This is a genomic window from Neochlamydia sp. EPS4 (genome assembly GCF_000813665.1).
Lineage (GTDB): Bacteria > Chlamydiota > Chlamydiia > Chlamydiales > Parachlamydiaceae > Neochlamydia.
The window spans coordinates 1-57,671 of record NZ_JSDQ01000091.1 but is presented as its reverse complement, the minus strand read 5'-3'; the positions used below and the strand labels follow the sequence as shown (position 1 = coordinate 57,671).

Genomic DNA, 57,671 nt, shown 5'->3' with positions numbered 1-57,671 from the left:
ATTTTTGCCTTCTCCTGACTCTTCCGTAGCAAAAGATACTTTGCTAGGGTACGATATAAAATCTACTTGGGTTGAATTAAAGGCTTTTTTTATCGATCTTTTTCAAGTAATTGCTCAAGTTTTTGCTGAGCGCTCATTTTTTGGAAAAGTTTTCAAATTGAGCATTCATTTGCTGACAGGATTAGCTTGTATAAGGGGTAATACTTATCAAGGGGCACGCTTATTAGGAGCTCTTAGCGCCACTGATAGCCTACTAACCTTAGGTGATCTGGCGATAGATGCGAATGATTTAGTTAATAAGCGATACTGTGAGATAGAGGAGAACAGTAAAAATAAAAAGGTTTTCAACAAATGGTCTCTATTTGCAAGTATAGGTTCTTTGTTAGCTGATATAGGAGGCCTATTTTTTTGGCTGGATGAATTAGCACTCATTAACCTGTTAAAGGTAAAAGCAACGATAGGTAAAAATTTTTCTAGGTTAGTAAACTCTAACACAATGCTTTTTACTTACCTTACGAATTGCTTAGGAAGAATGAGTCCAATGTTTGCAAAGATCTCCTTAGTAATAGGTTTACAAGGAATTGAGGCAATGGCGATTTTATGCCTATCTGTTAATGAAGTTAAACACTTAGCTAATGTTGTGGACACCAAGCAAACCTACAAAATAGTTTTAAGTATAGTAAATTTGGCTTCTTATATAGCTGAGATTAATTTAAAGATTTTAGCTACCACAGGATATATAGCAGTACCTGGCATAGCAGCAATGGGTTGTGCAGCAGCAGGCTGCGGATTGGCAGCTTTTCTCTTGGAAGCGATTTATAACTATCGCCTTGTAAATCTCCAGAGCAAAAGACCAGCTGCAGGCAGTTGGATAATTTCATAAGCTGAGGATAGCATAAATAAAATGTTAATAATAAACCCTAAACAAGGAAAATAATTATGAATACATTGTCATCCACACAAGGCGTCCAGCCAACAGAGCCATACTACGGAGAAGAGGAAGATTTTATCCAAGGTCAGCTAGATGGGCATACTGTTACTGTTGAGCAAGCTCCTGCTTCTCAGCATAAGCCTGCAAATAATTTAGCATCTTCTTCTCGCAATAAAATTACTAATTGCGCTAAGAAAGTGTTTGAGAATTTTAGCCATACTGTAAGACATATTGTAGCTTTTTATGCTTATTCTTTTTCCACTTCTGAGAGTATTCAATCAGTTTGCAAGTTAGCAAAATCTTCCATTTATTTTGCTAAGTATGCTTTTAAAGCACAAACGCCTGGTTTTAACAATCTCTACAATCATTTTGATGTAGTAGATACTGTTTTAGATGTGGGAGGAATTTTTGGCGATGCTAAATACTGGGTCACTAAAGGCTGGCACAAAGATTCTTCTTGGAAAGTTGCTAGCAAGGCTTTTGGAAGTGTTTCTAGAGGAATTGGAACAGGGCAGTTTTTGGTCAACATGGGACTGTTGAATTTGGCTAAAGTATCAGTCCAGCTAAATAGACTTCCTTTCTTTAGGGTACTTAGCTTACTTTCACCCCTCCGTGTAATTAAAGATACACTAGGAATTATTAGCTCCTCTTTAAGCTTGGTAGACACATCCTTAGCGCTACAGAAAAAAAATAGCGATGTAACCAGCGAGATAGAAAAGCTTAGATTGAATAAGTGGGAGCTTAAAAAACGTGCGATTAAATTCTTGAACTTAAATGAAACACAAAAAGCTGCCAAGTTAAAAGCAAAATTTGGAAAAGAGAAATTTGAGAAAACATCGGCAGATGCTTTAGAGCAGGAGTATTTAAATGATCTTGACAAGAAATTCTTAAGCCTTCGTGAAAAATTGGTTAGCCAATATGAGCAGCGTCTACATTCAACACATGCAACTCTGTTTGATAGTATTGCAGACAAGAAGCTGGTTGATTGCAAAGTAAGAATTGTTGAAAGAGATCAGCTGGTTAAAGATTATCAGGCAAGTAAAACAAAAGATTGGCTCTCTATTGCTTTCAATGTAGTTAAAATTGCAGCGATTGCCATGGGGTTGGTAGGTTTTGCACTTACTCTCAATACACCTGCGTTTTTCATTGCTTTAGGAGCTGCTTGGCTTGCTACTTCTGCTGTAGGTATGGCTCGTCTCTACTATTCATTTAGGCACGAGACATATAAAGAAGAGCAAGAAGCGAAGTTGACTAGATTAACTACTTTAGGACCTGTGGCTTTTGCGGCCTAAAGCCTTGTATAAAATAGAATTTTTACCTTTAAAGAGCCCCCAGATTTAAGCTGAGGGCTCTTTTTTTATCCGCAATTTCTTGTCCCCCTTCACCCTAGTAGAATTTTTGGTAAGGAGCCTTAAGCATCTTAAGGATAATTCTATGGTGTTCTTTCAAATTAGTAATTAGCAATATTATAGGGTCTATAAAAAGTATAGGCAGACCTAGGAAACAGAAAAAAAACAGCATGTTGTGGGCTTTTGCGTAGGTTTCTCAAGTTGCTTTAAGAAGTTTTCCCCATTTTCGTATAAATTTTTCTCGCATTTTATATTTAAGCGCAGAATAACCTAAAAGGCATAGAGCCATTACCATTAAAAGAGCTTCTCTTCTTTTTTGGCTTTTTTAGAAAGAGAAACAAAGAAGCAGGACTTTTCAAGAATCTAAATCCTTTTTCTATTTTTTGCTCAAACTTTAAATGTCTTGGACACTTCATGAGTAGGAGAAGCAGTAGTATCCATCTCATGAGTTGCTAAGATGAAACCCCCTTTACTCCTCTCTAAATTTTCCTTGTTAAGCAAAGAACAAGCTAAGGTTCCTTATAGGCAATAGCTAATTGCCTATAGACAAGGAATATGGCCTTAAGCAAAGCTGATAAGCTATATGACAGCTTGGTTTAAGTCAGGCCTATAGGATCTCTAAGATAGCTTGGCACTAGACGAATGCATGCTTCTTCTTGCTCTAATCTGAAAAAAGCCTGTTTTATGAGCGGGAAAAAAAAGGACTTAAAACTTTACGTATCATTTAAAGGTTTATGGCTGCACGATCTTTAAGCTAAATTAGAAGAGGAGTGGGCTGAATTTTGATGCTTGTAACTACAGTTTGGAAAATTTTATATCGTAATTGTAATATCCCAGCCATACCCTATTCTCAGATGGGTTAAGTCCACTCAAAAAGAAGGAAAAAACTTTACCTACTTCCTCAATTATTGCCGTGTTAGAGAGTCACTTCCTAAGTAGATGATCGAGCTTTTAAGGTAATGATGAAGTAAAGTTAGATTGATGCCTAGCATCTTGTACCCAGGCATAGGTAAAAAAAGTAAAGCGGTCAAAAGCCTTTGCGATAAGCAGAATACAAAAGCCTATCTATCTAATCCCAACCGCTTACCTACATTCATGGAAAGTAAAAAAAAGAAAGGCTCTTTTCTTTAATCGCCATAATGATAAATGTTTCATGAGCAGATTGGCCCCTCCTCGGCAGCTTTTCCTTCGGGTCTTGGCCTGTTACCCTAGTTGCAAAAAATTTAGATTTCTCGTTTTTTAATTTTGACATCTCCTTTAGCTTGCAGTAGAAATTTATATTTAATTAAGCAAAAACTGTGATTCACTTATTTGCAATTCATAACACATCATAGAGAGGTAGTGGCTTCTTAAAAATTTTTCTGACACCTTTATATAAACATTCTTTATAGCTTTTGAGAGGAGGTTTACTTGCTTCAGATGTCATCAAACAAAAACTTAAGCTGGCTTATTTAAAGACAAAAATGGAAGAAAATGGTAGAGAAGTTTATTGAAACATAGATAGAGGAGCTAAACGTGACACCTGGCTTTTATAGCGGCAGCAAGTCCAGGTCTTCCGAGGATAGCTAAATACAAGGCTTTATATTACCAAAAATGCAGGGATTGAACTAATCAGGAGATTAAAAGGTAGGTATGCACAGTATGGCTCCAAAAGAAAATCTTCCTAAGCGTGAGTGGGTCGTTATTATCTGCTTGATTTTATTTATGATCGTATTGACCTGCCTGACTCATAAGCATCGGTTTTTATCTTCTAGAAAATATTCTGAGCCTCATCACTTATATAATAGACAGCAGACTGTACGTGTAGAAGGAGCTGTTGAGTATCCAGGCTTATATAACGTTGAAAAAACAGCTACTTTAGCAAATGTTTTAGAGCAAGCTAAAGTTCATCTTGAGGCGGACCTAAGTAAGATTTCTTTAAATAAAAAAGTCAACAACAGCCAATTAATCAAAGTACCTTACAAAGAATATATTACAGTGAGAGTAGAAGGAGCTGTTAAGAAAAGAGGTTCTTTAACTGTACTTAGAGGAACTTTAATGGAGGATCTGATTAAGTTAATTGAACCACTAGAAAAAGCAGATGTAGGGCGGCTAAAAAGAAAAAGAAAATTAAGAGATGGAGAGATTATCAAAGTATTGATCAAAGAAAAGCTCTTAAGAGATAACTGTAAAGGGGAATGTAAATCTTTTGAGTAATTTTTTTTAAATATCTGTTGAGAAAAATACTCCACTTTGATAGTCTCTTCATTTAAGCAATTTTATTAGATAAATATTTAATAAGCTGCCAAAAATGTTTTCACTTGTTTAGCTCTGTTAAGAACGTGCTTCGCACGTAACTTATCACTAGATATACAGGTATTCATTTCTTAGATTGTAATATAAAAAAAATGATTGCTCAAATACTCAAGATATTGGGTTAAGGATTTTCATATGACGCCTAAACTGATGGGCAAAAAGCGTGGAATGATCCAGCTTTTTGATGAGAATGGAAATAGTATTGTGGGTACGGTTATTGAAGTGCAACCAAATGCTGTTGTCCAGATCAAGAAGAAAGAGATTGATGGTTATAATGCTATTCAGATTGGTTTTGATAAAATTCATGTTAAAGACCAGAGAACGCTAGCAAATCGTCTATCCAAACCTTTACGCGGACATTACAGCAAAGCAGCTGTATCTCCACGTAAAAACCTTTCCGAAGCAAAGGTTGATAACATTGAACAATACCAAGTAGGTCAAGAGTTAGCGATAGACCTTTTTGCTGATGTAAAATTTGTTGATGCTACAGCAGTTTCAAAAGGTAAAGGTTATCAAGGTACCATGAAAAAGTATAATTATTCTGGGGGGCCTGCTTCACACGGTTCGGGATTCCATCGTCATGCTGGATCTACAGGTATGCGCTCAACACCAGGTCGTTCGCTTCCTAATAGCCCACGTCCTAGTCATATGGGTTGTGAAACTGTGACCATTCAAAATTTAGAAGTTGTAATGGTAAAGCCTGCAGAACAGGTGATTATTGTAAAGGGTGCTGTGCCAGGTCCTACGCATGGATTGGTTTATATTGCCCCATCGGTGAAAAAACAAGCTTAAAAAAAGCTAGCTAGTAAAAAATTTCTGGAGTTATCCTGTGGCAACACTGAAAAAATATAATTTAAAAGGTCAGGAAACTGGCCAAGTGATAGTTGATGAAAGATTAGCTAATGCTGAAGCGCACGGGCAGATGATTAAAGATTATATCGTCGCTATCAGAGCCAATGCTCGTCAATGGTCAGCTAATACTAAAACTCGTTCTGAGGTTAATCACTCAACAAAAAAGCCTCATCCGCAGAAAGGTGGAGGACGTGCTCGCCAGGGGATGCTTTCAGCTCCTCAATATAAAGGGGGCGGTCGTGTTTTTGGACCAAGGCCTAAATTTGATCAGCATGTACGTATTAACAAAAAAGAACGAAAAGCTGCAATTCGCTGTTTGCTTGCTGAAAAAATTGCTGCAAATCGTTTACATGTTCTTACAGAATCTGTCCTTAATGAACCTAAAACTAAAGTTATGGCCGACTTTTTAAAGGTCACAGGTTTAGCAAATCATAGGGTGATGTTTTTAGGTGAAGCTCATTATGCAGAAGTTAAAACTGAAGAAGAAACAAAGCGCGTGTCCATCCATCATGATCAACATGATAATTTTATTAAAAGCGTGCGTAATCTACCAAAAGTTTCGTTTTCGCTAGCCACTAATATTAGTGGGTATGATGTTCTAGTGGCCAAAGATATTGTGGTGACGGAATCTGCCCTAATTGAATTGGTTGAGTGGCTTTGTCCTTGATAGATAAGGAATAACACCAAGTTATAGATGAAAGGAATCAAGTAATGTCAAAAAAAAATCCTTACCAAGTCGTGAAACATCAACATGTTACAGAGAAAGCCTTGGTATTGAAAGAGCTTAAAAATGCCAGTAGTAATCCCTCACTGAAACGTTGCGAGTCTCCGAAATATGTATTCGTAGTCGATCGCAAAGCAAATAAAACTGACATTGCTAATGCCATCGAAGAAATTTACAGCGACAGAAATGTTAAAGTAGTGGCTGTCAATACAATTAACGTTAAGCCTAAAGCAAGACGTGTTCGTGGTCGTTCAGGCATGAAGCCCGGTTTTAAAAAAGCTATGGTTACCCTGGAAAAAGGCGATAGCCTTGATAACGTATAAATAAGAGGCGAAGAGAGTCATGTTAAAAAAATATCGTCCCATAACGGCGGGTACACGTCAATTAATCCTTCCGATCAATGAAACGCTCACTCGTGCTAAAGAAGGTAGTCGTGCTAAGGTAAAGCCTACAAAGTCGCTGATGCTGCCTAAAAAAAGAACGAATGGACGTAATAATAATGGGCATATTACTTGCCGTCATAAAGGTGGTGGGCATAAGCGTCATTACAGAATAATTGATTTCAAAAGAGATAAGGAAAATATACCAGCTCGCGTAGCTTCTATAGAATATGATCCTAATCGATCGGCTTATATAGCGCTGCTTAATTACTCTGACGGTGAAAAACGCTATATTCTGGCACCCCATGGCTTGAAAGATGGTGATGTAGTGCAGACAAGTGATGAGCCTCCTTTTAGTGTAGGATGCTGCATGAAGTTAAAATTTATGCCTTTGGGTTCTACCATCCATGCTATAGAAATGATTCCTGGTAGAGGAGCTAAAATGGTTCGTTCTGCTGGTCTTTCTGCTCAGTTGATGGCCAGAAGTGGCGGGTATGCGACGATTAGAATGCCTTCAGGTGAAGTGCGTATGGTGAGCGAAAATTGCCGTGCAGCTTTTGGAATGGTCTCTAATTCGGAGCATAATTTACGTGTAGAAGGTAAAGCTGGCCGTATGCGATGGAAAGGAATTCGCCCAACCGTTCGCGGAACTGCAATGAACCCTGTAGACCATCCACACGGGGGCGGTGAAGGAAAGCATAAAGGTAACATCCCACAAACACCATGGGCGCTGTATACACGAGGGCTTCGAACTAGATCTCAGAAGAAATCGAACAAGTTTATTGTTAAAGATCGAAGGAAAAAATAAGTATGGCAAGATCACTTAAGAAAGGACCTTTTATTGATCATCATCTTCATAAGAAAGTTGAAGATATGAATGGTAAAGGGGGCAAAACGCCAATTAAAACATGGTCAAGACGATCGATGATCATTCCTGAAATGATCGGACACACTTTTGAAGTGCATAACGGCAAAAAATTCATTTCTGTATTTGTCTCAGAAAATATGGTTGGACATCGTCTGGGTGAATTTTCTCCTACCCGTAATTTCAAAGGTCATCCAATTAAGAAAGCAGAGGCACAATCAAAATGAATAGGGCAAAAGCAATAAGCAAATATATTAGAATTAGCCCCCGTAAAGCACGGCTTGCCGCAGGGTTAATACGAGGACTGCCTGTTCCGCAAGCTAACCTCCAATTATTGTATAGCAATTTAAAGGCGGGGCGTCTCTTGAAAAAAACCTTAGATAGCGCTGTTGCTAATGCTGAAACGCAGCTAGATATACGCCGCGAAGATCTTAAAGTTTTAGAAGTTCGTATTGATGAAGGGCCAAGACTTAAACGTGCAAAGCCCAAAAATAAGGGTGGCCGCCATCCGATTTTAAAAAGAACAAGTCACTTTACTATTATAGTCAGTTCAGGAAAGGAGTAAGGAATGGGACAAAAAACTAATCCAATAGGATTCCGCCTTATTCGGAATAAAAAATGGCGTTCAAAGTGGTATGCGAATAAGCAAGAATTTGGTACTTTACTCGTCGAAGATAAAAAAATTCGCGAGTATTTAATGAAAAAACCTCAGTGTCAAGGTACTTCGCAAATAAAAATTCGACGTATGAGCGAAAAAATCGAAGTGACTATTTGCACGGCGCGGCCTGGGATGGTTATTGGTAAAAAAGGTTCTGAAATTGAAGGATTGCGTGGAGAACTCTTTAGACTTACAGGTAAAGAAGTCTGGATTGAAGTAGAAGAAATTAAAAGACCTGACCTTGATGCAAAAATTGTAGCCGATGCCATTGCAAAGCAATTAGAAAGACGAATTCCCTTCAGACGTGCAATGAAGAAAGCTATGCAATCTAGCATTGAAGCTGGTGCTCTAGGAATTAAAGTGCAATGTTCTGGCCGTATAGGTGGAGCAGAAATTGCACGGACAGAATGGTATAAAGAGGGGAGCACTCCTTTACATACACTCCGGGCTGATATTGATTATGCCATGGGGCGTGCAGAGACAACTTATGGTAGTATCGGGGTGAAAGTCTGGATTTACCGTGGTGAAGATAATCAAGTGAAGGAGGGCCAATAGTAATGCCTTTAATGCCTAAGAAAACAAAACACCGCAAAACAATGAAAGGTTCCTGCTCAGGTTTGAGTAAAGGAGCGACCTTTGTTCATTTTGGTGAGTTTGGTATACAAGCTCTAGAACGCGGTTGGCTCACTAATCAGCAAATTGAAGCATGCCGTGTGGCTATTAACCGTTATTTCCAACGTAAAGGAAAAGTTTGGATAAGAATTTTTCCGGATAAACCTGTTACTAAAAAGCCCCAAGAAGTGCGTATGGGTAAAGGTAAAGGGGGACTTGACCATTGGGTAGCGGTTATCAAACCAGGTAGGATACTTTTTGAAGTGGGTAACGTTTCAAAAGAAGAAGCTCAACATGCATTGAGACGTGCTGCAGCTAAAATTGGACTAAAGACACGATTTGTCGAACGTGTTGAACAAGTATAAGGTAGTAAGATGAAAAAAGCTAAAGATTTTAGAGATCAATCGTTAGAAGATTTAGAAGCCAATTGTAAGGATGCACGTAGAGATCTTTTTAACCTTATAAATGAAATGAAGCAATCTAACAAAGTAGAAAAGCCTCATTTAGTACGCCATAAAAAAAGGGAAATAGCCCTCTTGCTGACTGTCATCAACGAAAAAAAGCGGTTAGCATAAATAATATACCAACTTTGAGGTTAGAAGATGGAAGAAAGAGGAAATCGTAAAGAGAAAAAAGGTATTGTAGTCTCTAATAAAATGACTAAGACTTTAGTCGTCAAGATTGAAAGAAGGCTGCGAGATCCTGTATATGGCAAAGTGACTAAAAGAAATAAGAAAGTCTTTGCCCATAATGAAGGGCGACCTTATGAAATAGGCGAACAGGTTACTATTGTGGAGACAAGGCCACTATCAAAATTAAAAAGATGGCGTGTTGTCGCCTAGCAAATTGTATAATATATTTGGAGTTAGCAACGTATGATTCAACAAGAAACGCAGCTCAAAGTAGCCGACAATTCAGGTGCAAAGCGCGTCAAATGCTTTAAAGTATTGGGTGGTTCTAAACGCCGTTATGCGCATGTGGGTGACATTATCGTTTGCTCAGTACAAGAAGCTGAACCAGAAGGCGGAGCCAAAAAAGGCGATGTAGTAAAAGCAGTTATTGTCAGAACGGCTGCACCTATTAAAAGAGACGATGGAACGGTTTTGAAATTCGATACGAATGCTTGTGTATTGATCGATGACAAAAACAATCCACGTGGTACACGTATTTTTGGACCCGTAGCTCGTGAAGTACGCGATAGAGATTTTCTCAAAATTGCCTCACTGGCACCAGAAGTGATTTAATAAAAGGGCTAGTAAATGACTAAAGTTAAAACACATAAAGCAATCCGTAAAGGCGACAAAGTAATCGCTATCGCGGGCAACTTTAAAGGACAAAAAGGTGAAGTGATTGCACGTTTGGGTGATAAACTCCTGGTGCAAGGGCTTAATCTGCGCAAAAAGCATGTTAAAAAAAGTGAAGCTCATCCCCATGGCGGTATCATTGAACTAGAGAAAGGTATTCATATCTCTAATTTAAAAGTGTTAAATACTGAAGATAACCCTGTTAAACTTAAGGCTCAAAAAAGTGATGAAGGCCATAAGGAATGGGTTTACAAGCAAGATGACAAGCATGTTGTTCATCGTGTTGTTAAAAAAACAAAATCTAAAAAGAGTTGAAAGTTATAATGTCTAGGTTAAAGAAAAATTATCTAGAAAAGGTTAAACCTGCGCTACAAGAAAAGTTTGGGTATACAAACCCTATGAACATCCCTGGTTTGAAAAAAATCGTGGTCAATATGGGTATCGCTGAACCTTCAAAAGATAAAAATGCTATTCAAGCTTGTGTTAATGAGTTGACCCTGTTGTCTGGACAAAAGCCGGTAATTACTAAAGCGAAAAAAGCTATTTCAAACTTTAAACTACGTGAAGGCCAGCCAATAGGTATTAAGGTCACATTGCGTGGAGTAAGAATGTATGATTTCCTTGATCGTTTATCCAACATCGTGAGCCCACGTATACGTGACTTTAGGGGCTTTCCTACCAAATGTGATGGGCAAGGCAACTATACATTAGGACTTGATGATCAGCAGGTTTTTCCTGAAATTAATCTTGACGAAGTTAAACGTACGCAAGGGATGCACATTACCTTTGTTACAAGCGCCGAATCAGATGCTGAGTGTGTAGAGCTCCTCCGTCTGCTTGGACTCCCTTTTAATAACCTGCCGGTTTCGGTAATAGCTTAAGATAGGAGATGAAATCATGGCAATACCTAGTGATCCCGTAGCCGATTTCCTCACAAGGATTCGCAATGCTGCTAAAGCGGAACATCGTTATGTAGATGTTAGCTGGAGCAAGCTTAAAGAAAACCTTGCGGAGATTCTAAAATTATATGGCTTTATCGAAAATTATTTAGTAAATAAAGACCAAAATCACCGTGGAACTATCAGACTCTTCCTCAAATATGTTGAGGGTCGACAGCCTGTTATCCAAGGACTAAAAAGAGTATCAAAGCCAGGCCTACGAAAATATGTTGGACATGAAGATATTCCACACTTTTATGGTGGATTAGGTCTTTCTATTGTTTCTACTTCGCAAGGATTAATGGCAGGTAACGAAGCTCGTAAAAGACATATCGGTGGCGAATTGCTCTGCCTGGTATGGTAATATTTAGGTATAGTTTGCCCATTAGAAGGAGTTTATAAATGTCTCGTAAAGGAAAAGCACCAATTCCCTTGATAAAAGGTATAGAAGTTAAGCTTGAAGATTCTACCCTAACCGTTAAAGGCCCTAAAGGAACTCTGACCCGCGAAATCATCTCCGGTATTGAGGTGGTCATTGAAAACGATCATCTCCAAGTTAATTTGACCGCAGGGCATGAAAAAATGAGTAATTACCATGGGCTCTATCGATCCCTTATCAATAACATGGTGGTAGGCTTATCGCAAGGTTTTACTAAAAAGTTAGAAATGATCGGTGTAGGTTACAGAGCGGTAGTGCAGGGTCAATTATTAGATTTACAAGTTGGTTATTCACATCCTACTAAATTGACAATACCTGAGGGTTTGCAAGTAGCTGTAGAGAAAAATACGACGATTGTAATTTCAGGTTCTGACCCTCAGCAAATTGGACAGTTTGCTGCACAGGTTCGTGCGATCAGGCCTCCAGAACCCTATCAAGGTAAAGGTATTCGTTATGCAGGCGAGTATGTCCGTAAAAAAGCTGGTAAGTCGGCTTCTGCGAAAAAATAATTGTTAGGTAGAAAGGCTCAATGAGGATCGTATGATTAATATAACCAAAAAAAGACATAAATTACGCATTAAACGTGCATTAAGAGTACGTAAAAAGATTCATGGTACGAGTGAGAAGCCACGTTTATGTGTAGTGAAAACAAATAAGCATATTCAAGTGCAACTTATTGATGATGATAACCATGTTACCATCGGTAGTGCTGCAACTTTTTCAAATGAATTTAAGAATACTGAATTCGCTAGAAAAAATAAACTTTCAGCTGCTAAACTTGGCGAGAAAATTGCGCAAATTGCACAAAAAAATAATATAAAAGAAATCGTCTTCGATAGAGGACCATTCAAGTATCACGGAATTTTAGCCGCCCTTGCTGAAGCAGCAAGATCAGCTGGGCTTCAATTCTAAAACTATTTGGAAAAAATTTAGGATAAACCTAATGGCAAAAAGTAATGACAATCCCAAAAAAGAAAGAACTAATTCTGAATTTAACGAGAAAGTTCTTTATATTAACCGCTGCTCCAAAGTAGTAAAAGGTGGACGTAAGTTTAGCTTCTCAGCTTTAATTCTAGTGGGCGATGGAAAAGGCCGCATTGGTTATGGCTTTGCTAAAGCCAATGAGTTAACTGATGCCATTCGTAAAGGTGGAGAGTCTGCTCGCAAGAACATGATCACCTTTGCTAGTGAAGGGACTTCAGTACCTCACGAGGTTTTGGTCAACTGGGATGGCGCTGCTATTTTACTTAAGCCTGCGCCGGCTGGTTCAGGAGTAATTGCTGGATCTAAAGTACGAGCTGTGCTTGAATTAGCAGGTCTTAAAGATGTGATGGCAAAAAGTGTTGGTTCTAACAACCCAATTAACCAGGTACGTGCAACCTTCAAAGCTTTGTCCCAATTGAAAAAACGTGAGCAAATTAAACAGATGAGAGGCCAAGGATGACATCACTCAATAAATTACAAGATGTATCACGAGAAAGAAAAAAACGCAGACGTGTGGGTAGAGGAATTGGCTCTGGACTTGGCAAAACCTGTGGTCGGGGTGAAAAAGGAGCAGGCTCTCGTTCTGGTTATAAAAGACGCTTAGGTTACGAAGGTGGCCAATTCCGTCTATTTATGAAGTTACCTATTCGAGGCTTTAGTAACGCACGATTCAGCAATAAATATGAAACTGTCAATCTCGGTCAAATTAACGAGATGTATAGTGACGGTGAAACTGTAAATGCTCAAACACTCGCTGAAAAAGGTTTTGTTCGTGGCAAAATTCGCGGGATAAAAATTTTAGGGGATGGAGAATTGAGTAAAAAAGTTAAAATTGAAGTAAAAGCCGTCTCCTCAGCAGCGCAAGAAAAGCTACAAAAAGCAAAAATTGCTATTGAAATTGTTTAGAGATTAAGAGCGCTTACTAAATCGAGGTAGAAGATGTTCAAAGAGCTACAGAAAGTTTTTCAGATTCCCGAGCTAAGAGCAAAAATTCTATTTACAATTTTAATGCTAGCAGTCTACCGTGTAGGGGGATTTATACCCGTCCCTGGAATCAATGGAGAAGTGGCAGTAAGTTTTTTTAGGCACGCGACGGGTGGGGGACAGAATCTTTTTCAACTCGTCGATATATTTTCGGGAGGAGCATTCTCCCAAATGACAGTGATTGCCTTGGGTGTTATGCCTTATATTTCTGCCTCTATTATTATGCAGCTAGTGGTGGCGCTATGGCCTTCTTTGCAGCGTGAAATTAAAGAAAATGCAGAACAGGGCCGTAGAAAAATTAACAAATATACGCGTGGCTTGACAATCATTTTGTCTATCCTCCAATCGGCGATGTTTGCTAAATATGCCATCCAAATGAATTATAGTCGCCCAGGTATAATTACAGGTGAATTGTTAGATGCTCAGATCTGGGGCATGCCTATCTTATTTTATTTGCTTTTCATTTTCACTATGACCGCAGGAACAGTTCTCTTGATGTGGATAGGAGAGCAGATTACAGAAAGAGGAATTGGCAATGGAATGAGTTTAATTATCACAGTAGGTATTGTTTCGCAATTGCCTACAGCGATTGGGTTGATTATTCAGCAGTTAAACTTAAACTCTCAAGAACCAGGTGCAATGAATTTTACGACCGTCCTCGTGCTTATCGCCATATTTGTTGTAGTAGCATTAGGAACTATATTGGTCATACAAGGACATCGACGCATACCCTTGCAATATGCTAGGCGTGTAGTAGGTAGAAAAGAAGTACAAGGGGGCAACTCCTATATTCCTTTAAAAGTTAATTATGCAGGGGTAATACCAGTAATTTTTGCTTCCTCTTTGCTTATGTTTCCTGCTATAATTGCTACCTTTGCAGGAGCAGGTAATCGATTAAGTGAGATCGCTCAGTGGCTATCTCCAGGAAGTACCCTTTATATCTTATTGTTTGTAGGTTTAATTATATTTTTTACCTACTTTTGGACGGCTACTCAATTTAGACCTGATCAGATAGCATCGGATATGAAGAAAAATGGAGCATTTATACCTGGAATAAGACAGGGTAAGCCCACCCAAGATTATTTAGAATCTACTATGAATAAAATTACTCTCATAGGGGCTATTTCTCTTGCTATGATTGCCGTATTACCTACCATAATAGGCCGCTTATTAGGAGTGCCAGCAACGATTAGCTACTTCTTTGGGGGTACAGCTTTGTTGATTCTTGTAGGTGTTGTTTTGGATACAATGAAGCAAATCGAATCCCATTTATTGATGAAGAGATATGAAGGCTTCATGAAGAAAGGTAGAGTAAGAGGAAGAGGATAAAAATAGCATTTGCAAACTAGCTTTACATGTAATCATCTGAACAGTTCAAATAATTACATCCACAGCAAGTCAAACGTTTTCATAAATAAAGCTTTTGCTAATAAAGTGAAAGTATGGTAAATTTTCGAATTCCATTTTTGAAATTTTAGGAGAGATTCAATGCCTAGAGTTATCGGTATAGATATACCGGATAATAAGAGATTAGAAATAGCACTAACCTATATCTACGGAATAGGTCGTAGCTTATCAAACGAGATTATTGAGAAGCTTGGGTTTGATCACAATATGCGTGCTCACAAGCTAACCCAAGATGATATAGCACGTATTAACAACTTGCTGCAATCTGAATATATGGTAGAAGGTGATTTACGCCGGCAAGTTCAAAATAACATCAAACGATTAATATCTATTCACTCTTACCGTGGAACTAGACATCGTTCTGGTTTACCTGTTCGAGGACAACGTACAAGAACTAATTCTCGTACACGTAAAGGTAAACGTAAAACTGTTGCTAATAAGAAGAAATAATTTTAAGAGGAGTGCTCTACTTTGTCTAAGCAGTCAGCCACAACAACAACAAAAAAGCCTGTTAAAGCAAAAAAAAGAAGCCATCAGAATGTTCCATCTGGAATTGCCTTTGTGAAGGCGACTTTTAACAATACAATTATTGCTATTACTGACCCTTCGGGTCGCGTCATATCCTGGTCTTCAGCCGGAAAAGTAAACTTTTCAGGTTCTCGTAAGTCTTCAGCGTTCGCAGCGACTGTAGCTGCACAAGATGCAGGCAAAGCAGCTATGTCGTTAGGAATGAAAGAAATTGAAGTTAACCTAAAAGGGCCAGGAGCAGGTCGTGAATCTGCTGTACGCGGTTTGCAAAGCACTGGTTTGTTAATAACTGCTATTCGTGATACCACACCAGTACCACATAACGGGTGCCGTCCTCGTAAACGTAGACGGGTGTAATAAACACTCAGAAATTTTTAATTATTTAGGAGTCGCTTAATGTCTGTCAAATACGGCAAGTTCGAAATGCCCCAAAAAATTTTAGTAGAAGAGGATAAAGACAATTCCAACGTGGCTCGAATCATTGCAGAACCTTTTGAGCGTGGATTTGGTCATACAATTGGAAACTCCATGCGACGTATGATGCTCTCTTCTTTAGAAGCTCCTGCTATTATTGCCTTGCGTATTGAAGGGGTGCCCCATGAATATATGGCCATTGAGGGTGTTATCGAAGATATGACCAATATCGTGCTCAATTTAAAAGGTGCTCTTTTAAGAAAGTTGCCAACGGATGAAAGTTCTTACAGCCGTGATACTCGCATTTTGACATGTGTTTTAGATATTACTCAAGAGGAGCTTGACAAGAATAATGGTCAGTATAAAGTTACTCTAGGTGATATTGTAAAGGATGGTTCATATGAAGTTGTTAATTCGGGACTTCATCTATTCACGGTTACTAAGCCTATGAAACGCCAATTAGATCTGCGTGTGGCTATAGGTCGTGGCTATGTACCTTCAGAACGGCATATTATTTATGATAAAACCGCTGATGAAATCCTTTTAGACGCCTCCTTTTCACCTGTACGTATTGTTAACTATTTTGTAGAAAATACACGCGTAGGTCAGGATACAGATTTTGATCGCTTAATCTTTGAAGTCGTGACAGATGGACGGGTGACTCCTGTAGAGGCAGTTTCATTTGCTTCTCAAATTGGTGTTAAGCATTTTGACGTATTTACAAAAGCCAAATCCCACTCACTTGTGTTTGACGAAGGATTGGGTGATGGAGATAGCGATGCCGATGAAATGATGGAAAAACTTTGCCTTCGTATCGATGAGATTGAGTTATCCGTTAGGTCAACCAATTGCTTGAGTGGAGCAAACATTGATACAATTGCTGAACTTGTATCCATTCCTGAGAGAAAAATGCTTGAGTTTCGAAATTTCGGTAAGAAATCTTTAAATGAAATTAAAGCTAAACTTCATGAAATGAACTTATCTCTTGGCATGGATCTTTCTCGCTATGGTATTACACATGATAATGTGAAAGATAAGATCAAGCATTACAATGAAGACAAAAAAGGTAGAAAAGAATTAGCAAAAGTTGAAGATTAGCAGCTAGGTAATAAGATATGAGACACAGAAAAGATACATGTAAACTAAGCCGTACCAGTTCACATAGACGGTGTATGTTTGCCAATATGTTAAAATCATTGATCGAGAATGAGCGCATCGAAACAACGGTGCCAAAAGCAAAAGCGCTACGTCGTTATGCCGATAAAATGATCACTTTAGCAAAGAAAAACACTTTAGCTACCAGACGTCGTGCAATTAGTGAAATGATGGTTCGTTTCAACGCGTTGACTGACAAAGAAGCACGTGCTGCTCGTAAAGGGGACACAAGTGCCTATAATACAGATAGGCAAGTGATTGATAAACTATTTAGTGTATTAGGACCACGCTTTGCAAGCAGAGCGGGTGGATATACACGAATCGTAAAAGCTCAACGTCGTGTGGGCGATAATACTCAAATGTGTATTATCGAATATCTTGACAACTAAGAGCCTAATCTAGTTATTATAGAGTTTTAGTATAGAAGATCGCATAATTATGCGATCTTTTTGTATCTATATACATTTTTAAAGGAACGTTGCCCATGAGGAGTAAGACACTCAAAGAAGCTCAAAACCCTCTTATTTTGCGTTGCCATCGACTTATCGAAGGTTTTACAAAGTCCGATGATGAACGTGATTTTTACCTTGACCGCCAAGAGGGCTTTATAATTTATGTAGACCTGGATAAACCTCAGGAAGAGATTGAGGCATTAGAACAGGAATTGCGCCAGAATAGTGAGCGTTACTTTCTTATTCCTAAATTAACTTTTTATGAAACTAAAAAGATTATGGAAGGTTTCGTCAATGAAAAAGTATATGATATTGATACGAAGGAAAAATTACTAGAAATCATTCAATCCAAAGAAGCTAGAGAAAACTTTCTTGAGTTCATCTACGATCATCTTTCCGAATTAGAAAAATGGCAGCAATTTTACCAAGAAAGGTCTCGCATTCGTATTATTGAGTGGTTAAGAAATAACCAGTTTCATTTTGTGTTCGAAGAGGATTTAGATTTACCCAAATCACTTTTAGAAAAGGTTAAACGCCACCTATTTGACACAAAAGTAGGTAAAGATATCTTACAAGCTAGAAAAGCCTTGCTAGCAAAAGCTAAGACCTATTACTCTAATGAGGCTCTAAATCCTCGTCCTAAACGCGGAAGGCCTCCAAAGCAAGCTGTCAAGCAAGAGTTTGAGCCTCAGATTGCTACTGATGTCTATACAACTGTGCCACCTTCTATGCGTTTGTTTTTATTTACACCTGATTTAACCGCCTCAGCAGTGACCTTCTCTTCTAAATTTGAAAATGAGGGGCAGCTTTTAGCAAGCAGGCGTCATCTCCACGATGGCATGGATCAAAATCTTCAGAGTATTAATCAAAAGTTGGCAGCTTTACGCAATTTATCTACCAAATGGTTGGATCAGGATAAAAGCAAGCCAGAGTCTAAAAGATTTATAGAAATAGCTGATAAGGTAACTATTAATCATTTTGATGGAGAAGATGAAGAAGAGAAAGAAGATTTTGCCTTCAAAGCTGATAACAATCAAGCAATTAGCAAAGCTATAGATGTGAACGGGGCACCTTCGACATCTTCTAAGCCAGCTAAGAAGCCTACTCAGAAGTCTAAAGATAATTCTTCTTCACGCAAAGCTAAAGCTGTAAAAGCTTCTCCTAAGGAGAATAAACCTAAACCGTTAGCTAAGAATAGTAAGATTAAATTAATGGATTCTAAAACAGCTAAAGGTAAACCTAAACAAAAAATTAAAGCCAATAAGCCTCCGAAATAATCCTGCTCATAGCTAGTGCTCGTGCGGTATGAATAGCTTTTAGCAAGGGAGCGAACGTTTCGGATACCTGATTTTACTATATTTAAGGTTAGTTTAGGCAACATTTTCCTATGATTGCCTACCCTTTTTTATACATTCATCTCTTACTTCTCTGTATTCTTTACTTCTTCTTTCATAACAATTAGCAGCTTACCCATAAGATTTAAATAGCCCTTGCTCTGCTGTCAGAGGGTTGTACGGTGCTGCTAGAGAAATAATTTAAAACTATCCTCCAAAGAGGAAAATCATGAGAAGAGGCTCTCATTGGCGTCCTGCAAAGTTTAGATAAAGGATAGCATCTAATGGGTTTCGTTTAAAATGTTTATAGGGCCGCCCTCTTTTTTTCATAGGAAACAATAAAAGCTTATTTCTTCCCATTCTTTTTCTTTATTGCTCAGCTCAGTAAAGTAGCTTCTTAAGCATTATGCTCCTCCTTCTATTGAATGGGTTTTTATTTATCAAAAGCAGAGGTTCGAGGACACCTTCTTAGATACTTGTTATTTGCCTGATTGCCTGCTTCCTGGTCATGAATGTCAACTAATTCTATCTCCTCTTTTATTCTCAACTCCTTCTAAGAAGGTTTATTTAGGAAAAGATTATTTTTTGTCCTGTACAGATATTTTTTTTTGCTCTTGGTAGATACTCTCTAGATTTTTGTAACTTTCCACTGTCTGTGGATGATTTTTTCCATAAACCTTAAGGTTAATATCAAGTGCTAAATGGGCGTACTTAAGTGCTATGTCTAAATTTTCTTGGGCTTGATAGATCCTTCCCAGATTAGTATAATATATTGCTAGTGTAGGATGATTTTCACCAAAAAGCTTAAGATCAATGTCGATTGCTTGATTGATATACTCAATAGCTTTTACTGAAAGTCCTTGTTTTTCATAGAGGACTCCTAAATTATTATAATTGCATGCCACAGTAGGATGGTCTTTGCCAAAAAACTTAAGGTCGATGACGAGTGCTTGATTGGCACACTCAACGGCTTTTTCTAAATTGCCTCGAGCTAAATAGATTCCTCCTAGATTGTTATAATTTATAGCCACTGTAGGATGATTTTCCCCGAAAAGCTTAAGCTTAATATCGAGTGCTTCATTGATATATTCAAAAGCTTTTTCTAAATTACCTTGCTCCTCGTAGATTTCTCCTAGATTGTTGTGGGCTATTGCTACTTTGGGATGATTTTTTCCATAAAGCTTAATATTAATGGCGAGCGCCTTATTGGCATACTTAAGGGCATTTTCTAAATTTCCTTGCTTTTGATAGAGAAGTCCTAGGTTGTTATAACTGGCGGTAAGAAAGGGATGATTTTCGCCGAAAAGGTTAAGGTTAATGGCAAGCGCTTTGTTAATATACTCTTCCGCCTGGCCTAAATTGCCTTTGTCTAAGTAGACGCTTCCTAAAGTTTGGTAATCTATTGCTACCGATGGTTGATTTTCACCTCCCAGCTTGATGTTAGTTGCGAGGGCTTTGTTAATAAGCTGAATGGCCTTTTTTAAATTTCCTTGTTTTTTATAGATTTGCCCTATGTGGTTGTAAAGCCCTGCGACAGTCGGATTATTTTCGCCTAGAAGCTTAAGGTTAATCTGGAGAGCTTCTCTGATATAATTAAAAGCTTTTTTTAAATTTCCTTGGTTCTCACAAATAAGCCCTAGGTTATTATAAGTTATTGCTACCAGGGGATGATTTTTGCCATAAAGATTAAGTCGAATTGTGAGTGTTTTATCAGCATATTTACGGGCTTTTTTTAAGTTTCCTTGGTCCTCATAAATGAGGCTCAAATTGTTATAACAGGTAGCTACATGCGGATGGTTATTACCGTAAAGCTTAAAATTGATGAGAAGAGCATGACGGATAAATTCAGTTGCTTTTTTTAAGTTTCCTTTATCTTTGTATAGCATTCCTAAATTATTGTAATCTTTTGCCACCATGGAATGATTTTCACCGAAAAGCTTATGGTCTATTGCAAGGGCTTGATTAAGAGATTCACTTGCTTTTTCTAAATTCCCTTGTTCTTGGTAGACTAAACCAAGGCTATTATAGCTATTTGCTACATAGGAATGATTTTTACCATACAGATTAATATTAATTTGGAGTGCTTGATTACCATACTCAGCTGCTTTCGCTAAATTTCCTTGGGCATAGTAGATCATTAACAAGTTATTATAAACTGTTGCCGCCTCGGGGCAGTTATTACCGTCGTGCTTAATAGCAATAGCGAGTGACGCGTGGGCATATTTAGCAGCTTTTTCTAAATTTCCTTGGTTCTCGTAGATAAGCCCAAGAGCTGTTAAGGCATAAGTGTTTTCCGAGTTTTCTTGTATAGCTTTAAGGTAACACTTTTTTGCCTCTTCTTGTTGAAATATTCTTCTGGCTATGTCTCCCTGGATCTGGGGCGAGTCATCATCTAAAGAGGAAGAGGTAAGTCTCTCTTCATGACCTGAGAAAAACTCTTGAATAGCCTGACGGAATGGAATAAAAGTATGATAAATCTTTTTTATATTTTCTAATGCTTTATGATCTAAAGCAAACTGCTTTTGGATAAGGGTAGGCTCATCAAACTTAAAGGGTCTGATTAATGGGTTCATCATCTCTCGCTGGGCTTGATAATGAGAATAGGTTTTAAGGCGCATAAATAGCGCTATACTCATCCACTCATTTAGTTTTTCAGTCGCACTCTCAGTTATAACACCTAGCTTATTTAGCTGCTTTATTCTGCTAAAGGTATCTGAAGCCGTTACAGCTTTAAGCAATGCTAACCTATCTAAAGCCAGATGAGGAAAGCGATAAAAATCATCTTTGACTTTAAAAAGCATGCCCTCCCTACTTAAATCGCCCATTCCTGGATCGAAAGTATTCATATCTGCTAAAAACAAATGAAATTTAGCTAAGTACTGACGCAGAGTAAGATCTTTTTGGCAAGGAGCATTAAGTTTTTTTTGAACGTTTTCCTTATACTGCTGAGTTAATTCGCGACTACCTTGAAGGTGAGCAAAATTTAAAAGCTCCAAGGGAAGATGTGGTTCTCTTTCATGCCACCACTGATTTTCATTATCTTTACCAATATATTGAGCCATCTTCTCTGGAGTCTGGATAAGCTCAAATGTCTTGCCATTACCCAAAGGAGTTTTGCAGCCTTTTCCTTCAACTCCTGCCCCATCAAAGGCAAAGCCCCTTGGCGTAATGTCATCAAAAAAATTGATGGCTTTTAAGCAAGGAATATTTAAAGCAGGTAGAATCGTTTCGCCTAAGTTGATCACTTTCAAGTGAAGAAGAGTGGTTAGACGTCTGAAATAATCTCTATTAATAGGATTATCTTCTTGGATAAGAATGCCAAACTCTAGATCGGAGTAAGGCGTCATCTCTTCTCTAGCAAGTGAACCAAAGCCTATCATAGAATATTCACAAGGTGGAGGCCCTAGGGTATCTAGGCTTTGTGCCACAATCTGTTTAAAAAAGATTTTTATTCTTTGAGCTATTTCACGATAGAGCTCCATTACTTCTTGAGAAGAAGGGGTTTCAGACAAGGCTTGAATTTTTGCCTCTATTCCCTTCCTAAATTCTTTTAATATCTTACGGTTGCTTTCAAATTGATCTTTTATTGTGGCTAAGTCTACACTTCTGCCTTTACATTCTCTAACAAGTAAATCTTGAACTTTTGATAACTTTTCTTTAAGAACTTTTTGTTTGCTTTCTAGGGGATGAGATAGAAAAAGCCTTTGCAAAGCATAGTTATAAAGCCCTGCCGCTTGCAGAAAAGCTTCGGAGGTCCCTTTTTCCACATAAACATCCCCGAGTTTTTCTAGGTAAAAGGCTTCTTGAATAAGGTTTTTCTTTCGAATAGCATGTTTTAAAGCTAAGGTATAGGCTTTTTCTTTAGCTAAAAAACTGCTTTCAATTAATTGTTTCCACTCTTTACAAACCAATTGTGTTCGGCGTAAATCCTGTGGTCCTAGTTCTTTAAATATTTTTAAAGCGATCTCCGCGTAAGCTGTGGTATTTTTTATAAAATCTTTAGATTGTTTTTCTTGTTTCTCAAAGGCAGGAAAAATTAAAGGGTGAATGCGAAGAGTCTCTGATGAAAGCTGATGCATAATCTTATCCATTTGTTAACAAATTATATCATTTTAGGTTTATTGTTAATTTATGAAAAGAGATTATATAAATTTATATATTTTTTAAAGCAAACTTATTAAATTGATAATAAAAATATTAACAAAAAGAATTTTTTTATACAAACGCGCTTGAACTTTTGCTAAGATTATTTCCTTTACTTTCTCCTTAAGTCTCATCTATGATAAAAAGGATGACTATGACTTTTTAAGGAATCTAGCTATGTCCCTAAAAATTGCCATTAATGGGTTTGGCCGCATTGGTCGTTTGGTTTTTCGCTTAATTAGTGAAAGAAATGATATGCAAGTGGTAGCCATTAATGATGTTGTTTCTCCCAGCAATTTGGCTTATTTATTAAAATATGATACAGTACATGGTAAATTTAAAGGGGAAATTAAAGAGGAAGGAGAATATCTTCTCTTTAATGGAAAAAAAATACGAGTTATCGCTGAAAAAGATCCTCAAAAGCTTCCTTGGAAAGATCTTCAAGTAGATTATGTGTTAGAATCAACAGGTTTATTTACTTCTTTTGATGAGGCAGGTAAGCATTTAAAATCAGGAGCTAAGAGAGTTTTAATATCAGCGCCTGCGAAAGGGGAGGGAGTTGCTACTATTGTTTTAGGTGTTAATGAGGAAAAATATAATCCAGCAAATGACAAAATTGTGTCGAATGCTTCTTGTACGACTAATTGTTTAGCACCTATTACTAAAGTATTGCTAGAGAGTTTTGGAATTGAAGAAGGTCTAATGACGACTGTGCATGCTATGACAGCTACACAGCCTACAGTTGATGGACCCTCTCATAAAGATTTAAGGGGAGGCAGGGCTGCTAGTCAGAATATTATACCTTCTTCGACTGGAGCTGCAAAAGCTGTAGCTTTATGCCTTCCTCAAGTGAAAGGAAAACTTACGGGTATGGCATTGAGAGTCCCTGTCGTGGATGTCTCTATTGTCGATCTAGCCGTGAGACTGAGCAAACCAACTAGTTATGAATCAATATGCCAAGAGATGCAGAAAGCCTCAGAAGGGCACATGAAAGGTATCTTAGGCTATTGTGATGAACCGGTTGTGTCAAGTGATTTTATTGGAAGCAGATACTCTTCAATATTTGACAAAGATGCAGGCATAGCTCTCAACGATACCTTCTATAAAATTGTGGCTTGGTATGATAATGAGATGGGGTATGCTTGTAGATGTGTTGAGCTTTTAGCCTATATGGCTTCGAAAGAGTAATATTAACATATAGTTAAGTAGTTGCTTCTTAAGTAGACTTCTTTGAAAGTCTAATATATATGCAAATTTAAACAGGATTGAATTAATTGTGGATTTTACTCGAGAACCTATTATTGAAACCGTTATTACGCCTAAGGAAGGGTGCAAAATTGTTGTTCGCAATAGCAAAAATGTGGGACAAGAAGAATACTTCGTAGATGCTTTAGAAGTCGTTTCTTTCGGTACTGCTATTTTTTTTCGCTCCTTAGAAAAGCCAAAATCTTTTCTTGTGCCCGCAAACGACTATGAGATTTTAGAAGTGCGGGAAGCACGCATGGTACTTAAAAATGTGGGCTTGGAGCGTTCTATCAAGATAGGAGGAGGACGTGAGACTAAGGCCGTGAAGGAAATGCCTATAGATAAAATGGATCCAGCGGCTATGGAGGAATCTAACGTTATTGCAGAAGAGCAAGTTGCTGCTAATGACAATCGGGCAGAAAAAAAGCGTGATCGTAGACGGCAGCAAAGGCGCCGCCGAGGCCGAGAGGAGCAAATTAAAGAAGATCTAGGAGGCACTGAAGCTATATCATCATTAGAAGATGTAGGGCAACTAGATGTAGCTTGTTCATTAGAGGGAAAAGTAGCAGGAGAGGGTCAGCCCCTAGCGCAGCCTACAGTTCCTTTCATGAGTGGATTATTGCCTCCTCCTCCGACACTAATTTCAGAGACCATTGGAAGGTACAAAGAAAACATACTTTTTAAAAATGCTTTCTATACGCGAGAAGAGACTAAAGAAGATGATGAAGTTCAAGTTCTTCATAGCATCACGGAGGAATTTGAAGGAGACAGTGAAGAAGTTGAAGAATTTTTTAAAGAAGAGCAAAGTGAGCTGCCTCCTGCTGTAGAGCCTGCTCCAGAAGTTAAGCCCTTGTCTTCTGAGGAACAAAATAGTTCTTTTCATTCTTTTTGGGATGATATTAGCGAGCCTACTTCTTCTCCTCTACCTTCAGTAGAAACGACTGAAATAAAAGAATCTACGGAAGAGCCTACTAATCCAGAAGAACACAAAGAATAAATAATTGCGACATTTGGCTTGCTATTAAAGTCAAATGTCGTTATCTTATCGCTTACCTTTTGCTCGGATGGTGAAATGGTAGACACAAGGGACTTAAAATCCCTCGGGAGCAATCCTGTGTCGGTTCGAGTCCGACTCCGAGCATCCTTTTATTATTAGCTCACCTTACGGTTTCTCACATTAGTTCCTTTTCGTAATCTCGTGTGTTCTGCAGCTGGTAAGTCCATGCTAACATTTCAATATGTCTTTAGTCCCGACTTTGACAGTTGGAAGATTAAAACCACCTTAAGCTCTTGATAATCAATGCACTTCTATTTTAGATGTTGTGCCTAAATATTTGGATTTACAATTATATACTTTTATGGATAATGTTCTACATGTATATACGATTGACCTCCTCTAAAAAATCTAAGCATCCAACTCTTCAAATAGTTGCAGGTATTCGTGAAGGCAAAAAAGTTAAACAAAAGATTATTGCATCCTTGGGAGTAATAAAAAGTCAAAAAGACCTTATAAAACTTCGAAAACTTGCAGATCATCTCATTCAAAAGCTTGAAAAAGAAGGACTTCCACCCGACGATAAGATTGCTGTGCAAGATTTGATTCATCAAAAAACCTACTATGATGGGTACGGGATAGTTATTAACGAATTAATGCAATTATCTGGCTTTTCAAAGGTCATTCATCAAGCTCAAGGAAAAAACATATTTGCTTTAGAAGAAATAGTAAAATTGATTCTTGTTCAGCGTTTTGATTGTCCTAGTAGTAAAATGCGCACCTATGAACGGCAAGAAGAGCATGGATTTCAAGGAATTGACTTGCAGCATATCTATCGAACAATGGATGCAATGGAATCACTGGAGGCGGACATTCAAAAAGAGGCGTTTAGCACCGCATGTAAATTTTCTGAAAAGCTTGTAGATTGTTTCTTTTTTGATGTCACCACCCTTTACTTTGAAAGTGTGGTGCAAGATGAGATTAAAGATTTTGGTTTTAGCAAAGATCAAAAATATCATATGGTTCAGATCGTTCTGGCTTTAGTGGTAGATGTACACGGTTTGCCCATTGCTTATGAAGTGTTTAAAGGAAATCTAGCCGAAACAAAAACACTGATTCCTGTTTTAGAAAAGTTAAGAAACAGCTTTTCGATTAAAAACGTCACGGTTGTATGTGATCGCGGCCTAGCCAGCAGGCAAAATATAGAAGCACTTCAGAATGCAGAATTTCATTTTGTCATTGCCACTAAACTTAAATCGATGTCTAAAAAATTAAAAATTAATGATCTTTCGACTTATTCGCCATTATCCCATCAAGAAGCTATCGTAGAAAACGAAAAAGTTCTTTTCCGTACTATGGAACATCCTCAATATAAAGACACTTTGCTTATTGCTACTTACAGTCCTAGCAGAGCTAGGAAAGATAAAGAAGACCGAGAACGTGTAATTGAAAAACTCAAAAAGAAGCTTTGTAATTCATCGGATGAGACTTCTATTAAAAAAGTGATTAGCAATGGAGCTTATAAGAAGTACACAAATATAAAAAAAGGATCCCTCTTAACAATTGATGAGCCGGCAATAGCAGAAGATGCTAAATGGGATGGTTTTCACGGTATTGCGGTATCAAACAGCTCTCAACTTGGCGTACGAGAGGCTTTGGCTAGGTACAAAGACCTTTGGCAGGTAGAAGAAGCTTTTCGAATCGCCAAATGCACACTTAAAACGCGTCCAATTTTTCACTGGTCACCCCATCGAATAAAAACCCATATATTATTATGTTTTATGAATTTATTTCTTGAAAGGTTTCTAGAAATGCTCTTGAAAAGAAATGGCACGCCATTAACGCCTGATAGAATCAATTATGCTCTGGCTAGTGTGCATACCATGCATTTTGAAGATCGGAATTCAAATAAAAAGAATGTGATACGTTCAGCACTTTCTGAGGACGCCATCTGTATTTTTAAAACATTGGGGATTTCTCTTGATGGTTTAAAATCTTTTCAAACAGCCAACTGTTGTGTCTGAATTTTGAGACTTAATCCACTTAGGCATAACTACTTAAAAAAACAACTGTCAAAGTCGGGTGCTAACATTTCAATATGTCTTTAGTAAGCTGCATTTCATATGCATGGCTTTAGAAAAAACGGAAAGAGTGTTACTTTAAAGTTGTGTGTGCAAACTTGTGCAATATCAAAACTAATATCCAATAGCTAGGAAATTGATTATCTTTTATTAAAGCTAAAGTGCCAGTAATCTATCATCGTCTAATATACATAGAATGGCTCATGGATTAACAGCGCCAAAGAAATTTTTAATCTATGTAGAAAGCCGTACTTAGATGATCGTCATCTATAGTCCCGAAAGATTTGAGAAAAGTATCCCATCAATGCACTTTAGCAAAAACTACCCTTATAGCTCCTCAAAAGAGAACCAACTTTCTATAGCTGTTTTTTAAATTGAGACTAGTTTTTCTCAATCATTTAATTGCGTAGGAAGCCGCCTAAAAGCGTAGTATATAGATCTTAAAATTCTTCAATAAGTAGAAGGATAAAAATTGCCTTTTTGAAAAGCTCTTTGAGATTAGCATACCCTTTTTTAATCCATTGATTGGATGCTCTTCAGAGCTTGTAAAATCAATCAAAGCATGCTTAAAATTTTTAAGAGAATAAAAACTTTGGTAGAGAAATAATAAAGCTACCCTACCAAAGTTAGGCATACAAATTTACCGGCTCACAGCTTTTTTCCTAGCCGCAATCGTAGTTTTCTTCACCACAGCTTTTTTTACAGTAGGTCTTTTTGCAATAGGCTTTTTAACGGCTGCCTTAGGAGCAGGCTTAGCTGCCGTTTTCTTTACAGTTAACGTTTTTTTAGCCACCGCTTGTTTAGCAACTGGCTTTTTTACAGCAGGCTTTTTTTCTGCTGTTTTTTTAGCCGTTGTTTTATTAGCGGCTGGTTTTTTTGTTGCTGCCATCTATGTTCTCCTTATATTTGACAGTTATTTTTTACTTTTTCCTTTTTTAGGAATCTTTGCGCCAGACCTTCTGGCTTCATTTAAAGCAATTGCCACAGCTTGCTTTTGTGGCTTGCCATGATGTACTTCTGTGCGGATATTTTCGCTAATTGTTTTACGACTGGTACCTTTTTTTAAGGGCATAAAAAGCCTCCTCTATTTTTTCTTACTAATAAAAATATATTTATCAAAGTTTTGCGATTATACATAGCAATTTTTTTGTTTTTTTTAAAATCCAACTTAATAAATAGATAAAAAATCTTTTAAGGCTATATATGAACAGCTTTTTTTAAATTAAATTTTTACCTCACATCTGGTTTGTTATTCTTAAATAATTTTTTAATTATTGGAAAACCCTCCAATTGAGTCAAATGATTGTTTGCGTAGGATGGCATTGTGTCCACGAGGGGCTAATTCTAGTAAAATTAATGCTCATTAGGCTTTCTGCTTTTTTGGCAATTGATTTGCTAAATTTATAGCTGATTAACGTCAGCTAGCCGATAGAGCATATTTGATTTTCTAGTTGAACCCATATTGCCATCTTACTTTCTAGCAGTTTTGTAATGATATTAATGTAAAAACAATTTGCTCACATAAATTCTTCTATTTTCATCAGGACTTGATAAAAAAATTAACTTTATCCTTTTATTTGAGCATGCTCTTATCAAATTCATTTTTTCTTTACATGCTCCTATAATAATTAGATGTATTTTCATAGTTTTTAGCAACCGCAAAGTTAAAGAAAACAGAAAGGAAATTGTTAGGAGCTAATGATATAGGTGATGACATAAGGCTTTTTTGGCTAATCAGGAAATTTACCTAGCGTATATTGCCGAGACTAGATCCAATATATTTTAAAAAATATATGTTTTTTTAAAGTGTTAAGAATAAACCTTTTCCTCAAAAGAAATTTTTTGACTGCTTTTTTGAATTCACATAATTTCAGATAGATTTATTTAAAAAAGAAACAGTATTATTTTCTTCTTATATACCTTATGAAAAGCTATATAGAAGTAAGCGGTCACGGAGGTAATCAATTATTTCTTGATAAGTAAAATAATTTGTAGAGCTTATATTTGCTTAATCATATATTCAATAGTATGCAACCATCATACAAACAGCTGTTTAAAGAGAATGCAGAGCTAAAAGCTGCGGTGATTAAACTAAAAAAAATTATCAGCAAGCTTGAAGTGCGCATGGCTCAGTTGGATGTACAAATTAATCAAAATTCCAAGAATAGCTCCGAGCCTCCCTCTACGGATCGAAAAGCCAGCCGTTCATCAACACTTAAGACAGAAAATCGACCTTATCATCCTGGCGCTAACCGCGATTTGTTACCCGCTAGTGCTGTTATCTCTCACGATGCGCGTTGCTTAAAAGTTTGCCCGCAGTATCCCTCTGCTATGCAAATGACCGATAAGGTATTCTCATGGCAACAGATTGAGCTTCATGAAATTAAACCTTTGGTACACCAAATCGATCTAGTGACATGCCGATGGCCGCATTGTCAGGTAGAATCAAGCCCTGAGCTTAAAGAAAATAAGCAATTCTTGCTCGGCCTTAAGAAGGAAAATCTTACTAACCTGCTTATGGGGCAGTATCGTCAAGAGCATCGTGCGGTACGGACACTTATTACTGCCTTATTGCCTAAAATAGTCTTAAGTCAAGGTCTTATCTGCAAAGTTAAAGCTCTCACCGCCACCTTGCTCTCTTCAGCTTATGAAACAATTATTAAAGCAGCCATTACTACACGGCAGCCCTTGTATATAGATGCGACGAGTTGGCGTCATGCAGCCGCTAATGAGCATCTACTGGTATTAAGCGTAGGAGATGTGATTGCGTATGCTTTAAGACCTTATCAAAATAGCTTTACTCTAAAGGCGCTAGTCGGTCAGCAAATCCATTGTCTAATAAGTGATCGAGGTTTAGCTAATCATCAGATTGAGGTAAAGATCAGACAGTATTGCCTAGCTCATCTTATCTGTAACATACAAGGACAAGCCGAACAGTCAAACATATCTTTAGACGATACACAACGCTTAGCAACCGTATGCGATACATTACAAGAGCTTTTTAAAGATAAACATCGGCTAGAAAAAGGACAAATTAGTCCGTCTACTTGGCAACAATATGGGTATCTTAACTGGCGTTACATACAAGAGAAATTGCAAGACCTTCAGTTTAAGGGCAGCACTAAGAAGCAGATTAAATATTTTCGTGCTTACTTAAAAGATCCTGAGATTCCTATGACCAACAATGCGGCTGAAGAATCTTTAAGAAACCTAGTGATTGCGCGTAAGTTGTGTCTAGGTAGACATGCTGTTCATGGTAAAAGATGGAGAGAAGTGCTAAACAACTGGATCGAAACTCTTTATCGGCAAGGAAAATTTATTCTAGATTTTCTGGCAGATGCTATATGCAGCGCGTACCAAGCAACCTAAACCTTTCGTTATCTATAGAATCTTTTATACCTCGTGACCGCTTACAGTTGGCAAGGAAATAAAAATAAACCTAGAAAAAAAGGTGGTAAGTAAATGAGTATAGAAAATCCTGGTATTATTAACTCTTTTATATTTACTGAGTTTAAGGAAATAGAAAGAAGAAAACAGCCTTATCTAAAATTAGGCCCCTATGCAGAGATTAGCTTAGAAATTTTCAAAAAATTGGGGTGCCAAGACTTATGCCGAGCAAGGCTGGTATGTAAAGAATGGAAGCAGCTAATTGAAGGCAGCTTTTTAGCTGGAGAAGCCTATACTTTAGCTTTAAAACTTGCTATTCACCGGCATGATTCTACTAAAAAAGCTCTTTGTATAGAAAAACTAGGGGACATTTATGTGGAAAAAGGCACTTTTGAAACACTTCTGCAAGCCGCAGGGCTTTATAATTATGCTATGCGTCTTTCTCCAGCCGAGGAGCAGGAGATTCTTAAAGAAAAGCTTGCTAAAATTCAAAACTTACTTAGCAAACTGTATGAGGAAAAACATTTAAGCCATGATCTACTAAGAAATCAATTTGAATGTAACCGCCAAAAATTAAAGGATTTCAGAAGTAAAATAGAGAAACAAATTCACACTTTACCAGAAACCCCGTCTACCATGGCAGTTAGAGAGCTTTATGTTGAGGTCGCTCAAGAGATAAAAGCTTTCTTTGAAATTCTTGTAAAGCAGAGTGTTGATACCCTAGGAGCTGAGCCTTGCGAGTATGCCATGATAGGCTTTGGTTCTCTAGCTAGAGAAGAGGTTACCCCTTATTCCGATGTTGAATTCGGCATTCTTATAAAAGAGGATACCTCAATAAATAGAGAGTATTTTAAGCGTCTGACCACTTTGATTCACTTGAAAGTCATTAATCTAGGAGAAACCATTCTTCCTGCTTTGAATATTCCTTGCTTAAAAGCTATAGATTTTTTTGATAATGTCACACCGCGTGGCTTTGCGTTCGATGGGGCGGGTGTAGAAGGAAAAGGCTGTAAAACTCCCTTTGGCAATGGCAAGACATTCGAACTTATTCAAACCCCTGAAAAGATGGCTCAATATGTGGCTAAAGACGAAAAAGGCCAGTGGTGGCATGAAAAAGAGCCTCATCTTCCTATGGAGTTGCTAAACTTCACTCATTTGCTAGGCAATGAGGAGCTAACTGAGCAATACAGACAAAATGTTCAGAACAAGCTTACTATCCTTTATCAAGAAAGCCTTGATCTGCGCCAGTATTTAGCCAAGCAACACCTTGTTCTAGCTGATATGGAAGCCTTTAATCCAGGAATGAGTGATTTAGGCAGGCAGGGTATGCTTTTTCAAGTAAAAAATGATTTTTATCGTTTTCCTCATTTGGCTTTAGACCGGTTAGCCCTTCTCAAAAAAGTCACAGCTTCCGATACCTTTACTAGGATTGATAAGCTAAGTGAGTTAAGGGTTATAACGGAGGGCGCCGCCGAAAAGTTAAAGGATTGGATGGGTATAGCGCTATTTATACGCCTTAAGACCTACTCTCATTATCAAGCGCAACAAGAGATGATGAATCCTCTGATTAAACCCTTTGGTTTCGACGAACCAGAACTCATTAAAAAGCAGTTTGCATTAGACCTTGAAGCCTTAGAAAAAATAAAAAAAATTTATCGCATCTTTATTCCTTTTCATCAAGCCATAAAAGAGTTTTTAGCAGGTGATGAAAAAAAACTTAAATTCTCTAGTTTAGAAGATAACTCACCGGAGACTCAAGGTAATATAGCCTTAAGGCTTTTTCAACATAAAAAAGCAAAAAAGTTTTATCAATTAGCAAGAAAAGCAAATCCAAAAGACCCCTATATTTTAGGTTTTCTTGGAATCATTTATAATGCTCAAGAAAGCTTAGATAAAACCGCTAAGTACGTTAAAGAAGCTCTCGAAATTAGCCTTGAGCGTTTTAATGAAAAACATCCCCTTTTGATAGCACTCTACAGCAACCTTGCAGGGATCTATCGAAAACAAGGCAAGTTAGGGCAGGCGGCAGAGTATTTCAAGAAAGCGCTTGTCATTAACCTTGAGCTTTATGGTGAAAATCACCATACGGTAGCAATAATTTACAGTAACTTGGGAATGCTTTACAACGAACAAGGCAAGTTAGGGCAGGCGGCTGAGTATGTCAAGAAAGCGCTTGCCATTAACCTTAAGTTTTTTGGTAAAAGTCATCCTTATGTGGCAACAACTTATAATAACCTGGGACAAATCTATCAACAACAAAACAATTTAGGACAGGCGGCTGAGTATACACAAAAAGCTCTCGTCATTAACATTAGGCTTTTTAGTGAAAATCATCCTCAAGTGGCAACAGCTTATAACAACCTGGGACACATCTACCATAAGCAGGATAATTTAAAAAAGGCGGTTGAGTATGCCAAGAAAGCTCTCGCTATTTTCCTTAAGGTTTATGATGAAAATCATTCGCATGTGATAACAGTTTACAATCACCTGGCAGCAGCTTATAACAACTTGGGGCATATCTACAAGGAACAAGGTAAATTAGAAAAGGCGACTGAGCATGTCAAGAATGCTCTCGCTATTTTCCTTAAGGTTTATGGTGAAAATCACCCTACGATGGCAATGTGTTACAATAACTTAGGAAAAATCTACCAAGAGCAAGGCAATTTATGGCAGGCGGCTGAGTATGTCAAGAAAGCTCTCGCTATTTTCCTTAAGGTTTATGGTGAAAATCGCTATACGGTGGCAATGTGTTACAGTAACTTAGGACAAGTCTACCAGGAGCAACGCAATTTAGACAAAGCAGCAGATTATATTAACAAAGCGCTTGGAATTGAACTCAAGTTTTGTGTAAATATCTTTCAGGAGGCATGGCTTATCAATAAGCAACGAAAATTCTTTTAAATCCCGGTAATCCCTAATAAGTTATAAGTAATAAATTAAATGTTAAATACAGTATATGATTTATAGTTTTAAATTGTTTGATATTTTATTAATGAAAAGTTATTATAAATATCTTCTTTATAGAAATAACTTTTTTGTATGTTTTTTTATTGAAAATAATTTTTTAATCTAAAGGGTTTTAATAATATGTCAATTTCTTCTTCTAGATCAGCTTCGCCGTTAAGTAAAGGCCTTTATCCTAAAATAGGAGGTTCTTTATCTGCAAGGGCAGTAAATAAGCCTATTTCCTCTGCTCTTTTTCATTCTACATCCATTCCTGTGGCTTTACAAAGCCTTCGGATAAGCCATCCATCCAGCTATAGTAAAATGTCCAAATATGCCATTTCAAGAGGCCATTCTAACCAGAAGACTTGTTTTCCGTGGCCTAAAAGCAAACGCTTTTACAGTAAAAAGTTAAATGTTAAGCCGCAGCAAAGTTCTTCTAAAGTATTTAGAGAATTAAAGAAGTTGCATGTGGAAGTAAAAGGTAAAAGTGAAAAAAATGGGCCCGGCGAAACCTTTCAGACGTTTGTGAGCAAGAAATATCAAGGTTTTAAAAATATGACCCCTTTTGAAATAATTAGAAAGGGTGTGTGGATACCAGCCAGTGGTCTAGCCTATCATTTACTTCGCTCACATTTCACTGATCAGGCAAAAAAATCATTAAAAGTAGAAATTAATCATATTAGCGTGCCAGAGGAAATCTTATCTCATAAAGAAGTGTGGGTGCAGACAAAAAATATTGATAAGTTAGACCAAAGTTTTGGCTCCTCACAAGCTACCCCTCAAAAACTGGCGATTACAGGAATAGGTGGCTCAGGAAAAACCGTTTTAGCTAAGCAATATATAGAGCATTATGAACAGAAAATGAAAGCTCAAGAGGATAAGATAAGTACTCCATTCTTCGGAAATATAAAAGATATTGAAAGCTTTTTTGAATCTTATAGGGGATTTGCCGCAGAGCTAGGCGTCCATGTACCACTGCATGCTCCACAAGAGACGATTATTGCAGAAGTCAATAAAAAGCTTGCCCAAAGGCCTGATTGGCTTTTTGTTATTGACAACGTGGATCCTAAGAATTATGAAGAGCTGCAAGCTTTTCTCCCCCAAAATTCTAAAGGCAAGATTTTAATGATTAGCCGAGAGAAGCTAAATAAGGTAAAAACTTTTGATATGCAGGTAAATCAGATTAGCGAAGAAGAAGCGCTAGAGATTTTCCAGCTTAATCTAGGAGATGATCATTGGGCTCTTAAGCAAGCCAGCAACTCAAAACGCGATCTTGCGTCACAGCTTTTATATTTACCTTTAGCTTTGAAGCAAGCGGCACTGTATTTAAAAGCGGCTAAACCAGCGGAGTCGTTCGATTCTATAGTAACCGCTTATAGTGACAAGCTAAAAAGCTTAATGGGAATATCTAAGGAAGCTTCTATGCATGCAGTTGATGCTAGCCACATGTTAAAAGCTGTACTCTCTTTAAGCATAGAAGCATGTGAAAAACAAAGAAGAGAATCGAAAGTTCTCTTTAATATCATTCCTTTCTTAAACCCTCATTTGATTGAAGAATCTCTTTTGAAGCTTTGGTGCAAAAGCCAAGTAGAGAATTCTAAGTCACTGACCTCTCTATTGGATATACTGGAAGGCTATGGGTTGATTGCTAGAAAGGGGGCTGAAGGGTGGGAAGTTCATTCTTCCTTGCAAGAGTTACTTCTTGAGAAAATGAATAAAGAAAAAAAGACTGAACAGGTTTTAAAAAAGTTTCTTGGGATGCTTAAGGATACTTATAGCCTGAATGTGGGTTCTAAAGATAGCTACAACCAAACGAAAGCTATTGAAAACCAATGGAGATTTCTTTCAAAATCTGCAACAGACCATCAAGTAACCGATGAATTAAAACATTACTTTGTGCATGTTTGCAATGTACTTGGTAATTACCATTTGCAATCTAATAATTTTTTTGAAGCTCGCCAGGCCTTTGAGAAAAGCTTAGAGCTTGCAGGGCTGCAGCTTAAAGACCAAGAAGCTGAAGAAATCTGCAAAATTTTAAAAGACCATCCAGAGCTTCCCGCGCTTTATTCTCAAACGCTTCATTATCTAGGTATTATTCATTTTCATGCACGAGAATGGGAGCAAGCTGAAAGGTATTTTAATAAAGCCATTGACATTCAAAAAGAAGTGGCGAAAAACGCTGATGTCTATATAAACCCAAATCCTGTAGACCTTTTAATTTTCCAAAGGCAAGGGCCAGGCTGGCTTCTTTTAGAAGGGAATAAAGACGATTTGTTAAAAGCAGAAAAGCTTTATTTAGATTTATTTCAAGAAAAAAGATTTGCACCGCTAGGAAAAGAGCAAGACATAACTAACGAAAGGTATTGCAATCTTCAATTAGGTAGAGTTTATCTTAAACTAGCACAGGCAGCTTCTAAAGAAGATGAAGCCGTAATGTATTATCAAAAAGCTTTAGAAAGGCTTGAAAAAGGTGGGCTTGAACAGGGCACATCTTTTCAAGGAGCCATTCGAATGAGGGAATCAGGGCACAGAAAGGCGGGAGAAATTTATCTGGTATTAGGGGAGCTTTTCTTAGATAAAAATTGTCCTTTTAAAGATTTGGAAAAAGCAAAAAACTGTTTTAAAAAAGCCGTAGAGCTGTCTGAGGCCGATTTAAGAATTTGTGCTAAATCTAACTACTATCTTACTAAGCTTTATTGGGAAAAAGGCCGTTTGGATAAAGCTTTTAAAGCTAACACACGTTCTATTCAATTATATAACCAAGTAGGAGGCAAAGGGCTAACCAAGCTCTCAATCCCTGCCCTTAGCGAAGCAGAAATGATAAAAGAAACTTTGATAGCCGATATTAAAGGAGCTTTTAGAAACGATGCTACCTTAATTGGTTAAGAACGATTGCCTCCTCTAATGAAAATAAACTGTTTAATGATTTTTACAAAGGTAAGAGAGGAACGGGCTTCAAGCTGCCATCCTCCGTCAAGTAGCCTAGCCATTTGTATATCATATGGCTAAACCTTAGTGGTTTATCGGAAAGAAGGCATCGCGCGGTGATGGTATCATAAAAAAGTACCATCACCCTTCTGATTGCAAGAGCAGCAAGGGACATAAGCTAAGGCTTGTAAAGTGGTGGAATATATGGGGGTGTCTTTAAAAAATAATTAAAGCATCCTTTGATGCATCCTTAATCAATAACTTAAATTTTAAACTATCTAATAAATAGAGGTTTTTCTACTTGTATCTTGTATGTTGGATAGGTAAAAAAGGCGCTTTGAATCCTTTTGAAAAAAGTTAAAAGGTAAGAGAAAAAAAAATAATCTCTAAGTCCATAAACTTAAAAATAGTGAGTGAATAGTAAAAGCGAGAAATTACGTTAAGGAAAACGAACTTACAAGCTTGAGCTTTCATTTTGAAAAGGTTAGGAGAAATTTTGGCTTAAATTTTTACTCCTTCCTATCTTGAAAAAAAATTTAAGCAAGCAATGAAAAGTCATTTTTTATAAGTTTATTTTATGCTACTTTCTATATATATAATTTTTTATCTTTTAATTTTCTAATCGCTTGCAGGACTGTATGTTATCTACGGTTATTGTAGAAGACTTTCTTTTTGCTCAGCATCTCACAGGGCCTAGTCACCCTGAATCTCCTCTCAGGTTTAAAGTAAGTAGACAAGCTTTACAAAATCAAGGGCTATTAAAAAGAGGTGGTATTCTGCGGCCTCGTTCAGCACAAGAAAGTGAACTTTTGCTGTGCCATACCCCTGGCTATCTACAGGAAGTGCAAGATAATGTTCAGCAATGTATCTATAGCGGCCTTAAAGATGGCTCTTTTCAACTATCTACAGGAGATGTGCAAATGTGTCCCGCATCTGAAAAGATTGCACGCTATGCGGTGGGCGCTGTATTAAATGCTGTAGATAGCGTTATGCTTGCCCAGGCACGTAATGCTTTTTGCCTTGTACGCCCGCCAGGACATCATGCCTGTATGGATAAGGGCATGGGCTTTTGCCTATATAACAATGTTGCCATCGGCGCGCGATATGCTTGCCAGAGATACGGGTTGAGAAAAGTTTTAATTATAGATTGGGACGTTCATCATGGCAACGGTATACAAGATATTTTCTATGAAGATCCTGCAGTTTTTTACTTTAGCACTCACAATAAAAGAATCTATCCAGGTACAGGCTCAAGCCAGGAAAAAGGAAGAGGGGCAGGCAAAGGATTTAATCTTAACTTTCCTATCGAGCCTTACGAGAATCCTAGGCAAAAAATTAAAGAAGCTTTTAGTTGCCAGCTTATGGAAAGCATGGAAAGCTTTCAACCAGAGTTTATTTTTATTGCGGCAGGTTTTGATGCCCATGCACAGGATCCTCTAGGAGGCTTTAATTTGACTACTCATGATTTTGTAGATTTGACGCGAAGTGTTAAAGGTTTGGCAGAAAAGTATTGTAAAGGCCGCGTAGTATCAGTATTGGAAGGTGGCTATAACTTAGAAGTTTTAAAAGAAATCATTCCAGCGCATGTTCAAGGTTTACTGTCCCCTTAAAAGCTAGCTTTGCAGGCCCTATCATACGCACCTTGGTAAAGCAACCCTTATTATATTCAAAATCAATTCTAAGAAAATCTTCCGATCGGACTTTCACAGTTAAGGGACCTTTTAATTCATAAAGCTTGGCAGCTGCTAATGCTGCTGCGGTAGCTCCCGTTCCACAGGCAAGTGTTTCTTGCTCCACCCCGCGTTCATAGGTTCTAACATGAAGAATGCCCTGGTCATCTATTTGTACAAAGTTTACATTAGCTCCGCGGGGAGCAAAGAGAGGATGAAAGCGTAGGGTGCGCCCACATTCATTAAGATCTAAGAGATCGAGTTTCTCCGTAAAGATTACAGCGTGAGGCACGCCCGTATCCAAATAATGAATTGTCCAAGGAAAAAGATTAAGAGACCATCGTATTTCAGAAGGGCTTCCCATTTGTACCGCTACATCCTCATCCTCAGAACTAACCTTCAAAGTACTAAATAAAGTTTCAATGTTTAGCCACTTCTCTTGAATGCCACACTCTTGGATAAACTTGAATAGGCAGCGGATACCATTTCCGCACATTTCGGCTTCACTACCATCGGCATTGAAAATGCGCATTTTGTAATGAGCCTTTTGCGATGCTTCTAAAAGAATAACCCCATCTGCCCCAATCCCTTTTTGCCGAGCGCACAATTTTTGGATAAGGGTAGGGGTTAAAGGAGGAAGTTTAGAAGTTTGATTATCAAACAGGATGAAATCATTTCCACATCCTGAATATTTTGAAAAATTAAATAGCATGAATAAATTTAATAAAAAATTAAAAGAAAATCACCGATTAGGAGAAAAAATGAAATTAAAAAAGTAATCGTTCTTAATGCTTATCAGCAATTTTCTTTTATTTTTACATCTCTAGATCGTCTATAGAATGAACAATGCCATCTAGCAAGCCAAATTCTAGGGCTTCTTGGGGGCTTAACCAGTTATCGCGATCCATCGCTTTTTGAATGGTTTCATAGTCTTTACCGGTCTGATGCATGTAAAGTCTTATCAGAGCTTCATGTGTCTTAAGCATTTCTTTTGCCTGAATCTCTAAATCAGTCGCTTGGCCTTTAATCACGCCTCCAATCAGAGGCTGGTGAATCATAATCCTTGACTGAGGAGTAGCAAAGCGTCGTTTCGGAGCTGCTGAAAGGCTTAATACTGAGCCCATAGAGGCTGCTAAGCCGCACACTAAAGTCGTAACAGGAGATTTCATCAGTTGAATTTGATCCCAAATAGCAAATCCTGAGTCGACAGAACCACCGGGGCTATTGATTACAAATAAAATAGGTTTTCCCGGAGCGGTGAGTTCCAAATACCAAAGCTTACGAATAATGCTTTCGGCTGAATTGCTGTCAACCGCATCACTTAGAAAAATGCGGCGGGATTCGAGGATTATGCTATCTATACGATCTTCGAGCCTAGTAAAGGATGTATTGCTATAGTTATCTTTTTCTTTATCTGCTTTAGCCATGGATGTCTTCTCCGAAGATTAAATTAAGCCTCATTATCCTTATTTTAGTTTGCAAAATCAAGCATCATTTACAATGATTTCAGGATAAAGAGGATAGCGCTTTAAAAGTTCTGCTACACGGCTTCTGGATTTTTCTAAAATTACAGGCTCTACAATTGCTTGTGCTTTACTAGGTTGCCCGGTTTTATTATTAACAATGGGGGTAGTATGAGTAAGGATATCAGCAGAGATATCTGCGATTTCAGCCATTTCCTCAACACCTAATCCTAACGTTGTGACTGCTGCTGCTCCCATGCGGACTCCAGAAGTGTACCAGGGTCCATTTTTGTCAAAAGGTATGGCATTACGATTGACAGTCAACATAGCTTGACGTAATGCCGTCTCAGCATGTCTGCCCGTCAACCCATACTGAGTTAAGTCCAAAATTAGCAAATGATTTTCTGTTCCTCCTGTCACTAACCGAATTCCTCTTTTGCGAAATTGAGCGGCAAGGGCTTGCATGTTATCCACAATTTTTTGTGCATAGTCGCAGAATGCCTTGCTATTAGCCTCTTTAAAAGCAATAGCCTTTGCAGCTATCACATGAGGTAAAGGACCTCCAAGAACAAGGGGGCATCCTTTATTGACAATGTCGATATATTCTTTAGTACAGAGGATAATGCCGCCACGTGGTCCCCTCAGGGTCTTGTGGGTGGTAGAAGTGACTATATGGGCATAAGGAATAGGATTAAACTCACCGGTAAATACTTTCCCAGCCACTAATCCGGCAAAATGAGCCATATCCACCATTAACACGGCCCCCACGCTATCTGCAATTTCACGCATTTTAGCAAAGTTAAGTTTGCGAGGATAAGCTGAATAACCTGCTAAAAGAATAGTAGGTTTCTCTTGTTTAGCCATGTTTGCAAGCTGTGAGTAATCTAAAAGTTCAGTAGAGGGATCTACATCATAAAGCACAGCTTTCATCATTTTACTGGATATGTTATGCCGGTAGCCATGCGTTAAATGCCCACCAGAGTTTAAAGACATTCCCATGACTTTTTGATTAAGCATCAGTTGACGAATATTTTCATATTCGTCGGGAGTTAACTCGTCAAGATTTTTTTTACCTAGCTTTTCAATGGCAGGATTTTGCACGCGTTGCACAAGAATAGACCAAAAAGCAACTAAATTAGCATCTGCTCCAGAGTGAGGTTGGACATAAGCCTCTTCACAACCAAAAATGGACTTAAGTTCTTTGGTGGCTATATCCTCAACCGTATCGACGTTTTCGCAGCCTGCATAAAAACGGTGATGGGCAAATCCTTCGGCATACTTATCTGTCAGAAGGTTTCCCATAGCTAGTTGAACAGCTAGGGAAGAAAAATTTTCTGAAGCAATAAGTTTAAGATATGAGCGTTGATCCTTAAGTTCTTGCAAGATGCTCGCACTGATTTGAGGAGCCGTGTTTTCAATATAGTCTAAAGCTGCTAAGTAGGCGATAGTAGCTTTATTACGTTCTTTATTTGCGCTTTTTGCAAAATAATTGTCTAGTAGTGTCATAAGCAAACTCCTCATTAAGGATCATAAGACGAACCAATTTATCTTAAATATGCAAATTTGTAAATGAGATTACTTTTAAGGCTAAGAAATAAGAAAGAAGAGTTTTTGTCGATCGAAGAATATAGCTAAGCTGTAGTGAATAAATTAAAAAAAGTATAATTTATGAATAGATAAATGGCTAAGGATAAGAGTGTGAATAGCGAATTGAGTTTTTTTATCTAAGAAGCTGAAAGTTAAGAAGAAATGAGAAAGGAAAAACAATTGAGAAACCTTTAAAAAATCATCCACTTAAGTCATTCTAAGCTAATTGAGAGAGGGGGGTAAAAAATAATTTAGATTAATTAAGTAAAGCTTTTTGCTTTTTTATAAAAATTCTTTTAACTTCTACATTTTTTCTAGGCAGCGTTTTTTACAAGGCAGGTTCATTTGGAAATAAACTTTTTCAGACTTTTTTCTTGAGAATTATCCTTGAACGAACTATACTTTATAGCAAAATAGCAAAGACCTGATTAAGGCCACCTTTACAACGCGTAGGAAAAAGCATGCAAGAAGCTCTTAATACAATTTTAGAAATACAAGAATTTGATATGCAGCTTATTCAATTAATGAAGCTCAAAAAAGAGCGTCAAGATGAATTGCATAATATTAATTCTGTTAAATCGGACTTGCAACACCAATCTCTTGTAAAAGAATCGGAAATAGCAGAATTAAAAAAGCATATACGTCTTGTGGAAGGTGAGCATCATGACATTGTCGCTAAACTGAAAAAACTTGAAGCGCAACAGAATCATGTAAAAAAGGTAGAAGAGTTTAATGCTTTAAGCCAAGAGATGTCGGCAGTAGATCGAGAACGTATTGCTAAAGAATTGCGATTAAGTGACCTTTATGACAAGTTAGCTATAGAAGAAGATCATCTGAAAAATCTTACTCAAAGTCTTGAATCAACTAGCGAAAGTAGTAAAGCTCTTGAAGCTGAAATTATGGAAAGTATTCGTGAAATTAATGCTGAGGGAAGACAACTCAAGCAAAAACGTGATGAGCTTGTTCTTAAGGCTGATCCTGAAACGTTTCGCATCTACGAAAGGTTACTGCGCAATAAAAAAGACCGCGTGGTTGTTCCTATTGAAAACCGTTGCTGTAGTGGATGCCACATTATGCTAACAGCTCAAGATGAAAACTTAGTACGAAAAGGTGAGCGTTTAGTCTTCTGTGAACATTGCGCACGTATTCATTATTGGCAAGAAAGCGAAGCACTTGAAGGTACAAGTGTGGCTACAAAGACGCGCCGTCGCCGTTCTACAAAAATAAAAAGCTAAATTTAACCTACGTATTTACTTAGCATTAAAGCCTTAATTTTTTAAGTAAACCTTGCTGTTAAGCGTTTAAGATTTACTTGTCCTTTAGGAAATATCTACCTAAATCACTTCAAGTGGATAAAAGCATGTCTGGGAAGAGAGGCAATCGCTCTTATTTTTTAAGTAAGGGAGGAAAGTCTGGACTTCATAGGAGAGGATACCAGCGAAAAGCTGGGGGCCGTAAGGCTACGGAAAGTGTAACAGAAAATATACCGCTGTTTAACTTTTGTTAAATAGACAGGGTGAAATGCTAACTTTAAGAGGAAGCTCTACTTGAGGAGACTCAAGAGATGACAAACCCTATCCGAAGCAAGACCGAATTAAAGCTATATAGTTCTCCGCTATGCTTTATAAGGGTCGCTTGAGCATGTTAGTGATAATGTGCCTAGATGAATGATTGCCCAACGGTCGTAAGACCGTGAGACAGAATCCGGCTTAAAATCTTCCCAGACTTTTATTTTTCCTTCTTTATTTTCAACCATTTTAAAGAAACTGTGTCTGCATAACCGAAAAAGAAATTAACCTTTTTCTAAGCTAAATCTTTCCTTCAAAACAAGCTTTTTTATTAGGTATATGATTACATAAAGAATTGCTTAAAAAGCGTATTAGAGTTTCTTTAGCTGCCTTTCCTACCTAAAAGCATAGTTATTGCGTGTTTGTATAAAGAGCTGCTTAAAAGCATATTTTTAATATTTTTTAGTCAATTGGTGGGGTAACTTCTTGCAAGGCCAGATAAAAAAAGGCCTATCGAAAAGTTTTTTACCTACAGCTAGGATGCATTTTTAAGCTTATCCTACCGATAAAATAGAAATGATAGTGAATGCTGGTATTCTCACACGGGGGTATTATTGTAAATCCTAATACTTTCAAAAAATTCCCGACGTACAACTTCGTTATTTTGAAAATTACCTCGTAAAATATTAGTGACCGTGTGGCTGTGTTCATTTTCAATGCCGCGAGCAATGACACAGTAGTGCTCGGCAATAATCGAAATAGCTACATTCTCAGTCTCAAGTAAATGAGCAAGAGAATCTACGATCTGCGCGGCTAATCTTTCTTGCACCTGAGGTCGCTTAGCAAAAAAACGCACAATGCGGGGGATTTTTGATAAACCGATCAATTTTTTGTGAGGGATGTAAGCGACATAAGCATAGCCGCGCATAGGAACAAAGTGGTGTTCACAAAAGCTAGTAAAATTAACTTTTACTAGGATAATATTAGCATTTTCACTTTTAGAAGGTTCATATTTGTTCTCAAAAAAGCTCACTTCAGGAAAATTATCATCTTTTAGCCCAGAAAAGATTTCCTTGACATACATACGGGCAATACGTTGTGGAGTATCTTGCAGGGAATCATCAGATAAATCGAGCCCTAATATTTGTAGAATTTCGGTATATTTTTCGGCGATCAGTTTAATTTTTTCCTCATCCGTCTTATCATCTACACTTTCTAAAATAGGAGATGGATAGCAGGTGCGGATGTGTAAGGGTGCGTTTGCTTGTAGGGAAAGTTGTTTTTTAGGTGCTTTTTTGGCCATGATCTTCCTTCTTTTGCCTATAAATTTCGCTAGCAGTTATGGCAAAGGCATTTGCAACATTTAATGAATTCTTACGGCCTCTAAGGGGGATTTCAATAAGATGGTCTGCTACTCTTAAGACTTCATCCGAGCAACCATACTCTTCATTGCCTAAGGCTAAGGTAAAGACCTCAGGAAAAATAAAGTTATATAAAGATGTAGCTTGTGGGCTTGTCTCCATCACAATCAAAGGTCGAGGTAAATCAGTTACTTTACAGCTAGGGTGGCATTCTATCCATTGAAAGGTTCCCATAGAAGCATTTTGCACCTGTAGATTGTTGATATAGGGAGTATGCTCAGAGAAATAGATGGCTCCTAAGGCAAAAGCTTCAGTGGTTCGAATGATACTCCCAACGTTATGAGCTGATCTTAAAGAATCTAAATAGATAGAGATAGGCCATATTTTCTCTCCTTGCGCTCGATCTCCTTGCCGGATAGATGGCAATAAATGATGTTCTCGGACTTTTCGATTAGCTAACTTAAGATGGTAATGATAACGATTGGCGATCTCCTTAGCATCCGAGGAAAGTTTATCTTCCCTCTGCATCCATTCTTGTAGCTCATGATAATGAGCTAACATCCCCTCTATAGGTTGAAAAGCAATTTTATCTTTGTAAATGGCTAATAAAAGCTCTGCACATTTTTTATGTTGTTTTTCCATAGAAAATGATAAGAACTTTCTTTTAGTAAACATTTGGCCTTGAGGAATCTTAAGCTTTTTGTTTCTCTGCTTTGACAGCTAAATATTCATCTAAATTTCCATCAAATACTTGGATACCATTTTCTTCAAAAGCAATAATTTTGTTAGCTACTTGAGAGATCAGATCACGGTCATGGCTTACGACTACTACTGTGCCTTTATACTCATTTAATCCCCATGCTAATGCAGAGACAGCCTCTAGGTCGAGATGATTATTAGGCTCATCCAACAAAAGAACGTTATGCTCGGCTAACATCATACCTGCAATAATCAAGCGTGCTGTCTCGCCACCAGAAAGACTGGTTACCGGCTTAAAAGCATCGTCTCCGCCGAAAAGCATTTTGCCCATTACACTACGGATATCTTGATCGTAAATACCAGGGCGCCTTTCCTTAAGCCATTCAAATGACGTTTGTTTAACGTTTTTGTCTACAGCTTCCTGATGATTTTGTGGAAAATAGCAGATTTGTACTTGATGGCCATGTTCTATATTTCCTTTATCAGGAGATAAAGCTCGTGCTAGCATTCTAATCAGAGTAGTCTTTCCGCGGCCATTATTACCGATAATACCAATTTTATCTTCCCTGGCAATTTCTAAAGAGAAATTTGTAACAACCGCCGGTCCATCATAAGCTTTTTGGATATTATCTACTTTTAATACAATTTTTCCCGGCTGTTTTTCTGTAGGTATAAAACGGATGTAAGGACGTTGAATATTTGTTTTCTTTAGCTCTTGAGGCTGTAAACGAGAAATTTCACGTTGGCGTGATTGCACTTGGCTTGCGCGTGTTCCAGCACCAAATTTAGAAACAAATTCGCGCAGCTGGGCAATCTTTTTTTCTTTAGATTTGGCATCTGCTTCCGCACGATCACGTACTGCACTTTTAGCAGCAATCATATCATCATAGTTGCCAGGGTAAAGGATGATAGTCTCATAATCGATATCTGCTATATGGGTAGTTACCGAATTTAAGAAGTGGCGATCATGGCTAATTACAATAAGTACGCCTTTATAACCATGCAGAAAGTTTTCCAGCCATCCAATAGACTCTAAATCGAGGTGGTTAGTAGGTTCATCCAGCAGCAAGGCTTGAGGATCTCCAAATAAAGCTTGGCATAGCAGCACTCTAAATTGATGATCTAAGGGAATCTCATGCATTTTAAGATAAAAAAATTCTTCCGCAATTCCCATACCCGCTAATAGAATTTCCGCATTTGATTCAGCAGAATAGCCATCCTCTTCGGCAATAATTCCCTCTATTTCTCCTAGACGCATGCCTACATCATCTGTCATTTCTACTTCATAAAGAGCGTCACGTTCATTAAAGGCATCCCATAGACGTTTATTACCCATGATTACGACATCGACAACTTTAATATTGCTATAGGCTTCAATATTTTGCTTTAGAATCCCTACTCGGTCAGGCAGAGTAATACTTCCACTTGTGGCCTCTTCAACGCCCATAATGATTTTAAGTAAGGTGGTTTTTCCAGCTCCGTTAGGCCCTGTTAAGCCATAACGATTCCCTGCATTAAAAGTCATAATCACTTCTTCGAATAGGACGCGACTACCAAAGCTTTTAGATATTTTATTTAAAGTCAGCATAAGATAATAAATTTTAGATTTTTTTCTTATTATACTACCTGGAATACAGATAACTCGCAACTAAAATTCAGGATTAACTCTAACCTCTTTTAGACCCCTTAGAATCCTTTAGAAGCATAGAAAAGCTTTGCTTCTGAAAAATAGCTTAAAATAAATTTTTGCATAAAATCCATAATGTAAGATTAATAGATGAAACTATAAAATTTTTTAGAGAAATTATTAATCAAACTGTAAAAAATTAGCTTATGAAGCTTTTGCACGGGGATGAGATTGATGATAAACTTTTTTCTTGAGCTTAGGTGACACCTGGGTATAAATAGTGGTCGTAGATAAAGAGGTGTGGCCTAATAAAACTTGAATGGTTTTTAGGTCCATGCCATTCTCTAACCAATGAGTAGCAATCGTGTGACGGATTGTGTGAGGCGTAATTTTGCCAGCTAAGCCACTTTTTTTTATATAATTATCAAATGTTCGATCGATTGAGCGCGTGGTAAGTCGAGTGCCTAGCTTATTCAAAAAGATTGCTTGGGAGTCTACTTGTTCTCTATGTCCATCCGTACAAGTATGGCGTTCGGGGTGCTCGAGATATTTTTGAATCCATTGCGCAGCATTTTTAGTAATAGGGATCACTCTTTCTTTTTTCCCTTTACCTTTAAGGCGCACAAGCAAGTTTTGAGGATCAAAATCGCGACGATTAAGAGAAGCTAGCTCGCTGACACGTAATCCGGAGCTATAGAATAGCTCCATAATCACGCGATCACGAAAACCTAAGAAAGTAGAGAGGTCTGGTGCTGCAAAGATTTTTAAAACTTGATCGTAGGAAAGAGAGGTGGGAAGCTTTTTTTCTATTTTTGGCGTATCTAGCTCTTCCGTAGGATTAATGCTTATGAATTTATGGGAAAAAGCATACTTAAAGAAGGCACGAATCGAGGAAAGCCGTCTAACAATTGTCTTTTTATTGATACCGTTTTGGGTAAGGGAGGCTAAAAATCCACGAATGGTTTTGCGGTCGATCATGGACAGAGGGATAAGGGCATCATAGGCAGTAGAATATTTATCTACCATGTTATGATGAATTTTAGGTGCTACTTCTTGAGAGGCTTTAGGAGGTAAATGGTAAGTTTCAATATAAATTTTAAAGGCATTTAGATCGATGGCATAATTGCGGACAGTATGCTCCGAGGCATTTCTGATGGTTTTAAGATGTTTTAAAAACTTTTGGGCAGTAGAGATGAACATACATTTTTTTCTTAAAGATTTTTAGGAAAAGGAAATGTTAATAAATCATCAGCAATATAAGTTTGAGGGAAAACCGCTCGAGCTTCTTCTTCAAAAGGCCTTAAGTTTTGGTAGCGTGCGGAAAAATGAGTCAGTATAAGTTGCTTTACACCTGCTTCTTTAGCAATAGTGGCAGCTTGCTTGGCAGTTAGGTGAAAATGCTTACGTGCTAGTTCCTGATGCTCTTCCAGGTAGGTGCTTTCACAGATTAAAACCTTAGCATGGCGAGCGATATCGATGGCGTTTTGACAGTAGCGGGTATCAATAACTACTGCAAGGCTGTCGCCTTTCCTAATATGGCTGACCTGATCTAAAGTCACCGTTTTTCCATCTAAGACTAGAAAACCTTTTTGCTCAAGTTCACGCACTAAAGGCCCTTTAACGCCCAAAGCTTGCAAATTATTGCGGTCATACTTGCGGGTGTCAGGTTCTGTAATTCTCCATCCCAAGTTCTCTACACCATGATCCAATTCCACGGCCTCAATGCAAAATTTACCATCATCATGAACTAGCCCGCCTTTAGAGACAGGATGTTCGACCACATGGATAAGTTCATGATAAATGGTTCCATAGCGCAAACGATCAAAAAAGCGTTTACCACTTGCCGGATAATAGCAGTGAATGGGATGAGTAACCTTATCAAGATTAAGGCGCATCAAAACAGAACCTAGTCCCAGGCAGTGATCTCCATGAAAATGGGAGACAAAGATGCGTGTCACTACTGTAGGAGCTACATTAGCGAAGATAAATTGTCTCTGCGTGCCTTCTCCTGGATCAAATAATAGCCCTTCATCATTCCAACGCACTAAATAAGCACCATGGTTGCGCATGCGGGTTGGTTGCTGACTTGAGCAGCCTAAAATGATGATGTCTCGTACGGTCATAAACTAAAAAAATTAACGGTTTTTGTAAGCAAAAAAGTCCAGGCTGCCTAACAGAAGGCCAACAATAGCTCCTGATAAGTGCGCTGTATTCGCTATACCGAGGGAAAAGGGTGATTTTGTATAAATTTCCATCAAAAATGATACCAGTTGAATGCCAAACATCGCAATAATAAATACCATAATAAATGTAAAAGTTGAGGCCTGCAATTGATATCCTTCCCAAGCGGCCTTCTTCTGGCGCATCCATACAAAGGTGAGCATGGCACAGAGCACTCCAGAAAATCCTAAAAAATTAGGGCCTCCCATTAAATATTGTAGGGTATTTGTTAATATGCCTGCGAGAAGGATAAATAAGATGTAACGGCTAGGACGCAGGCGCTCTTCCATTTGTTTACCTAAAACGAGGAGCCATATCATGTTAAAAAATAGATGAAAAATATCATCATGGAGCAAAATAGGGGTTAATAAGCGCCAAATTTGCCCTTCATGAATTTTCTCGAATAAAGGAGGATTAGACTCCCCGAAAGCCTTCCCAGTGAAAAAACGATTACTCAGCTTAGCATACAGCCCTTTCCAGTAGGGGGTATGATTAAAGGTGTTAAGGAGTATCTGCTCCTGAAAGGTCATCTCCGTAGGATCTTGAAGACTTTCGATCCCATACGCACTAATAATTTTATCCATTATCGTGTAAGCGTAAGGGTAATCATACATCAAAGCTTTATGGATAGGGGAGTTCAATAGCACGCTGCTGGGTAGTTTATTAGGGATATGATTAAGTGAAGGGGTTGTGAAGGTAGAAAGAAAAAGCAGAAGAGTGCAAAGAATTAATAGAGTGGTAGTAATTGTTCCCCAGCCACTGGTTTTAGCATATTGCAGCTTTTTTTGGCGTATCATTTTTAAGGGAGCTTCTTTAATTTTTTCTTTCAAAGGTTCTTTTAGCCAACTTTTTGAGGCAGGAGCAGCCGCCATAGCAGCTCGAGGATCACCTACAAAAACTTGCACTTTTTCTAAGGCTTTTTCTAAGTCTTCCTCTTCAATGACCCATAGTTTATAAATCATATCGCCATAATTTTGGCTACCCCAATCGGTATTCTTCTCAATCTCTAGTTGATGTTTAATGCCGTAGCATTCAAGGAAAGCAGAAAGGTCTTGTGCTTGCTTTTGATTTTTAAATGTTCCTATCAAACGCATGATCGAATCTCCTAAGATGGTAACGAAGAAATTTTCTTTAATATTTGTGAGGTAGATAGGCCAGGAATCAAATTCACTAGGTGCAGACGCCCTCCGCTCGCGCGAACCGTTTCTGCTTCAAGGCAATTTTCTCCATATTCTGATCCATTGACATGCACATCGGGTTTAATAATTTTAAGCAATTCAATAGGATTGGTTTCTTCAAACCAGGTCACATAGTCGATAAAGCTAAGAGCACTCATCATCTGTAAACGAAATTCTAAAGGAATAATAGGACGCCAAGGGCTTTTATACTGTTTGATCGATTGATCACTATTAAGAGCTACAATAAGAATATCTGCCTGTTGAGAAGCTTCGAATAAAATTTGTAAATGTCCAGCATGTAGCAAATCGAAGGATCCATTAACCGTGGCAATCTTTTGACCCTGCTCACGTAGTTCTTTAATTTTTTGAGCCAAATTAAGAGGGGTAATATATTTCTTTAAGCATTCTATAGACCATGTTTTAGACATATAAGCACCTTATTCAAAAGTAAGGGTTATTTTAACAAGCTCGGCTAATTACTAGGTATGGAAATATGCAGATTTATGGTCTGTTAATTTTTTTGCAAAGCAATATAAAAATTCAAAAAATTTACTTAAATAAGTTAATTATAATTTTTTGCTTATTTAACACAAAAATTAATTCAAAAAGTGTTATTCAAATGATTTATTTGAAGTGGCTCTCTTTCAACGATTTTGGTTAAATGAGGAGATTAAATAGGGATTAAAAGATCAGCAAATAAGTCTCTATTCTTTCCTTTGTCCTTTTATTGCTTACTACTGTAGAAAAAGGCCTTCATTAATCTCCCTACAGATTTTTATGTAGGGTTAGAAATTTTTTTATGCTATGGATGGTAAATAAAACTTAAAAAAAAGCTGGCGACAATATGCGTATGCCGTTAGGGACACCGCTTCATCTGATGAAATATAGCAAGCTCGAAAAAGAAGAAGAGCTTATTGAACAGTTATCTAAGCATTCTGCGGATTTAGTCTCTTTTTTCCTCGTTGCTTGCAACGATGAACTATGGATTGAGTTCTATCCTAACTCAATGAAAGCCTTTTTCAAATGGCTTACTGATGCCCATATTCATACCAATCTTCCTTATCATTTCTTTCATCAGGTTATACCTCCTACTTATCAAAACATGGAGTTCCTAAAAGCTTTTATTCCGTTAGATTTAACGATTAAAAGTGGTGAGCAAGAATATTTTTTTAATAGCTTACTATTAAGCCATCATAGCTACTATTTTAGACGGCGTATTATGAAGGAGTGTCCTCATGTAGAAAGGCGTATTCTTAAGATTGATGGCATTCTTCCTCAAACGATGGAGGTGATTGAAAAGTTTGTTCTTAAAAATATAGCGGAAGATGTATGGAAAAAGCCGCATGAGGAGCTGTGGGCTCTTCTCAAAGATTTAGAAATTTTGGGCTTTGCATCCTTAAGGGAAGCCTGGGAAAGGGTTTTGCATCGATACATAAATAGGAATAACGTAGTAGAGATATTGATTAAGGCCCATCATCAATCCTTACCCCTCTTAAAAAATGGCTGCATAGAGTTTATCAATCAGCTAGATTGGGGTATGCGTTTCCTGGTGACCTCGATAAATCATCTCTCGATAGAATTTTTAAATTACAATGCAACCGCCTTGGAGGTATTCAGCGTCCTCTCTCCCTATATTACTCATCTGACTTTTTCTGGCGCAATGGCTGCTAATCCTTATTTTAAAATGATTACCAATCGTACTCCACATTTAATAGGATTAGATTTAAGTGAGTCTACTATTTTCTCCGATTATCTAGTCGATCTTCCACCCACATTACAAGAGTTGTGTTTATCGCACTGCCCATGGGTAAATGCTGAGTCTTTAAATACCTTAGCAAATACCTGCCCCCATCTTTTTAAATTAGATCTAAGCAGTAATGAGCATTTAAATTATGGGATATGGCCTCATCTACAACATTTCAAACAACTAAAGATTCTTGATATCTCACGTTGCTTACAAATTAACGATAATGATTTAAAAATGATTATTCAGGCCTGTCCCTATCTTGTAGAATTAAGCCTTGTCAATTGTCAAAAAATCAATAGCGAGGCTTTTTTTCACCTAGGTAGGTTGTTATCCAATTTATCCGCTTTAAATTTTTCACGTACCTTGCTTACAGACGCTGCTTTAATTGATATTATGATGCATTGTAAAAATCTATATTTTCTAGATATTTCAAGATGTGACTCTCTTTCTGAAAAGGGAGTTTTAGAGGGGATTAAAAGTTGCCCGAGTATAAAAAAAATATTTCTGAAGCATTCATTCCTTAGCAAGAATGGAATTGAGCAGATTAGAAACATTTTTCCTTATCTAGAATTAGAAACTGAGTAGGTTTATCTTTTCCTAATAACCATTAGTGCTAGCATATAAAAGCCGCTTTAATAGGCGTTAAAAGTGCTTAATGATAAGAGCGGCTATAGAGCTCTGTAACAGGTCTTCCTTTTTTTAAAGAGAGAATTCTTTTAAGCTTTTTTACATATCTTTATTTGTTCCTCTAAATTCTTCTACCGTTGAATTTGAATACTTAATCAAGCTTTCTATTATCTCCCTCTAAATAAATTTTTAATCGTAAAATTTTTTAGCACCTCCTTGTGAAATTGTTTTTAGCTTATTGGCTAGCCTTGTTACTAAAGGATGGTTTTCATTAAAAAGCTTAATAGCAATCTCAAGCGTTTTCTTGAAATACTTAGCGGCCTTTTCCAAGTTTCCTTGATCTTGGTAGATTTGTCCCAAATTATTGTAATCTCTTACCACGTGCGATGATTTTCACCAAAAAGTTTAAGATCAATGGCAAGCGCTTTGTTAATAGACTCTTCCGCCTGGCCTAAATTGCCTTGTTCATTGTAGATTAGTCCTAGGCTGCTATAATTGCTTGCCACATCAGGGTGATATTCACCAAAAAGCTTAAGGTTAATGGCCAGCGCTCTGTTTATATACTCTGCCGCCTTGTCTAAATTACCTTGCTCTTTGTAGATTAGTCCTAGGCTGCTATAATTGCTTGCCACATCGAGGTAATTTTCACCAAAAAGCTTAAGGTTAATGACCAGCGCTCTGTTTATATACTCTGCCGCCTTGTCTAAATTACTTTGCTTTATGTAGATTTTTCCTAGGTTGTTGTACCGAAAAGCTTAAGGTTAATGGCCAGCGCTTTAGTGCTATACTCTGCCGCCTTGTCTAAATTGCCTTGCTCTTTGTAGATTGCTCCCAGGTTGTTGTAAAGAACTGCCACGGTGGGATGATATTTACCAAAAAGCTCAAGCTCAATGGCAAGCGCTTTGTTAATAGACTCTTCCGCCTGGCCTAAATTACCTTGTTCTTTGTAGATTAGTCCTAGGCTGCTATAATTGCTTGCCACATCGGGGTAACTTTCACCAAAAAGCTTAAGGTTAATGGCAAGCACTTTGTTAATATACTTTGCTGCTTTGTCTAAATTGCCTTGTTCGTGGTAGAGTGCTCCCAGGTTATTGTAACAAGTTGCCACATCGGGATGATTCTCACCAAAAAGGCTAAGGTTAATGGCAAGCAGTCTGCTAATATATTCTGCTTCTTTGCCTAAATTGCCTTGTTCGTGGTAGATTGCTCCCAATTTATTGCAACAAGTTGCCACATCAGGATGATTCTCACCAAAAAGGCTAAGGTTAATGGCAAGCACTTTGTTAATATACTCTGCTGCTTTGTCTAGATTGCCTTGCTCTCGGTAGATTCCTCCTAGGTTATTGTAATAATTTGCCACATCAGGATGATTTTCACCAAAAAGGCTAAGGCTAATGACAAGCGCTTTGTTAATATATTCTGCTGCTTCGTCTAAATTACCTTGCTTTTTGTAGATTCCTCCTAGGTTGTTGTAACAAATTGCCACCGCGGGATGATTTTCACCAAAAAGCTTAAGAGCAATGGCAAGCGTTTTGCTACTACACTCTTCCGCCTGGCCTAGATTGCCTTGGTCTTTGTAGATTTGTCCTAGATTATTGTAATCTCTTGCCACCCCAGGATGATTTTCACCCAAAAGCTTTAGGTTAATGGCAAGCGCTTTGCTACTACACTCTTCGGCCTGGCCTAGATTGCCTTGGTCTTTGTAGATTTGTCCTAGATTATTGTAACGAATTGCTACCGTGGAATGATTTTCACCCAAAAGCTTAAGATTAATGGCAAGCGCTTTGCTAATATACTCTTCCGCCTTGTCTAAATTGCCTTGCTTATGGTAGATTGTCCCCAGGTTATTGTAATAGGTTGCCACGGTGGAATGATTTTCACCAAAATGCTTAAGGTCAATGGCAAGCGCTTTAGTGCAATACTCTTCCGCCTTGCCTAAATTACCTTGTTCTGTGTAAATTTCTCCTAGGTTGTTGTAATCTCTTGCTACTGTGGGATAATTTTCACCAAAAAGCTTAAGGTCAATGGCAAGCGCTTTGTTAATATACTTTGCCGCCTTTTCCAAGTTTCCTTGATCTTGGTAGATTTGTCCCAAATTATTGTAATCTCTTACCACCGTGTGATGATTTTCACCAAAAAGCTTAAGGTTAATGACTAGCGCTCTGTTTATATACTCTGCCGCCTTGTCTAAATTACCTTGTTCTTTGTAGATTAGTCCTAGGCTGCTATAATTGCTTGCCACATCGGGGTAACTTTCACCAAAAAGCTTAAGGTTAATGGCAAGCGCTTTGCTGCTACACTCTTCCGCCTGGCCTAAATAGCCTTGGTTTTTGTAGATTAGTCCTAGGTTATTGTAACCAAATGCCACACTAGAATGATATTCACCAAAAAGCTTAAGGTTAATGGCAAGTGCTTTGCTGCTACACTCTTCCGCCTGGCTTAAATTGCCTTGGTCTTGGTAGATTAGTCCTAGGTTATTGTAACAAATTGCCACCTCGAGATGATTTTCACCAAAAAGCTTAAGCTCGATAGCAAGTGCTTTTTTAGTATACTCTTCCGCTTTGTCTAAATTGCCTTGCTCTTTATAAATTTGTCCTAGGTCGTTGTAGCACCTTGCTACCCTGGAATGATTTTCACCAAAAAGCTTAAGGTTAATGGCAAGCGCTTTGTTAATATGCTCCGCCGCTTTCCCTAAATTGCATTGTTCTTCGTAGATCCCTCCCAGGTTAATATAATTTCTTGCCACATTGGGATGATATTCACCAAAAAGCTGAAGATCAATGACAAGCGCTTTGTTGCTATATTCCTCCGCCTGGTCTAAATGGCCTTGGTTTTTGTAGATTACTCCTAGGTTATTGTAATGGGTTGCCACGGTGGGATGATATTCACCAAAAAGCTTAAGGGCAATAGAGAGTGCTTTGCTGCTATACTCTACCGCTTTGTCTAAATTGCCTCGATCTTGGTAGACTTGTCCTAGGTTATTGTAATTTCCTGCCATGGCGGAATGATTTTCACCAAAAAGCTTAAGGTTAATGGCAAGTGCTTTGTTGCTATATTCCTCCGCCTGGTCTAAATGGCCTTGGTTTTTGTAAATTCCTCCTAGGTTATTGTAATGGGTTGCCACGGTGGGATGATATTCACCAAAAAGCTTAAGGGCAATAGAGAGTGCTTTAGTGCTATACTCTGCCGCTTTGTCTAAATTGCCTTGGCTTTGGTAGAGTTGTCCTAGGTTATTGTAATTGGCTGCCACGGTGGGATGATATTCACCCAAAAGCTTGAGCTCGATAGCGAGTGCTTTTTTAGTATACTCTTCCGCTTTGTCTAAATTGCCTTGGTCTTGGTAGATTAGTCCTAGGTTATTGTAACAAATTGCCACATGGGGATGATTTTCACCAAAAAGCTTGAGCTCGATAGCGAGTGCTTTTTTAGTATACTCTTCCGCTTGGACTAAATTGCCTTGGTCTTTGTTGATTTGTCCTAGGTTATTGTAATTGGTTGCCACCTTGGGATGATATTCACCAAAAAGCTTAAGGTCGATAGCGAGGGCTTTGTGAATATACTCTTCCGCCTGGCCTAAATTGCCTTGGTCTTTGTAGATTGGTCCTAGATTATTGTAACCCATTGCCACATCGGGATGATTTTCACCGAAAAGCTTAAGGTTAATGGCGAGTGCTTTGCTGCTACATTCTTCCGCTTTGTCTAAATTGCCTTGGTCTTGGTAGATTAGTCCTAGGTTATTGTAATCAATTGCCACATGGGGATGATTTTCACCAAAAAGCTTAAGCTCAATGACAAGCGCTTTGTTGCTATACTCTTCCGCTTGGACTAAATTGCCTTGGTCTTTGTTGATTTGTCCTAGGTTATTGTAACAAGTTGTCACCTTGGGATGATTTTTACCAAAAAGCTCAACGTCAATAACAAGTGCTTTGTTGCTATACTCTACCGCTTTGTCTAAATTACCTTGGTGTTGGTAAATGATTGCAAGAGCATTCAAAACCCTCGTATTTTGTGGATTTTCTTCTTTTGCTAAAAGATACCATTTTTCTGCTTTTGTATGTTGAAAAAGCCTCCGATGTATATCTCCGCGCGTCTCTGGTGAGTTATCCTCCAAATCAGAAGATTTAAGTATATCTTCATTACCTGCTAAAAAATCTTGAATAATTTGATAGAAAGGAATGAAGATGTGGTAGATTTTTTTTATCTTTTTTAAGGCTTTATGATCTAGGGCAAACTGCTGTTGAATAAGCTTCGGATCTTCAAAGCCAAAAGGTTTAAGCAAAGGATTCATCATCTCTTGTTGCGCTTGATAATGTGAGTAAGTCTTAAGACGCATGAATAAGGCTAGGCTCATCCAATCCTTTAACTTTTCAGTGGCCCTTTTCGTTATAATCTCTAACTCCCTTAGTTTATCAATCCTAGTAAAAGTGTCGGAAGCTTCTATTTTCTTAAGAAGAGCTAGACGGTCTAAAGCTAAATGAGGAAACCGATAAAAATCATTTTTAACTTTAAATAACATTCCTTCTTTGCTTATGTTATCCATCCCTGGATCAAAATTTTCCATATCTTCCTGAACTAAATGATGGTAGGCTAGGTATTGGCGTATATTAAGATTTTGTTGATAAGGAGCATTAAGCTTATGTTGAACATGTTGTCTATATTGCTCAGTTAGCTCCTCGTTGCCTAACAAATGAGTAAAGTTTAGCAATTCCATAGGAAGATGAGGCTCTTTTTCATGCCACCACTGGCCTTTTTCATTTTTGCCAATATACTGCGCCATCTTTTCAGGAGTTTGGATAAGCTCAAACGTCTTACCATTACCTAAAGGAGTTTTGCAGCCTTTTCCTTCTACCCCTGCCCCATCGAAGGCAAAGCCCCGTGGTGTTACACCATCAAAAAAACAGATGGCTTTTAAGCAAGGAATATTTAAAGCAGGAAGGATAGTTTCTCCTAAGTTGATAACTTTTAAGTGAAGTAGATATGTAAGATTCCTAAAGTACTTCTTATTTATAGGATTGTCGTCTTGTACAAGGATGCCAAATTCTAAGTCGGAATAAGGGGTCATTTCTTCCCTAGCTAGAGAGCCAAAGCCTATCATGGCATACTCACAAGGCGCAGTATCTAATTGATGCACGGCTTGTATTACAAGTTGTCCGAAGAAAATTTTTATGTGTTGAGCTATCTCACCATAAAGCTCTCTCACCTCTTGGGAAGAAGGGTTCTCTGGCAGAGTTTGAATTTTCTTCTCTATTTCTTCTCTAAATTTTTTCAATTCGCTGCGATTGCGTTCAAATTGTTTCTCCACCACTACGGAATCAAAAGGTTTGCCTTTGCATTGTTTAACAAGTAAATTTTGCACTTGAGAAAGTCTAGCTCTAAGAACTTTTAGACGCTCTTGAGGAGCTAGACGTAAGGCATAATTATAAAGGCCTGCCGCTTGCAGAAGCGTTTCCGATGTTTGTTTTCTTAGATAAATGTCACCTAATTCTTCTATGCAAAAGCTTTCTTGAATAGGATCTTTCTCTTGGACAGCAATTTGTAAAGCTAAAGTATAGGTTTGTTCTAATTCTTTTATCTTCTCGCCTGATAAAAGCTCCTGGCTTTTCAATGTTTCTAGGGGGCTTTTTAATGCATTCATCGATAGAGAACTAGAAAAAA

52 protein-coding genes, 1 tRNA gene and 1 other RNA gene (1 of these 54 running past the window's edge) are annotated in these 57,671 nt (G+C 37.8%); 38 read left to right on the top strand and 16 right to left on the bottom strand.

What is annotated here, in order from left to right:
- The 27 genes from DB42_RS09000 to DB42_RS08870 form a co-directional block, all read left to right on the top strand.
- On the top strand, positions 1-883 hold the 3' portion of the coding sequence (locus DB42_RS09000) for a hypothetical protein (protein WP_039383784.1). It extends 35 nt beyond the left edge of the window; 883 of the gene's 918 nt are visible here — the last part of the coding sequence; the start codon falls outside the window, past its left edge; it ends in the stop codon at positions 881-883.
- Positions 884-939: 56 nt separating this feature from the next.
- Positions 940-2,223 carry a hypothetical protein gene (locus DB42_RS08995; protein WP_044882670.1) on the top strand — a complete coding sequence of 428 codons (1,284 nt, stop codon included), beginning with the start codon at positions 940-942 and terminating at the stop codon, positions 2,221-2,223.
- A gap of 1,698 nt (positions 2,224-3,921) precedes the next feature.
- Positions 3,922-4,476, top strand: coding sequence for an SLBB domain-containing protein (locus DB42_RS08990; RefSeq protein ID WP_044882669.1), 555 nt, complete (start codon positions 3,922-3,924; stop codon positions 4,474-4,476).
- Positions 4,477-4,710: 234 nt separating this feature from the next.
- Positions 4,711-5,367, top strand: a complete 657-nt coding sequence (gene rplC, locus DB42_RS08985) for a 50S ribosomal protein L3 (protein ID WP_044882668.1) — start codon at positions 4,711-4,713, stop codon at positions 5,365-5,367.
- 37 nt (positions 5,368-5,404) lie between these two features.
- Positions 5,405-6,094 carry a 50S ribosomal protein L4 gene (gene rplD / locus DB42_RS08980; RefSeq protein WP_039383792.1) on the top strand — a complete coding sequence of 230 codons (690 nt, stop codon included), beginning with the start codon at positions 5,405-5,407 and terminating at the stop codon, positions 6,092-6,094.
- Positions 6,095-6,138: 44 nt separating this feature from the next.
- Positions 6,139-6,474, top strand: a complete 336-nt coding sequence (gene rplW, locus DB42_RS08975; RefSeq protein WP_039383793.1) for a 50S ribosomal protein L23 — start codon at positions 6,139-6,141, stop codon at positions 6,472-6,474.
- Positions 6,475-6,493: 19 nt separating this feature from the next.
- Complete coding sequence (gene rplB, locus DB42_RS08970; protein WP_039383795.1) at positions 6,494-7,339, top strand: 50S ribosomal protein L2; 846 nt, start codon at positions 6,494-6,496, stop codon at positions 7,337-7,339.
- A gap of 2 nt (positions 7,340-7,341) precedes the next feature.
- On the top strand, positions 7,342-7,623 hold the full coding sequence (rpsS, locus tag DB42_RS08965; RefSeq protein WP_039383797.1) for a 30S ribosomal protein S19: 282 nt from the start codon (positions 7,342-7,344) through the stop codon (positions 7,621-7,623).
- On the top strand, positions 7,620-7,961 hold the full coding sequence (rplV, locus tag DB42_RS08960) for a 50S ribosomal protein L22 (RefSeq protein WP_039383798.1): 342 nt from the start codon (positions 7,620-7,622) through the stop codon (positions 7,959-7,961). The genes rpsS and rplV overlap by 4 nt, the downstream gene beginning before the upstream one ends.
- 3 nt (positions 7,962-7,964) lie before the next feature.
- Complete coding sequence (gene rpsC / locus DB42_RS08955) at positions 7,965-8,609, top strand: 30S ribosomal protein S3 (RefSeq protein ID WP_042241372.1); 645 nt, start codon at positions 7,965-7,967, stop codon at positions 8,607-8,609.
- Between the two features lie 2 nt (positions 8,610-8,611).
- Positions 8,612-9,031, top strand: coding sequence for a 50S ribosomal protein L16 (gene rplP / locus DB42_RS08950; RefSeq protein ID WP_039383806.1), 420 nt, complete (start codon positions 8,612-8,614; stop codon positions 9,029-9,031).
- A 9-nt stretch (positions 9,032-9,040) separates the two neighbouring features.
- Positions 9,041-9,241: a 50S ribosomal protein L29 gene (gene rpmC / locus DB42_RS08945; RefSeq protein ID WP_039383808.1), complete on the top strand. Its 201-nt coding sequence runs from the start codon at positions 9,041-9,043 to the stop codon at positions 9,239-9,241.
- A 27-nt stretch (positions 9,242-9,268) separates the two neighbouring features.
- Positions 9,269-9,508 carry a 30S ribosomal protein S17 gene (gene rpsQ / locus DB42_RS08940; RefSeq protein ID WP_039383809.1) on the top strand — a complete coding sequence of 80 codons (240 nt, stop codon included), beginning with the start codon at positions 9,269-9,271 and terminating at the stop codon, positions 9,506-9,508.
- Between the two features lie 33 nt (positions 9,509-9,541).
- A complete protein-coding gene (gene rplN, locus DB42_RS08935) occupies positions 9,542-9,910 on the top strand; it encodes a 50S ribosomal protein L14 (RefSeq protein WP_039383811.1) in 369 nt (122 codons plus the stop codon).
- 15 nt (positions 9,911-9,925) lie between these two features.
- Positions 9,926-10,285 carry a 50S ribosomal protein L24 gene (gene rplX, locus DB42_RS08930; protein WP_039383812.1) on the top strand — a complete coding sequence of 120 codons (360 nt, stop codon included), beginning with the start codon at positions 9,926-9,928 and terminating at the stop codon, positions 10,283-10,285.
- A gap of 8 nt (positions 10,286-10,293) precedes the next feature.
- Positions 10,294-10,851, top strand: a complete 558-nt coding sequence (gene rplE / locus DB42_RS08925; RefSeq protein ID WP_042241377.1) for a 50S ribosomal protein L5 — start codon at positions 10,294-10,296, stop codon at positions 10,849-10,851.
- A gap of 16 nt (positions 10,852-10,867) precedes the next feature.
- Complete coding sequence (gene rpsH, locus DB42_RS08920) at positions 10,868-11,272, top strand: 30S ribosomal protein S8 (RefSeq protein WP_039383816.1); 405 nt, start codon at positions 10,868-10,870, stop codon at positions 11,270-11,272.
- 38 nt (positions 11,273-11,310) lie between these two features.
- Entirely contained in the window at positions 11,311-11,856 is a 546-nt protein-coding gene (rplF, locus tag DB42_RS08915; RefSeq protein WP_039383817.1) for a 50S ribosomal protein L6, read from the top strand.
- Between the two features lie 31 nt (positions 11,857-11,887).
- Positions 11,888-12,259, top strand: coding sequence for a 50S ribosomal protein L18 (gene rplR / locus DB42_RS08910; RefSeq protein WP_039383819.1), 372 nt, complete (start codon positions 11,888-11,890; stop codon positions 12,257-12,259).
- A gap of 31 nt (positions 12,260-12,290) precedes the next feature.
- Positions 12,291-12,791 (top strand): 30S ribosomal protein S5, encoded by a 501-nt coding sequence (gene rpsE, locus DB42_RS08905; protein ID WP_039383820.1) that lies wholly within the window; start codon positions 12,291-12,293, stop codon positions 12,789-12,791.
- Positions 12,788-13,237 (top strand): 50S ribosomal protein L15, encoded by a 450-nt coding sequence (gene rplO / locus DB42_RS08900; RefSeq protein ID WP_044882667.1) that lies wholly within the window; start codon positions 12,788-12,790, stop codon positions 13,235-13,237. The genes rpsE and rplO overlap by 4 nt, the downstream gene beginning before the upstream one ends.
- Before the next feature lie 33 nt (positions 13,238-13,270).
- Positions 13,271-14,644: a preprotein translocase subunit SecY gene (gene secY / locus DB42_RS08895; protein WP_044882666.1), complete on the top strand. Its 1,374-nt coding sequence runs from the start codon at positions 13,271-13,273 to the stop codon at positions 14,642-14,644.
- Positions 14,645-14,803: 159 nt separating this feature from the next.
- Positions 14,804-15,172 carry a 30S ribosomal protein S13 gene (gene rpsM, locus DB42_RS08890; RefSeq protein ID WP_039383824.1) on the top strand — a complete coding sequence of 123 codons (369 nt, stop codon included), beginning with the start codon at positions 14,804-14,806 and terminating at the stop codon, positions 15,170-15,172.
- 21 nt (positions 15,173-15,193) lie between these two features.
- Complete coding sequence (gene rpsK, locus DB42_RS08885) at positions 15,194-15,607, top strand: 30S ribosomal protein S11 (RefSeq protein ID WP_039383825.1); 414 nt, start codon at positions 15,194-15,196, stop codon at positions 15,605-15,607.
- A gap of 39 nt (positions 15,608-15,646) precedes the next feature.
- Complete coding sequence (locus tag DB42_RS08880; protein WP_039383827.1) at positions 15,647-16,762, top strand: DNA-directed RNA polymerase subunit alpha; 1,116 nt, start codon at positions 15,647-15,649, stop codon at positions 16,760-16,762.
- Positions 16,763-16,779: 17 nt separating this feature from the next.
- A complete protein-coding gene (rplQ, locus tag DB42_RS08875; protein ID WP_039383828.1) occupies positions 16,780-17,208 on the top strand; it encodes a 50S ribosomal protein L17 in 429 nt (142 codons plus the stop codon).
- A 95-nt stretch (positions 17,209-17,303) separates the two neighbouring features.
- Entirely contained in the window at positions 17,304-18,548 is a 1,245-nt protein-coding gene (locus DB42_RS08870; protein WP_044882665.1) for a UPF0158 family protein, read from the top strand.
- A 635-nt stretch (positions 18,549-19,183) separates the two neighbouring features.
- Here DB42_RS08870 and DB42_RS08865 read toward each other — a convergent pair.
- A complete protein-coding gene (locus tag DB42_RS08865) occupies positions 19,184-22,684 on the bottom strand; it encodes a tetratricopeptide repeat protein (RefSeq protein WP_044882664.1) in 3,501 nt (1,166 codons plus the stop codon).
- A 241-nt stretch (positions 22,685-22,925) separates the two neighbouring features.
- Here DB42_RS08865 and gap point away from each other — a divergent pair, with 241 nt between their 5' ends.
- The 4 genes from gap (at position 22,926) to DB42_RS08845 (ending at position 27,011) form a co-directional block, all read left to right on the top strand.
- Complete coding sequence (gap, locus tag DB42_RS08860; protein ID WP_044882663.1) at positions 22,926-23,936, top strand: type I glyceraldehyde-3-phosphate dehydrogenase; 1,011 nt, start codon at positions 22,926-22,928, stop codon at positions 23,934-23,936.
- 88 nt (positions 23,937-24,024) lie between these two features.
- The gene (locus DB42_RS08855; RefSeq protein WP_052436104.1) at positions 24,025-24,990 is read left to right on the top strand and encodes a hypothetical protein; all 966 of its coding nucleotides are present in this window, start codon (positions 24,025-24,027) and stop codon (positions 24,988-24,990) included.
- A 61-nt stretch (positions 24,991-25,051) separates the two neighbouring features.
- Positions 25,052-25,134 (top strand) — tRNA-Leu (locus DB42_RS08850).
- Between the two features lie 233 nt (positions 25,135-25,367).
- Positions 25,368-27,011: an IS1634 family transposase gene (locus DB42_RS08845; protein WP_044882662.1), complete on the top strand. Its 1,644-nt coding sequence runs from the start codon at positions 25,368-25,370 to the stop codon at positions 27,009-27,011.
- Between the two features lie 697 nt (positions 27,012-27,708).
- On the opposite strand, the gene DB42_RS08835 is transcribed toward DB42_RS08845, so the two are convergent.
- Positions 27,709-27,957, bottom strand: a complete 249-nt coding sequence (locus tag DB42_RS08835; protein WP_044882660.1) for a hypothetical protein — start codon at positions 27,955-27,957, stop codon at positions 27,709-27,711.
- Positions 27,958-27,981: 24 nt separating this feature from the next.
- Complete coding sequence (locus tag DB42_RS11475) at positions 27,982-28,140, bottom strand: DUF6496 domain-containing protein (protein ID WP_164480476.1); 159 nt, start codon at positions 28,138-28,140, stop codon at positions 27,982-27,984.
- Between the two features lie 956 nt (positions 28,141-29,096).
- Between DB42_RS11475 and DB42_RS08830 the strand changes: the two genes are divergently transcribed.
- From DB42_RS08830 to DB42_RS08815, 4 genes are all read left to right on the top strand, one after another.
- Complete coding sequence (locus DB42_RS08830) at positions 29,097-30,437, top strand: transposase (protein ID WP_044882659.1); 1,341 nt, start codon at positions 29,097-29,099, stop codon at positions 30,435-30,437.
- 93 nt (positions 30,438-30,530) lie between these two features.
- Positions 30,531-33,356 (top strand): tetratricopeptide repeat protein, encoded by a 2,826-nt coding sequence (locus tag DB42_RS08825; protein WP_044882658.1) that lies wholly within the window; start codon positions 30,531-30,533, stop codon positions 33,354-33,356.
- 186 nt (positions 33,357-33,542) lie between these two features.
- The gene (locus DB42_RS08820; protein ID WP_044882657.1) at positions 33,543-36,287 is read left to right on the top strand and encodes an NB-ARC domain-containing protein; all 2,745 of its coding nucleotides are present in this window, start codon (positions 33,543-33,545) and stop codon (positions 36,285-36,287) included.
- Between the two features lie 680 nt (positions 36,288-36,967).
- Positions 36,968-37,939 (top strand): histone deacetylase, encoded by a 972-nt coding sequence (locus tag DB42_RS08815; protein WP_044882656.1) that lies wholly within the window; start codon positions 36,968-36,970, stop codon positions 37,937-37,939.
- Here the strand turns inward: DB42_RS08815 and dapF are convergent.
- The 3 genes from dapF to DB42_RS08800 all read right to left on the bottom strand — a co-directional run bounded on the left by dapF (position 37,902) and on the right by DB42_RS08800 (position 40,968).
- Entirely contained in the window at positions 37,902-38,711 is an 810-nt protein-coding gene (gene dapF, locus DB42_RS08810) for a diaminopimelate epimerase (protein WP_044882655.1), read from the bottom strand. The two genes, DB42_RS08815 and dapF, sit on opposite strands and share 38 nt — an antisense overlap.
- 103 nt (positions 38,712-38,814) lie before the next feature.
- On the bottom strand, positions 38,815-39,426 hold the full coding sequence (locus DB42_RS08805; RefSeq protein WP_044882654.1) for an ATP-dependent Clp protease proteolytic subunit: 612 nt from the start codon (positions 39,424-39,426) through the stop codon (positions 38,815-38,817).
- 57 nt (positions 39,427-39,483) lie between these two features.
- Positions 39,484-40,968 carry a glycine hydroxymethyltransferase gene (locus DB42_RS08800; RefSeq protein ID WP_044882653.1) on the bottom strand — a complete coding sequence of 495 codons (1,485 nt, stop codon included), beginning with the start codon at positions 40,966-40,968 and terminating at the stop codon, positions 39,484-39,486.
- A gap of 542 nt (positions 40,969-41,510) precedes the next feature.
- On the opposite strand from DB42_RS08800, the gene cdsZ reads away from it, so the two are divergent.
- Positions 41,511-42,284 carry a zinc ribbon domain regulatory protein CdsZ gene (gene cdsZ / locus DB42_RS08795; protein WP_044882652.1) on the top strand — a complete coding sequence of 258 codons (774 nt, stop codon included), beginning with the start codon at positions 41,511-41,513 and terminating at the stop codon, positions 42,282-42,284.
- A gap of 129 nt (positions 42,285-42,413) precedes the next feature.
- Positions 42,414-42,777, top strand: an RNA gene (rnpB, locus tag DB42_RS10650) — RNase P RNA component class A.
- A 378-nt stretch (positions 42,778-43,155) separates the two neighbouring features.
- Here the strand turns inward: rnpB and folE are convergent.
- The 7 genes from folE to DB42_RS08760 form a co-directional block, all read right to left on the bottom strand.
- Positions 43,156-43,860 (bottom strand): GTP cyclohydrolase I FolE, encoded by a 705-nt coding sequence (gene folE / locus DB42_RS08790; RefSeq protein WP_044882651.1) that lies wholly within the window; start codon positions 43,858-43,860, stop codon positions 43,156-43,158.
- Positions 43,841-44,560, bottom strand: a complete 720-nt coding sequence (locus DB42_RS08785) for a TrmH family RNA methyltransferase (RefSeq protein WP_080502358.1) — start codon at positions 44,558-44,560, stop codon at positions 43,841-43,843. The genes folE and DB42_RS08785 overlap by 20 nt, the downstream gene beginning before the upstream one ends.
- A 49-nt stretch (positions 44,561-44,609) precedes the next feature.
- Positions 44,610-46,205, bottom strand: a complete 1,596-nt coding sequence (locus DB42_RS08780; protein WP_044882678.1) for an ABC-F family ATP-binding cassette domain-containing protein — start codon at positions 46,203-46,205, stop codon at positions 44,610-44,612.
- 243 nt (positions 46,206-46,448) lie between these two features.
- Positions 46,449-47,444 carry a tyrosine recombinase XerC gene (locus tag DB42_RS08775; RefSeq protein WP_044882650.1) on the bottom strand — a complete coding sequence of 332 codons (996 nt, stop codon included), beginning with the start codon at positions 47,442-47,444 and terminating at the stop codon, positions 46,449-46,451.
- 11 nt (positions 47,445-47,455) lie between these two features.
- Positions 47,456-48,367 (bottom strand): ribonuclease Z, encoded by a 912-nt coding sequence (locus DB42_RS08770; protein WP_044882649.1) that lies wholly within the window; start codon positions 48,365-48,367, stop codon positions 47,456-47,458.
- A 12-nt stretch (positions 48,368-48,379) separates the two neighbouring features.
- A complete protein-coding gene (locus DB42_RS08765) occupies positions 48,380-49,558 on the bottom strand; it encodes a rhomboid family intramembrane serine protease (protein ID WP_044882648.1) in 1,179 nt (392 codons plus the stop codon).
- Between the two features lie 11 nt (positions 49,559-49,569).
- Positions 49,570-50,070: an adenylyltransferase/cytidyltransferase family protein gene (locus DB42_RS08760; protein ID WP_044882647.1), complete on the bottom strand. Its 501-nt coding sequence runs from the start codon at positions 50,068-50,070 to the stop codon at positions 49,570-49,572.
- Between the two features lie 449 nt (positions 50,071-50,519).
- On the opposite strand from DB42_RS08760, the gene DB42_RS08755 reads away from it, so the two are divergent.
- Positions 50,520-51,974, top strand: coding sequence for a hypothetical protein (locus DB42_RS08755; protein WP_155117492.1), 1,455 nt, complete (start codon positions 50,520-50,522; stop codon positions 51,972-51,974).
- 231 nt (positions 51,975-52,205) lie between these two features.
- Here the strand turns inward: DB42_RS08755 and DB42_RS11030 are convergent, their stop codons facing one another.
- The 3 genes from DB42_RS11030 to DB42_RS10645 are packed head-to-tail and all read right to left on the bottom strand — an operon-like array spanning position 52,206 to position 57,651.
- Positions 52,206-52,397, bottom strand: coding sequence for a tetratricopeptide repeat protein (locus DB42_RS11030; protein ID WP_080502816.1), 192 nt, complete (start codon positions 52,395-52,397; stop codon positions 52,206-52,208).
- Positions 52,391-52,738, bottom strand: a complete 348-nt coding sequence (locus tag DB42_RS08750) for a tetratricopeptide repeat protein (protein WP_368665352.1) — start codon at positions 52,736-52,738, stop codon at positions 52,391-52,393. The genes DB42_RS11030 and DB42_RS08750 overlap by 7 nt, the downstream gene beginning before the upstream one ends.
- A gap of 11 nt (positions 52,739-52,749) precedes the next feature.
- Positions 52,750-57,651 carry a tetratricopeptide repeat protein gene (locus DB42_RS10645; protein WP_052436103.1) on the bottom strand — a complete coding sequence of 1,634 codons (4,902 nt, stop codon included), beginning with the start codon at positions 57,649-57,651 and terminating at the stop codon, positions 52,750-52,752.
- Positions 57,652-57,671 lie beyond the last annotated feature (20 nt).

What these genes read in the sequence shown, in the direction of transcription:
- DB42_RS08995 (WP_044882670.1), top strand. Translation starts at nt 940, where the DNA reads ATGAATACATTGTCATCCACACAAGGCGTCCAGCCAACAGAGCCATAC.
- DB42_RS08990 (WP_044882669.1), top strand. Translation starts at nt 3,922, where the DNA reads ATGGCTCCAAAAGAAAATCTTCCTAAGCGTGAGTGGGTCGTTATTATC.
- rplC (WP_044882668.1), top strand. Translation starts at nt 4,711, where the DNA reads ATGACGCCTAAACTGATGGGCAAAAAGCGTGGAATGATCCAGCTTTTT.
- rplW (WP_039383793.1), top strand. Translation starts at nt 6,139, where the DNA reads ATGTCAAAAAAAAATCCTTACCAAGTCGTGAAACATCAACATGTTACA.
- rplB (WP_039383795.1), top strand. Translation starts at nt 6,494, where the DNA reads ATGTTAAAAAAATATCGTCCCATAACGGCGGGTACACGTCAATTAATC.
- rpsS (WP_039383797.1), top strand. Translation starts at nt 7,342, where the DNA reads ATGGCAAGATCACTTAAGAAAGGACCTTTTATTGATCATCATCTTCAT.
- rplV (WP_039383798.1), top strand. Translation starts at nt 7,620, where the DNA reads ATGAATAGGGCAAAAGCAATAAGCAAATATATTAGAATTAGCCCCCGT.
- rpsC (WP_042241372.1), top strand. Translation starts at nt 7,965, where the DNA reads ATGGGACAAAAAACTAATCCAATAGGATTCCGCCTTATTCGGAATAAA.
- rplP (WP_039383806.1), top strand. Translation starts at nt 8,612, where the DNA reads ATGCCTTTAATGCCTAAGAAAACAAAACACCGCAAAACAATGAAAGGT.
- rpmC (WP_039383808.1), top strand. Translation starts at nt 9,041, where the DNA reads ATGAAAAAAGCTAAAGATTTTAGAGATCAATCGTTAGAAGATTTAGAA.
- rpsQ (WP_039383809.1), top strand. Translation starts at nt 9,269, where the DNA reads ATGGAAGAAAGAGGAAATCGTAAAGAGAAAAAAGGTATTGTAGTCTCT.
- rplN (WP_039383811.1), top strand. Translation starts at nt 9,542, where the DNA reads ATGATTCAACAAGAAACGCAGCTCAAAGTAGCCGACAATTCAGGTGCA.
- rplX (WP_039383812.1), top strand. Translation starts at nt 9,926, where the DNA reads ATGACTAAAGTTAAAACACATAAAGCAATCCGTAAAGGCGACAAAGTA.
- rplE (WP_042241377.1), top strand. Translation starts at nt 10,294, where the DNA reads ATGTCTAGGTTAAAGAAAAATTATCTAGAAAAGGTTAAACCTGCGCTA.
- rpsH (WP_039383816.1), top strand. Translation starts at nt 10,868, where the DNA reads ATGGCAATACCTAGTGATCCCGTAGCCGATTTCCTCACAAGGATTCGC.
- rplF (WP_039383817.1), top strand. Translation starts at nt 11,311, where the DNA reads ATGTCTCGTAAAGGAAAAGCACCAATTCCCTTGATAAAAGGTATAGAA.
- rplR (WP_039383819.1), top strand. Translation starts at nt 11,888, where the DNA reads ATGATTAATATAACCAAAAAAAGACATAAATTACGCATTAAACGTGCA.
- rpsE (WP_039383820.1), top strand. Translation starts at nt 12,291, where the DNA reads ATGGCAAAAAGTAATGACAATCCCAAAAAAGAAAGAACTAATTCTGAA.
- rplO (WP_044882667.1), top strand. Translation starts at nt 12,788, where the DNA reads ATGACATCACTCAATAAATTACAAGATGTATCACGAGAAAGAAAAAAA.
- secY (WP_044882666.1), top strand. Translation starts at nt 13,271, where the DNA reads ATGTTCAAAGAGCTACAGAAAGTTTTTCAGATTCCCGAGCTAAGAGCA.
- rpsM (WP_039383824.1), top strand. Translation starts at nt 14,804, where the DNA reads ATGCCTAGAGTTATCGGTATAGATATACCGGATAATAAGAGATTAGAA.
- DB42_RS08880 (WP_039383827.1), top strand. Translation starts at nt 15,647, where the DNA reads ATGTCTGTCAAATACGGCAAGTTCGAAATGCCCCAAAAAATTTTAGTA.
- rplQ (WP_039383828.1), top strand. Translation starts at nt 16,780, where the DNA reads ATGAGACACAGAAAAGATACATGTAAACTAAGCCGTACCAGTTCACAT.
- DB42_RS08870 (WP_044882665.1), top strand. Translation starts at nt 17,304, where the DNA reads ATGAGGAGTAAGACACTCAAAGAAGCTCAAAACCCTCTTATTTTGCGT.
- DB42_RS08865 (WP_044882664.1), bottom strand. Translation starts at nt 22,684, where the DNA reads ATGCATCAGCTTTCATCAGAGACTCTTCGCATTCACCCTTTAATTTTT.
- gap (WP_044882663.1), top strand. Translation starts at nt 22,926, where the DNA reads ATGTCCCTAAAAATTGCCATTAATGGGTTTGGCCGCATTGGTCGTTTG.
- DB42_RS08845 (WP_044882662.1), top strand. Translation starts at nt 25,368, where the DNA reads ATGTATATACGATTGACCTCCTCTAAAAAATCTAAGCATCCAACTCTT.
- DB42_RS08835 (WP_044882660.1), bottom strand. Translation starts at nt 27,957, where the DNA reads ATGGCAGCAACAAAAAAACCAGCCGCTAATAAAACAACGGCTAAAAAA.
- DB42_RS11475 (WP_164480476.1), bottom strand. Translation starts at nt 28,140, where the DNA reads ATGCCCTTAAAAAAAGGTACCAGTCGTAAAACAATTAGCGAAAATATC.
- DB42_RS08830 (WP_044882659.1), top strand. Translation starts at nt 29,097, where the DNA reads ATGCAACCATCATACAAACAGCTGTTTAAAGAGAATGCAGAGCTAAAA.
- DB42_RS08825 (WP_044882658.1), top strand. Translation starts at nt 30,531, where the DNA reads ATGAGTATAGAAAATCCTGGTATTATTAACTCTTTTATATTTACTGAG.
- DB42_RS08820 (WP_044882657.1), top strand. Translation starts at nt 33,543, where the DNA reads ATGTCAATTTCTTCTTCTAGATCAGCTTCGCCGTTAAGTAAAGGCCTT.
- DB42_RS08815 (WP_044882656.1), top strand. Translation starts at nt 36,968, where the DNA reads ATGTTATCTACGGTTATTGTAGAAGACTTTCTTTTTGCTCAGCATCTC.
- dapF (WP_044882655.1), bottom strand. Translation starts at nt 38,711, where the DNA reads ATGCTATTTAATTTTTCAAAATATTCAGGATGTGGAAATGATTTCATC.
- DB42_RS08805 (WP_044882654.1), bottom strand. Translation starts at nt 39,426, where the DNA reads ATGGCTAAAGCAGATAAAGAAAAAGATAACTATAGCAATACATCCTTT.
- DB42_RS08800 (WP_044882653.1), bottom strand. Translation starts at nt 40,968, where the DNA reads ATGACACTACTAGACAATTATTTTGCAAAAAGCGCAAATAAAGAACGT.
- cdsZ (WP_044882652.1), top strand. Translation starts at nt 41,511, where the DNA reads ATGCAAGAAGCTCTTAATACAATTTTAGAAATACAAGAATTTGATATG.
- folE (WP_044882651.1), bottom strand. Translation starts at nt 43,860, where the DNA reads ATGGCCAAAAAAGCACCTAAAAAACAACTTTCCCTACAAGCAAACGCA.
- DB42_RS08785 (WP_080502358.1), bottom strand. Translation starts at nt 44,560, where the DNA reads ATGGAAAAACAACATAAAAAATGTGCAGAGCTTTTATTAGCCATTTAC.
- DB42_RS08780 (WP_044882678.1), bottom strand. Translation starts at nt 46,205, where the DNA reads ATGCTGACTTTAAATAAAATATCTAAAAGCTTTGGTAGTCGCGTCCTA.
- DB42_RS08775 (WP_044882650.1), bottom strand. Translation starts at nt 47,444, where the DNA reads ATGTTCATCTCTACTGCCCAAAAGTTTTTAAAACATCTTAAAACCATC.
- DB42_RS08770 (WP_044882649.1), bottom strand. Translation starts at nt 48,367, where the DNA reads ATGACCGTACGAGACATCATCATTTTAGGCTGCTCAAGTCAGCAACCA.
- DB42_RS08765 (WP_044882648.1), bottom strand. Translation starts at nt 49,558, where the DNA reads ATGCGTTTGATAGGAACATTTAAAAATCAAAAGCAAGCACAAGACCTT.
- DB42_RS08760 (WP_044882647.1), bottom strand. Translation starts at nt 50,070, where the DNA reads ATGTCTAAAACATGGTCTATAGAATGCTTAAAGAAATATATTACCCCT.
- DB42_RS08755 (WP_155117492.1), top strand. Translation starts at nt 50,520, where the DNA reads ATGAAATATAGCAAGCTCGAAAAAGAAGAAGAGCTTATTGAACAGTTA.
- DB42_RS10645 (WP_052436103.1), bottom strand. Translation starts at nt 57,651, where the DNA reads ATGAATGCATTAAAAAGCCCCCTAGAAACATTGAAAAGCCAGGAGCTT.